This is a genomic window from Sphingomonas sp. IC4-52 (genome assembly GCF_020707225.1).
Classification (GTDB): Bacteria; Pseudomonadota; Alphaproteobacteria; order Sphingomonadales; family Sphingomonadaceae; genus Sphingomonas.
In genome coordinates, this window is record NZ_JAJFEU010000004.1 from 170,148 (window position 1) to 227,818 (window position 57,671).

The following is a 57,671-nucleotide window of genomic DNA, read 5'->3' on the forward strand; positions in this document are numbered from 1 at the left end:
TCGGACTGGATCGTGCCGACCTGCCAGGTCCGCCCGATCGCGTCGGTCAGGTGGAATTCCAGCTTGGGCGCATAGAAGGCGCCTTCGCCCTCCAGCTCCTCGAACCCGTCCTTAATCTTCTGCGGCAGGTTCGACGCCATCACCGCGCGGCGCAGCTCGTCCTCGGACTTGTCCCACATCGCGTCGTCGCCGAAGCGCTTCTCGGGGCGCAGCGCCAGCTTCACCGCATAATCGGTGAAGCCCAGATCCTGGTACACGCTGTCGAGCAGGTCGATGAACTTCGCGACCTCGTCGACCAATTGGTCCTCGCGCACGAAGATATGCGCGTCGTCCTGCGTGAACTGGCGCACCCGCATGATGCCGTGCAGCGCGCCATGCGGCTCGTTGCGGTGGCAACAGCCGAACTCAGCCATGCGGATCGGCAGGTCGCGATACGATTTGATCCCCTGGCGGAAGATCAGCACGTGCGCCGGGCAGTTCATCGGCTTCAGCGCCATCCAGTCCGCGTCCGGCGACACCAGCGCGCCGTCGTCCTCGATGTTCGGCACCTCGTCGGGGATGACGAACATGTTCTCGCGATACTTGCCCCAGTGGCCGGAGCGCTCCCACTGGCGCGCGTCCATCACCTGCGGCGTCTTCACTTCCTCATAGCCGCCGGCATCCAGCCGCCGGCGCATATACGCCTCCAGCTGCCGCCAGATCATATAGCCCTTGGGGTGCCAGAAGACGCTGCCATGCGCTTCGGACTGGAGGTGGAACAGGTCCATCTCCTGCCCGATCTTGCGATGGTCGCGCTTCGCCGCTTCCTCCAGCATGTGGAGGTGCGCATCGAGCTGCTTCTTGTTCAGCCAGCCGGTGCCGTAGATGCGGCTCAGCATCGCGTTTTTCTGGTCGCCGCGCCAATAGGCGCCCGACACGCGCGTCAGCTTGAACGCCTGCGGATCCAGCTTGCCGGTGGAGGCAAGGTGCGGCCCGCGGCACATGTCTAGCCAAGCGTCCTCACCCTTGCCGGCGCGATAAACCGTCAGCTCCTCGCCCTCGGGGAGTTCGGCGGCCCACTCGGCCTTGAACGTCTCGCCCTGCTTGGTCCAGCGATCGATCAGGTCGGCCCGCGACCAGACTTCGCGGATCAGCGGCTCGTCCTTGGCGATGATCTCGCGCATCTTGGCCTCAATTGCGGGCAGATCCTCCTCGGTGAAGGGGCCACGATCCGCAGGGGCGGCGAAATCATAATAGAAGCCGTCGTCCGTCGCCGGACCGAAGGTGATCTGCGTGCCGGGGAACAGCGCCTGCACCGCTTCCGCGAGGACGTGCGCAAAATCGTGGCGCGCGAGTTCGAGTGCCTCGGCCTCATCGCGATTGGTGACCAGCGCAAGGTGCGAACTGCCTTCGAACGGACGGTTGATGTCGCGCAATTCGCCGTTGACGCGCGCGGCGATGGCGGCCTTGGCGAGGCCAGGGCCAATGGCGGCCGCAATGTCGGCGGGCGTCGATCCCGGCGGCACCTCGCGTACCGAGCCGTCCGGAAGCGTGATCGAGAGCATGTTCATGAGAGGCTTTCCTGCAATGCCGATGCGCTTAGGCGAGCGCGAACGCGACGAAAAGAGCGTCCGGGATCTGCAGGAACGAAGTGGAGGACGCCGGCCCACCCGTTCCCGGGCGAGCAAGCCGTCAGCGCATCAGCGCGTGACCGACCGCCCCCGGGTGCCCGGGGTGGTAGTAGTGGTCAGGGCACGGATGTGCAGCATTGCTTTGATATAGCCGCTCCAACGCCTGTGAACAACCGTGGGTGCCCAGCGGTGCCACCTGAATAGGGGCGCCAAGACTGTTCCGAACAGGGCAGTGGGCAAAACAACGGGCCCGCCTCCTTTCAGAAGCGGGCCCGCGCCCTCATACGCTACGCGAGGGATAAGCAGGCCGAAGGGCCATCTCGTCAGCGGTGATCCCCGCTGCCCGCGCGGTTAGCGGCAGTAACGCGGGTTGTTCGACTTCTCGATCGCGTTGCCAGCGACCGCGCCGCCAACGCCGCCGAGCACGGTACCCAGCGCACGATCACCGCGACTGTCGATGGCACGACCCAGCAGGCCGCCGGCGATCGCACCGACGATGGTGCCGGTGGTGCCGTTGTTGCAGCGCTGGTTGCGATAATAGCGGCGGTCATTGCCGCGATAACCGCGATAGCCGCGATAATTATCATAACCGCGATACTGGCGCTCATAGCGGTCGCCGTAGTAGCGCTGGGCCGATGCTTCTGCCGGGATCATGGCCACCGTGCTCATCGCGAGAGCGGCGCCGGCGAGCGAAAGCTTCTTGAACATGGTTGCTTCTCCCGTACCAAATTCCGTCGGAGAGGGCGGTTGCCGTCTCGATGAATGTGCTTTTGGCCGATTCGCCTTGAGCCAACCCTGAATGCGCTCGTTATCAACGGTTCAGGTATGAAGCCGCGCCGCCGCGCCGTGCGCTGGGCAGTTTCGGTTCTCTCGGTGCTGCTGATCGTGCCCCGCTATGCAGGGAACGAGCGGCTTCCAGAGATAGGTGCCGAACCGCGCGTGACGATCGTCCCCTATGTTCCCGCGCAAGGCTGGCCTGAGCGGATCGGGCAACTCGTGCCCCTGGCCGGATATAAGCTGCGCAGCCACGACCCGGCATTCGGCGGCTTTTCGGCAATCGCGTGGCGCAATGGACGGGCCATGTTGCTGTCCGACGGAGGCAATCTGGTCAGTTTCGGCCTACGCGACGGCCAAGCGATCCACCCTCGCGGGCATGTGCTGCCCGGTGGACCGGCGATCGGCTGGGATCGCGCAGACCGCGACAGTGAGTCGCTGGCGCTTGATCCAGTGCGCGGGACGGCATGGGTCGGTTTCGAAAATCAGAATGAGATTTGGCGGTACAGCCCGGATTTTCGACGCGTCGAAGGACACAGTGCACCCGGCCTGATGCGGAACTGGGTGCGCAACCAAGGAGCGGAGGCTCTGGTTCGGCTCAAGAACGGACGCTTCGTGGCCTTTGCAGAGCGCAAGCCGGGGCGCCGCAACCGATACGCTGTCTTATTCTCCGGAGATCCGACCGCGCCAGGAACGAAGGCGGCGCCGTTCCGGCTGGTTCCCCCCGACCGCTATGATCCCAGCGACGTAGCAGTGCTTCCGAATGGCGATCTTTTGATCCTTACCCGGCGCTTCCAATATCCGTTCAGCTTCAGCGCGAAGTTGGTGCGGATACCGAGCGCAGCGCTGCGGCCCGGCGCGCATGTCAAGGGCGAGGTGATTGCCACCCTTGCTTCGCCGATCATGGGAGAAAATTGCGAGGGAATCGCGATCACACAGGAACGCGGCGCCACGATCGTGTGGATCGTCACGGACAATGACGGGATGCCCTGGCGCCCGTCCTACCTGTTGAAGTTCCAGCTTCGCTGAGCGGCGCTTCCGCTCTGAGGCAGGCGATCCGACGGACGTCGGGCAATCACGTGCTCAGTCTCGTCTATATTGCAGAACCAGTATTGCACGACATGTCGCACGAACGCCGAAGGCCCGCCACCCCGAGGGGTGACAGGCCGTCGCCGCATACCAGCGCGCCGATTAGGCGGCGGTGGCGGTGTCGGTCGTGGTGCGCTTCTTGACGATGTCGCGCTTCAGGCGACGTGCGCGGAGCGACAGCTTCTCGTCGCTGGTCTTCACCAGCCAGTTGTCGAGACCGCCGTTGTGCTCGACAGAGCGCAGGCCGTGCGTCGACACGCGCAGGCGCACGCTGCGCTCCAGCACGTCCGAGATCAGCGTCACGTTCTGCAGGTTAGGCAGGAAAGTACGCTTGGTCTTGTTGTTGGCGTGGGAAACATTGTGTCCCACCTGCCGGCCCTTGCCGGTCAGCTCGCAGATGCGCGACATGGTTCGTGATCCTGAGTTTCGGGTTGGCCCGGAAAGTGGGCGCCACTAGCGACACGATCTCGAATCGTCAAGCGGCGGGCCGTGCAACTTACCTCCCATCACGTTCGTTGTTGCGTCAGCGAATCGAATGGAGACCGGAACATGCGCGCTCTTCTTGTTCTTCTCGGCATTGCCGCGCTCGTGATCCTGGCAGGCATGGCGACCGGCTTCATCAACATCGACCAGACCCAAACCGCCAAGCTTCCCCGAATTGAGGGCGGACAAGCGCCTGAATTCAAGGCAGATGTCGGCAAGATTGATCTGGGCACCGAAAAGAAGGTGATCGAAGTGCCCAAGGTGGATGTCCAGAAGCCGGGCGCGGCACCGACCCCGGCGCAATAAGCCGAGGTTCTGCCCGCGGCTGCTAGCCGGCCGCTGCTTGATCGCACGCGTTCAATTTTTCTGCGGCCTGACCTAAGGAGGCCGCTATGTTCCCGCTACCTCGCCCGATGCGCGCTGCGCTTGATGCCGCCCGTGCCGCGGCACGTGAAGGCGAAGTTCCGGTCGGGGCAGTCATCACGCGGGGTGACGAGGTTATCGCCACAGCCGCCAATGCGCCACGGCGTCTTTGCGACCCGACCGCCCATGCCGAGATGCTGGCGATTCGAGCGGCGGCTCGCGCGCTGAGCCGCGACCGGCTGGAGGATTGCGACCTTTGGGTGACACTGGAGCCGTGCGCGATGTGTGCGGGCGCGATTGCGCATTCCCGCCTGCGCCGGGTCTATTATGGCGCTCGCGATCCGAAGGGCGGGGCGGTGGAACATGGCCCGCGTTTCTTCGCGCAGCCGACCTGCCACCATCGTCCGGAGGTTTATCCCGACATCGGTGCCGAAGAATCGGCTGGGCTCTTGCGGGAGTTCTTCGCCGGGCGGCGGTGACCTTCCGGCGGGAAGGTCTGGTGCATGAAGAGGTGGCAAACGGCGCGGTGCCGCTTCTCACCTCTCCACACGTCAGTTGATCAGTTGCGGTAGCCGACCTCGCTCTCCAGGATCGGCACGATCTTGATTTCCACGCGGCGGTTGGCGGCGCGGCCGTCCTCGGTTTCGTTGGTCGCGATCGGCTGCGTTTCGCCGAAGCCGCGCGTGCCGATACGGGCGCGTGTCACGCCGCGGGACGACAGGTAATCGGCGACTGCCGCAGCACGCCGTTCCGAAAGCCCCTGATTGTAAGCGTCGCTGCCGTTCGAATCCGTGTGGCCGTACACGTCGACATAGGTCCGGTTGTAATCACTCAGCACCCTTGCGACTTCATCAAGGGTACGCTGGAACTGCGGCTGAACCGTCGCCGAATCATAGGCGAAATTGATGCCGCTCGGGATGTTGAGCAGCAAATCGTCGCCCTGGCGGATCACCTGCACGTCGGTGCCGGCGGTGCGGGCGCGCATTTCACGCTCCTGCCTGTCCATGTAGGCGCCGATCCCGGCACCAGCGATACCGCCAATGCCAGCGCCGACGATCTTCTCGGTACGGTCACGCCGACCGCCGACGAGATCGCCAAGGAGGTAGCCGCCCAGCGCGCCGCCGATGCCGCCGATGGCTGCCTTGGAGATTCCCCGCTCGCCCGTTTCCGGATCGGTCGTACAACCCGCAGTGGCCAATAATGCGCAGCCCGCAAGTGCGGCGGTGAACCCGGATCTCCGCTTCATTGTGTCTCATTCCTCCATGTTCTGACGGTAAAACCAGCCTGTTCGGCGGGTTGTTCCGCTTCCGTGCTGAACCGTGGCTGACGCGAGAGGTTGCCGGCCATGAGAAATGCCGCCAAGAAGGCCATCTACCATGCCACCGCCGTTCCCCTGGATCGACGTCCTGATCATTCTCACGCTGGTCGCCCTCAACGGCGTCTTTGCGATGAGCGAGCTTGCAATCGTATCTGCGCGCAAGGCGCGGCTGGACGCCATGGTGCGTGCCGGCCGGCGCGGTGCCCGTGCCGCTATCGATCTTGCCGCCGATCCGGGCAAATTCCTCTCCACAGTGCAGATCGGGATCACCCTGATCGGTATCATCAACGGCGCCTATTCCGGTGCAAGCCTTGGCGCGCCGACCGCGGCGCGGCTGGCGGCGCTTGGCGTGCCGGCGCACATTGCCGATAATCTTGGCGTGGCGCTGGTCATCGGCCTGACGACCTATGCCTCGCTGATCATTGGAGAGCTGGTTCCCAAGCAGGTTGCCCTGCGCAACCCGGAGCCGGTCGCGGTGTGGGTCGCGCTGCCGATGACGTGGCTTGCTAGCCTGACGAAGCCGCTGGTCTGGATGCTTGATGCGTCCAGCGCGCTGATCTTTCGCCTGCTGCGGCTGAACCGGGAATCGGAGGAGCATGTCACGGCGGAGGAGTTGCACCTGATCGTGGCGGAGGCGTCAAAGTCCGGGGTGATCGAGGAGCATGAGCGCTCCATCATCTCTGGCGTGGTGCGCCTGGCCGACCGGCCGGTGCGCGAGGTGATGACGCCGCGCACCGAAGTCGACTGGCTGGACGCTGGGCTCAGCGACACGGCCATTCGGGCCAAGATCCTGGCAACGCCGCACAGCCGCCTGCCGGTGGCGGATGGCTCTATCGATGCGGTAATCGGCGTGGTTCAGGCGCGGGATGTGGCTGCTGCCCTGGCGCGGGGCGAGACGCTGGATCTGCGTCAGCTGGTGCGCAAGGCGCCGTTCGTTGTCGACCAGATCGACGCCATGGATGCACTGGATGCGTTGCGCCGCGCGGAAGTGCCGATGGCCTTGATCCATGACGAATATGGTCATTTCGAAGGCATCGTAACGCCGGCCAATCTGCTGGCTGCGATCGCTGGCGAGTTCGCTTCGGATGCGGAGCCAGGTGAGGCGCCGAACATCGTGGAGCGCGATGACGGGACGTTGCTGGTGTCCGGCACGACTGCTGCCGATTCGCTGGCCGAGCGCCTGGGGATCGAGCTTCCCGAGGATCGTGATTACGCGACGGTCGCCGGGCTGGCGCTGGCGATCTTCCGGCACCTGCCGGCGGAAGGCGAGAGCTTCATCGAACAGGGCTGGCGCTTCGAGGTGGTCGACCTTGATGGGCGGCGTATTGACAAGCTGCTCGTGAGCGAAGCTTGAGGGTGTAGAACCTAGGCGGAGCGCTGCGACGCCAGAGAATCGATCATCGGGAGACTGGCGGACGCTTGTTCAGCGCCGCCAGCGGATGAGCCGGAACGTGGCGCGGGCGCCTCTCCGATGCAAAGCGCGTACATCCGTTCCGCAAACTGGCGGCTGCCCAGATGCTGTAGTCCCGCGGTCAAACGCGCCCGTCCGGTAAGACGACGGGGGATGGCGGCTGCTACGCCGAGGCGCAGCAGCCACATCCTTGATGATCAGGCGACGCTTTGGCCGCCGGCGATTGGCTCAACCCGCTGACGGCGACGTGCTGCCGTGGCGACAAGGTACAGCCCGCCAGCGATCATCGGCAGGCACAGCAGCTGCCCCATGTGGATTGTGGTGGCAAAGAACGTGCCGGCGAATTGCGAGTCCGGCTCTCGGAAGAACTCCACGAAGAAGCGTGCGAGACCATAGCCCGTCAGGAAGACGCCGACGAGCTTGCCTGGCTGATACCGGGCCTCGGTGCGCCAGAAGAAGAACCACAGAACGGCCAGGAGGACGATGCCTTCCAGCCCAGCCTCATAAAGCTGGCTTGGGTGCCGGGCGGGTTCAGGAAAGCCGGTCGGGACGGTGCGTGAGAAGACGATGGCCCAAGGCACGTCGGTCGGCTTGCCCCAAAGCTCGCCATTCACGAAATTGGCCAGGCGACCGAACAGCAGCCCGAAGGGCACGACGCAGGCGACGTAATCGTGGATGCGAAGCCAGTTCAGCCCGTTCTTGCGCGCGAACAGGATGATCGCGAGACTGGTGCCGATAACCCCGCCGTGGAAGCTCATGCCGCCATCCCACAACCGCAAGATGCGCAGTGGGTGGAGGATCATGTCCGGGGCGTAGAACAGCACATAGCCGAGCCGGCCGCCCAGGATGATGCCCAGCGTGGCGTAGAACACCAGGTCGTCGGCATGTCGTCGCGCCATCGGGGCGCCCGGCTGAGCGAGAAGCTTCAGCAGGTACCACCAGCCGATGACGATGCCCGCGATATAGGCGAGGCTGTACCAGCGCAGCGTGAAGAAGCCGATGGAGAAGACGTCGGGATGCAGCCCGAGATCGTCGAAGCGGATATGGCCGGCGGCCGCGGCAAACATGGGCAGGATCAAGGCTTTTCCCTCTGGCGTCACGCCTGCATAAGGGCCCGCGACAGCAGGACCAAGCGGAGAGACGCATGAAGACCGAACTAGATCTCAAGATGGACGCGACCATGGCCGCGTTGACGGGGGAGGGCGGTCCGCTTGCGCTCGGATCCATGGAGCGATTCGGTCAGACCTTGCCCATCATCGCTGCGGCTCCTCCTTCGCTGCCGGCCTATTTCGCGCATTACAGCCAGCAGCATGCTGCCACCGAGTTCCTCGTCGCGGGTGACGAGCGCCTCACCTATGCCGAAGTCTATGCCAAGGCGCAGGAAGTCGCCCGGGCGCTGGTAACAGGCTTTGGCGTGAAGAAGGGCGACCGGGTCGGCATCGCGGCCCGCAACTCCCCGTCCTGGATTGTGATCTACATGGGCATCCTGATGGCGGGCGGTGTCGCCACCCTGCTCAACGGCTGGTGGCAGTCGGAGGAGCTTCAGGCTGGCGTCGAAGACGTCGGGTGCACCCTGGTTTTTGCCGATCCGCCGCGCTGCAAGCGTCTCGCCGCCCTGCCGCAGCTATCTGCCAAGGTGGTCGAGTTCGACGACCTGAAACCGCTTGCCACGGCACTGGGCCCGATCGTCGCGAAAGCATCTGGCGACGCCACGATGCCTGAGGTCGGCCCGGACGATCATGCCACCATCCTCTTTACCTCCGGTTCGACCGGCCAGTCGAAGGGCGCGCTGTCCACGCATCGCCAGGTAACGCAGGGCGTGTTCAATTATCTCGCCTCCGCGCTCATGATGCTCGCTCTGGCGGCGCAGGAAGGACAGGAGGCGAGCGGCCTGCAACCCTCCACTCTGTTGAATGTGCCGCTGTTCCACGTGACGGCCGAGGTGCCGGTCTTCCTTCAGTCGTTCGCGATTGGTCGCAAGCTGGTGCTGATGCCGAAGTGGGACGCGGAAGAGGCGATGCGCCTGATCGAGCAGGAAAAGATCACCTATTTCGTCGGCGTTCCGCTCATGAGCTTTGAGCTGCTGAACCATCCAAACCGGCACAAATATGACCTGTCCAGCGTAGCGGACATCGCCGCTGGCGGCGCGCCGCGCCCGGTCGAGCATGTGAAGCGAATCAACGAGGAGATGGAGGGGGCGCCGCTCATCGGTTACGGTCTGACCGAAACGAACGGGGTCGGTACCGGCAATTGGCGCACCAATTACCTGGCCAAGCCGAACTCCGCGGGACGCCCCTCGATGCCGCTGGTGGACCTCGCCATCCTTGACGACGCGGGCAGGCCAGTGCCGCAGGGTGAACGGGGCGAAGTGTCGATCCGTTCGGCGGCGTGTTTCCAGGAATATTGGGGCAAGCCCGAGGCCACTGAGGCCTGCTACACCGCCGACGGTTATTTTCGCACCGGCGACATCGGCTATCTGGACGAGGACGGTTACCTCTTCATCGTTGATCGCAAGAAGGACATCATCATTCGCGGCGGCGAGAACATCAGCTGTCAGGAGGTAGAGGAGGCGCTCTACCAGCATCCGGATGTCGCCGAGGCAGCCGTGTTCGGGCTGGCGGATGACAAATATGGCGAAGTCCCAGGTGCCGTCATTCATCTGGCCCAGCCGGGCGCCGTCACCGTGGATGACCTTTGCGCCTTCCTCACGCAACATATCGCGGCGTTCAAGGTGCCCCAGCGTATCTGGCTGTCCAACGATCCGCTGCCGCGGCTTGGGACTGAGAAGATCGACAAGGTCAGCCTGCGAAACAAGTATCGCGCGCTGGCCGCGGCACAGACCCAGGTTTCGGAATAGGATACCCGGTTACTGGCATGGAGGAGCGGCGGCGGGCTCGGCTCGCCGCCGCACGTCTCCAACATCGCGCGATGGCGAGCTCCGCTATGCAGGTCCGACGAACGGACCGTCAGCGCCAGCCGAGTGCGGGCGCCACGTGCGTCAGGATGCTTTCAATCACATGCGTGTTGTAGGCGACGCCTAACTGGTTCGGCACCGTCAGCAGCAAGGTGTCGGCTTCTGCTATCGCCTCGTCGGCGCGCAATTGCTCCACCAGCCGGTCAGGCTCCGCGGCATAGGACCGGCCGAACACGGCGCGCATGTTGTCAATGACGCCGATCTGATCACTGTCCGATCCGGCGCCGAAATATTGCCGGTCCCGATCGTTCACCAGCGCGAAGATTGAACGCGACACCGACACGCGCGGCTCCCGCGTGTGGCCGGCCTCCTTCCAGGCGGCGCGATAGGCGCGGATCTGCTTCGCCTGTTGCACATGGAACGGCTCGCCGGTCTCATCTGCCTTCAGCGTCGAGCTCTGCAGGTTCATGCCCTGCTGCGCCGCCCAGATTGCGGTCGCGTTCGATCCGGAGCCCCACCAGATCCGCTCGCGCAGCCCGGCGGAGAACGGTTCGAGGCGCAACAGACCGGGCGGGTTCGGGAACATCGGGCGCGGATTGGGCCGGGCAAAGCCTTCGCCCTTCAGCAGTTCGTAAAATACCTCACCGTGCCGACGGCCCATGTCCGCGTCGCTGCTGCCCTCTGCCGGCGTATAGCCAAAGTAGCGCCACCCCTCGATCACCTGCTCAGGGGAGCCGCGACTGATGCCAAGCTGAAGCCGGCCGCCGCTGATCAGGTCAGCGGCTCCTGCGTCCTCCGCCATGTAGAAGGGGTTCTCGTAGCGCATGTCGATCACGCCAGTGCCGATTTCGATCCGTCTGGTGCGGGCGCCGACCGCGGCGAGCAGGGGAAAGGGCGAGGCGAGTTGCTGTGCGAAATGGTGGACGCGGAAATAGGCGCCGTCGGCGCCCAGTTCTTCCGCGGCGACCGCAAGCTCGATCGATTGAAGCAGCACGTCGCTTGCCGAGCGCGTGGCTGAATGGGGGGCGGCCGACCAATGGCCGAACGAAAGAAAGCCGATCTTCTTCATGCTGGCTGATTCCGGCGCTGCGTCGACCCGATGTGACGCAGCAATCTGGTTCAGCATATGGGCCGCGCCGCTGCGTGACCAAGGCGCCGATCGGAGACGATCCGTTTCGCAGTCGGCGCTTCAGCCCGGCGCTTGGCCGTGTCTCAGAACGGCAGCCAGTTCGATTTTTGGGTGAATTTCATGTACCCGACATTCACGCCTGCCCGGTATCCGACGCCGAGCCGCACAGGGATCAGCACGACGTTGCCGCGCCGCAAGTAGGTCGCAGCAAATCCGCCAACGAAGTACAAGCGTCCCTCAGCCGCGGGAAAGCGGCGGTACAGGTCGGCCGTGTCGTACAGATTATAGACCAGCACGAAAACCTTGTTGGCATCGCCGCCCACGTCGAAGCCGACCGAAGGACCGGTCCAATAGACCGGCATCTGCCCCTCTACCTTGTGGGTCATGATCCCCGAACCGTAGCGCAGGCCGACGACAAACGCGCCCGCAGCCTCGCGACCCGCGATATAGGCGTTCGGCTCGCCCTGCTCCGACAGGATCTTTTCGATGATCGACGCGAAGCCTTCTGCGCCCTTTCCGAACAGTCCCTCGCCAGCTCCGATCAGATCATCCCGTTTGAACGTAGTGTCCGCCTGAGTGGTCGCCTCCGCTCGAGCATCGGCGCCGGCCGACGGAGCAGGCGCTGGCGTCTGGGCGGGCAGCGGCGCTTCGAGCGGCGGCGAATCCTGATTGACTGGCGTATCCTCGTTTGATGTCGGTTCCCTATAGGTCTGTGCCCGTGCCGGAGGTGGCGGCACGCGCGGCCCGGAAAGATCACCGTCGATCGACTGATTGGGATCGATCGTCCGCACTTGTGCCGGTGCAGCACCAGCAAGCGAGGTGGCGATCATCGCCACGGCGATCATGAACTTGCGCATCTTTACCATTCCCCCGGGCAGACCCCGATTGGCTACCATAAGCAAGACCGTGCTTTCACGGCAATGAACGGTGCGCCGGACGGAGTCCGTCCCGCGGCCGATCGAATCGCGCGACCATGTCGCGGACAGTTGATCCGCCCCGCGCACCCCGCTATAGCCGCGCTTCCGCCAGGCCCGGAGACGTGGGTGAGTGGCTGAAACCAACGCTTTGCTAAAGCGTCGTACGGGAAACCGTACCGAGGGTTCGAATCCCTCCGTCTCCGCCACCCAATCACAAAATTGCAGATCGTACGTCGACTGACGCCGTAGAACGGCGCAGTTCTGCGCCTTTGTGCCTGGCAAACTGCCGGGCGGAGAGCCCCGCTCTATCGGCAGCGGGCACGTCCGCGTCGGCTTTCTCTTACGTCTCTGCAGTCGGTACGGTTTCCCTGCTATTCCCTGCCAAGCGGCACTGCGCTCATTTTGGCAGGTCGAAAGGAGCCTGGGGCATCGAAAAGTCCCGCAAAAGCGGCATGTTAGCAGCAGCGTTCCCTGCAAAACGCGGCAGGGAAACCGGAACGTCGCGGCAGCGTAGGCACAGCATCGTTGCAGTGAAAAGTGCTTGCCCGCCGCCCAACGAAAGTAAAGTTGGCGGCGGACCGGTGAACCTCAAGAATTCGCTTTTGTTGTCGCAAGTATAAACTTCGCCATCTGCGGCCTTGACGCGTCCGTTACAGCAAACTAATTGCGGCCACAGAAGACGAGGCCCTGAGTTCGATGTGGCTGGCGTCTTCGTGCTTTGTCGCGATCCGCCGTTTGGAGGTGATGACGTGACAAAGATGACGACCGATTATGGCTCTAACAGAGCCTCAGCCGTCGGCCACTGGGACATGGTGGCGATCGTGGATTTGACGCGCGCGGGGCGGCGGACGCGGACACACAGCGGCAAGAAGCGGCAGACGCTTGAGGCCAGCATCCGCGAGTACGGGATCCTGGATCCCCTTACGATCAACAGCGCCAACGTCATCGTCGATGGGCACCTGCGGTTTGAGGTCGCGCGGAAGCTCGGCTTCAGGGATGTGCCGGTCGTCCGGATATCTCACCTCAGCGACACTGAACTGCGGGCCTACGCCATCGCCGCCAACAAGCTGCCGTCGGTGTCGAACTACGACCTCGATGCGTTGCGCATCGAACTGGAGGAAATCAGGGCAGACGTTCCCACGATGGATCTGACGCTCACCGGCTTCACCATCGGAGAGCTGGATCGTCTGGATGGCCGCTATCGCGCGGGTATCTATGACGACCTGGACGAGGAAGTGCTGGAAAGCTCCGACCCGCCGAAGGCAAGGCCTGGCGATCTGTATGCGCTCGGAAACCACAGGATCATCTGCGGAGATAGCCTGGATCCAGCTGTTTACGAGGCTCTGATGGGTACGGAGCGAGCGTCGTGCTGCTTCACCGACCCGCCGTACAACGTGAAGATCCAGGGGCACGTGACCAGTTCGGCCAAACACGATAACTTCGCCATGGCCTCAGGTGAAATGACGCAGGGCGAGTTCGAGCGCTTTCTTCGCAGGGCGATGGCAAATGTCGTGGCCCGGCTCACCGATGGTGCAATCGCTTTTGTGTGCATGGACCATGCCCATCTGCTGGAATTGCTCCGCGTCGGCGAGCAGGTGTTCAGCGAGCGCCTGAACATCTGCATGTGGGACAAGGGTCGGGGCGGGATGGGCTCACTCTATCGCAGTCAGCACGAATGCATCGCGGTGTTCAAGAACGGCTCCGCGCCACACCGCAATAACATCGCGTTGGGCAAGAACGGGCGTGATCGGACCAACGTCTGGTCCTTTCCCGGCATGATCGGCTTCGGAAAGACCAGACAAAAGGCGCGGGAGCTACACCCAACGGTCAAGCCGGTGGCCCTCATGGCGGAAGCGCTGCTGGATGTGACCGCGGTCGGTGATCGCGTGCTCGACCCATTTGGCGGGTCCGGCAGTACGTTGATCGCTGCCGAGCGCACGGGGCGCCACGCGCGCCTCATCGAGCTGGATCCGATCTATGTCGATCGAACGATCGCGCGCTGGGAGAAGCTGACCGGCCGACAGGCTGAGCTTCTTCACCGGGAAACGACAGCTCCTGTTGTGGCCGAAGATCTCGAGGAGCAGGCCTAATGGGGCAGTATGATGACCGCGACTACAAAGTAGGCAAGGGCAAGCCGCCGATCGAGCACCGGTTCAAGAAGGGGCGCTCCGGCAATCCGAAGGGGCCACGCCACAAGAAGAAGGCAAAGGATGCAACACTGGAAGTGTTAGCTTTCGAAGCGGTGAACGAAATGGTGACGGTTGTCATAGCCGGTCGCGAACGAAGGATCACGAAGAAGCAGGCAATCCTCCTCGGGGTTGTCAATGATGCGCTGACTGGAACGCCAGCGCAGCGCCTCAAAGCGGTGAAGGAGCTGCGTGAAATCGGCGCGTTTGCGCCGACGGTTGAGGATCAGCGGCTTACGCCTGAGATGAGGGACGAGCGCGCCCGTCAATTCATCGATCGGCTGATTGAAGCAGGTAAGCGCACCGAATCCATGCAGGAACTTTTCAAGGACTATGAATGACCCTTGCAAGTCACGCAGGCGCGAACGCGGCTGCAGGCCGCTGCCATCAATGCGCCCGGGCAATCACCCAATCGACCAGTCCAGCGTTGATCGAGAGTTCGGCAACCTCTCCATCCAGTACCAACTCCAGGCGCCGGCCATTCGTAGACGGCGGTGCGGCAAGATCGCCTTCGGGCGAGTGGCAGATGAGCATGATGCGCTCGCCCGCTGTTCTCGCGCCGAGCCGCCGGGCGTAATCGTCCACCATCCGCTGGTTCGCCTTTGACTTGACCTGCACCGACATGCGTTCGCGCGTGAACGATTGCTCCACCACGAGATCGACGTCCTTCGTTGTGCCGCCAAGCGATGACACTCTTATCCAGCCAGTGCGCGCCAGCGCCAGATCGATGAATTGTTCGAAGTCGCGCCACGTCAGGCGCTGGATCAAGCTGCGCAGATGCTGCTTCAACTCGTCGCGCGCCGCAGCGATAGCGGCCTGGACCGGATCTGGCACGGCATTGATGTAGCTTCGGCACAGCGTCTCCTGCTCTTTCGTCAGGCCGCAGATTGTGCGCCGGTAGCTCTGAAGCTGTGAAAGGCGCGTACTTAGACGATCCGCATCGAGTACGATCCCATTCACGTCCCGGTCGCTCCAACCACCATGCGCGACCCTGTAGAACGCCGCATCTGTGGCATCGTCGTCGGCGGTTGCATGAACCTCCGGCTCGGCAAAGCACCACCACATCCGGCCACGGGCGAAGGTGATCCACATCGTGCCAGGATCAGCGTCGAAGAAAGCACGTGCTTCATTGGTGTACCCGGTCGCCGTGGCTGGGAGCCGCCCTTGCGCGATGTAAGCCTGCGTTACCGCCCTCCAGTCACCATTGAGAGCTGCGAGGTGACTATCGCCACCGGTGCCCCATTCGAGCCTCCCGCGATCCAGCGCGCTCTCCCACCCACCACCAGCGCCAGGCTTGATATAGCGAATTGTCGAGGGGGTAATCTGGTTCATGACCACTGAAGTCGCTTGCGTGCGACGGCAAGTCCAGTCAGAAATGGTACTCATCGTCCGTGGATAGTGCGTCTACATCGCTGCTGATGCAGAGGGGATGGACGTACGCCAGCGCCTCGGAGCCAATCTGCGTCGCTTGCGGCGGGCGAAGGGCATGGGCCAGGAAAAGTTCGCGCTCGAGTTTGGGATTGATCGCACGTACATCAGCGGGATCGAGCGCGGTGCGCGTAACCCAACCATTACGGTGGTGCAGCGCCTGGCGGACGCTTTGGAGGTTCCCATCACCGAACTGTTTGCCGAGATCGAGTAAGCTCCATCCCGGTTGACGATGCCCCGGCTGCGACAAAGCTGCATATGGACTTCGGGAGGGTCGTCGCGCTTCGTGCCAAGGCTATGGCAGACGACCGCGACCACGTTCATCAACTTCGCACCCGAGCAGGCATGATGATGGAAGATGCGCATCAAGCAGCAGTTATCGACGAGAGCGCTCTGACAATCGCCTTTCCCATTGCCGCTGTTCGCCACGCCGGCGCAACAATGCTCTCGCTGGCGGATGCTGCTGAGCGATTGTGGCAATCCAGTTCGCGAGTTGCGGACAACGAAGACTCTTAGCTGAACGGGGTATCGCAGCTACCAGTGTCAGCTGATCCCGGCGGGCATAGGCTCTCTGACTTAGCGCGAAATTTTCTGCCCGCTCGACCTGATCCAACCGACTGATCCGAGGTCGGACCTTTGCCGCGGGCGCGGCAGCAGCGCCCCCAGCCGCCTGGAGCGGTCTGAAAGCGAACTTGGTCTCGCACTTGTCGTGCGCACAGACCGATTTGCTGAGGCCGCACGGCGGCTGATAGTTGGTGCGACCACACACGCATTCAAACTGACCGCGGAACACCTTGAACTCGTTCCACTCAGGTTAGCGTTCCTGCAATCACCGCATCGTTCAACGCGTTGTATTGCCGCGTCATTACCGCGGTAGTGAACTCGCGCAGTACTCCCTCTCGCGCTTTTTGAACGAGTCGCTGCCGCAGCGCATCGTCAGCTAGCAGACGGCCAATTGCCGCAGCGAGCGCCTCCGCGTCGCCCGGGGGTACAGTCAAGGCTGTTTCGTTGTTGCGTGACACGTCACTGACACCCGTTGGAAGCTCGCTCGCAACCACCGCGGCGCCGAGCAGCATAGCTTCTAGCTGCGAAATGCCGAACGCCTCAGTGATCTCGGTAGAAGGAAAGGCGAACACATCGATTGCGCTGAGCAGCTTTAATTTATCCCGATGGGAGATCTCGCCGATAAAATGGACGCGGTCTGCGATCATGAGCTCAATTGCCAATGCCCGCATCTCCGCTTGATAAGGTCCCTTTCCACCAATCGCGAGATGAACGCCGGGAAGTCGAGCGATCGCCTGTAATAAAATGTCTATGCCCTTGTAGCGTGCGTGGCGTCCCACGAAACCGATCAATGGTTGGTCACCTGCCAACTCGCGGCGCCAAGCTCCCGCCTCGGCGAGAAGTACTTCGTCTACCGTATAATCGCTTGGCTCGATGCCCAGCGGCACGGCGCGGGTTGGGACTTTTACCCGCAGGTCTGCAGACACATGCGCGTTTTTCAGCGAGGTCACGATTAGAAGCGTTGCCCGTTTCAAGACTTTATCGTACAGGTTCCGCGCCAATCTGCGCAATTTTGGCCGCCCATAAATATCCATGTGATGAACAACGATCGTCTTTTTCGCTGGCCGTAGTGCCAGCGCAAGAGAGGCAACGACGTTGGGAGCATGAAAATGTATGACGTCTGCCCGGCTACAGAGTACCGCTAGGAAATATCCGATACTGATCGGCTGAGACTTTGCCGTGAAGTGCACCGGATATCTTCTTACACCAACGCCGTAAACACATTCACTAGAAAATCCAGGCTCACTGTTAAAAGAGATAACCTGCACATCATTGGTTTGAACCATGCCTTCGCAAAAAATACGAGTAGCATTCTCTATGCCGCCATTATAGGGATGATAATACTTAGCTAAAACTAACACACTTGGTTTCTTAGAGATCACGCCGGCATTCTTCTTTTTATCAATCCTATCCAGAGTGTATCTACTGATCATCATTCGGTTCCGTTCCCGACAGTCTTGCGGGGTGATTTACCTAGGGAGTAAGCCGCGTGACAAGCCGATATCCCGCATGACACGGAGCCTCGGATGGGTGTTAGTAGCAAGAGCGGTGGAACGGTGGGCGTCGATCGTAGGCGCTTTATCGCTCTAGGCGCAGTGATATCCGCCGCGGGGCATGCCAGTCCCGCGAAATCGATGTCGTTTGGGAGCGTGCCAGACGATTCATCCAAAGTACCGGCGGTCGTGGCGGACACCAATGCACTGGCGCTGGTTGGAGGAGTTGAAAATGCTGTTACGTACACCTTGGCATTCGATGCTCAAGACCGGACAGGCCTGGGTGGTGCGCGCTATCGGCTGGTGCCCCGCCAGCATGGCGCCGCACTGGGCGGGGCTGACCGCTGGAATTTTACCTCCGCCACGCCCGGTTTAGAATGGCAATTGGCAGAGGAGCGTCCTAATCCCGAGATGTTTGGTGCACTTGGTGATGGGGAGGCCGACGACACTGCTGCCTTGCAGGCGGGCCTTGACTACCTAGCGCAGGCATTCGGGGGGGGCGAGTTGCTTTTGGCGCCGCGGCGCTATCGCGTCGGGGCTCTTTCGCTGCCTAAAGCGACGGGGATTGTCGGCAGCAGCGGCGGCTTCGCTCCTCATTATCCCGCTACTCTGAATGCCAGCATCCATACTCTACTGCTAAACGCGGGCGCCACCGTCACAATGCGCGAGGCGAGCACGATGCAGGGCGTGGTACTTCGCCCTTATGGCATGGCGTTTCCGCAGGGTTCAGGCGAGATCGCGCGTTGGCGCGGCACTGCGATCACGATTGCTCCCGAAAGCTCGGGAGTGCACATCGGTCGCGGCATGATCGTCGGCTTCTCGCAGGCTATCCTGGCCGCGGGCGCCGGGCCGATTTATCGGACCCGAATCGAGGACATGAGCATCGACTGTCACAACGGCATCTCGCTCAGCAACGTGCCCGACGTTGCTTATTTAACGCGTGTCCATGCATGGAACTTCGCGTCGACCGGCAGAGGCGAGCGCAATGACACAGCGCGCTCAGGTACCGCTTTCTACTTCGGCAAGCGGGCGGACTGGTGCAAAATCACCGACTGCTTCTGCTTCGGCTATGAAATTGGGTTCGAGCTGGAGGACGTGGCTGACTGCACGCTGACGGGCTGTGGCGCCGATCACAAGGCACGGCGGCCGAGCGAGGCGAGCAGTACCGGGTTTAAGCTGCACGGCCGCGCGCGTAACAACCGGCTGATCGGGTGTCAGGCGGCAGCACAGGGACGCGGCATACACTTAGCGACTAATCCGGGCGAGCCCCAACTGACCAACCACATACAGGGCGGTACGGTGTGGGACAACGCCGTCGGGTTGGAGATATCGGCAGGACACGCGATGGTGAGCGATTTAGCTATGCGCGTGCGCGGAGGCGTAAAGATCGGTGCTGCAGCGGCGGGTGGGCGCTTAAGCGGGCTGTCGTTCGAGAACATAGCCATGCCTCAGATCGTCGGCGACCCGGTAGCGATGCCTCGCTTTAACAACGACAAACCCGTGCTGATCGGGTAGTCGATTCTTTGTTTCTCGCTTCCATCCGCTGCCGTTAGCGTGTGGCGAGAAGGGGGCAGATCCTTAATGAGGGATTTTCGCTCCTATATGATCGTCCTTATCTATTTTCTCCTGTTTGTCGGCGCTTTGATCGAAACGATAAGCACATCGCCGGTATGGTCGTATCTTGCATTACTGCTATTTATCGCCTTTGTCGCGACGCTATATCGCCGCCGGCGCGGCGGCATAGCAATTCTGCTTCCGCTGATAATCACTAGGTTACTGTTGCTTTCATCCTTGATATTTATCGCGCAAGGCTTCTTTATCCGAGAATTAGGTGTTGCAGGAAATAGCACGACGCATGCCTGCTATTTCGCGCTGCTTTCATGTGCGTTTCTTCACTTAGCGACGTCGACCTATCGGCTGCTAGCTAGAACTATCATCGCAAAACCCACTTTGACTTATCCGATCGCGCGGCACCTGTTCGTCGCCGGAACGATCACACTTGCGGTGGGGGCCGTCGTTTATCTGCTCATAACGGGCGCGCGCGACGGATTTGCACTGTTTGATGCGACCGATCGCTTTGAATATCGATCTAATCAAGGCTGGCTGTTCAACGTTATCATCACTTTCAAGCCGATCCTCTGCGCGTCGCTTGGCTTCGTTCGCTTCCGCATGAAACCTCCCCGCATCGCGTGCGGTCTCGCAAGTTGGTCCTTCGCGGGACTGGTACTGTCATCCGCGCTGTTCGGTGATAAGTTCCTGTCGCTACTTGTTATGATTACCTATTTCTTCGTGCCATTCATCGTTTTGAATGGCACCCTTAGTCGCCGCGCGCGCGTGGTTAGCACTACAGTCGTGTTAGTGGCGGGAACAATGACGAGCGGGCTAACATATTACACCTATTCCAATTATGGCAATCTTGGCGTGGATGCGACCTCGGAGCGGTTGTTTGGCCGCTTCACCGGACAGGGACAACTATGGTATGCGGTGAACAGCCTAGAGGCAGATCCGACGGTTGGCGACCCAGCAGAAGCGCAACGGCTGCGCGCGGTCATGCTGGCGACACGCGACGCCGACGTACTCGCCTTCGATACGCACACCGGCATATTTCAAATGGTGGAAAGATTTGCAGCACCTAACATTCGAAGCGCTGTTTTCGATGCGAAGGGTCTAGTGCAGTTCACTGGCGCGGGTGAGGCTTATCTCGCGATGGTATTCGGTCACGCCGGCATGATATTCTTTATGGTTTTGCTAGCGATATGCTGCGGTGTGGCGGTGTACTATGTTTACAACTCGCTGATATCTGGATCAATGGTCGGCTTCGCCTTTTCAATCTTCATAGTGAGCAATTATTATACGATGCTAAATCAAGGATCGTTTTGGCAAATCTTCGGCATTCGATCCTTGCTGTACATTGCTGGCATGGTTGCCATTGATATAGTTACGCGGATCGTCCAAAGTCGCAGCCCGCGTTCGCTACGTGGAAGATTACCTTCAACGCTATCGGATGGTCCGCGTGCGCAATGAGCGCGGCGGACGTCTCCTATCGTGAAGGTCCAGTAATCAGCGACTCATTTCTTGGCGCTGCGTTGAGCACAAGATCGGGAATCCTAACGTGCTCGATGCGGCGGTACAAAGCGGGAGATCAACCCGCTGTGGAAGCCGCGACCTTATACACCGCGCTATATTGCGCCACGATCGCCTCCGCCTTGAAACGAATGGCAAGGGCGTGGGCAGCGGCAGCTCGGGCGGAAATTGCCGTCGGATCGGCCGCGACGCGGTCGAGCATATCGCGCAGGGCATCCGGCGCATCGGGATCGTAGATCCAGCTGGCGTCGTCCCCGCCCATCGCCTCCACGATCCCGCCGCGCCGGCTTCCGATCGCGGGAACGCCTGCGGTCTGCGCCTCCAGTATCACCGTGGGTAGGGGGTCCTCCCAGATCGATGGCACCACCAGCACGTCAATCGCAGCAAAGAACTCGGCTGGCGAGACAAAGCCCAAAAAGTCAATCGCTTTGCCACCGGCAAGCGCCGTGAGCCGCGCCTTCATCGCATCGTCAATTTGTCCACCGAATACCAGCCGGGAATCGCCGCGCATCGCGCCGAAGGCCTGCACCAACCGCTCGACGCCCTTTTCCAAGGTAATCCGTCCGAGGAATCCGAATGTCACTGGCGTTCCCGGCATATGCGGGCGAGCCGCGAGTTCGGCCTGGATAATGTTCGGTACCACATGGGATCGCGCAATGGCGAACAGCTTCTTGTCTAGGTGCGGTTGGAGAACTGCGTGGCTTACGCCCACGACATCACCAACCATGCTAGTATCGGCACGGCGCTGGTGTGTGAGGAGCCGGCAGTCGCGACACTGCCTCGCGCAGACGGTTTCGTAGCGGAATCGCGTAGTTCGGGGGCAGAGCAGGTAATAATCGTGCAGCGTATGCACGATGGGTACCTTCTCCGCCGCAGCGGCGCGCCAGACACCTGTTGAAAGCGCGCCAATATTGTGAGTGTGGAGCACATCGGGCCGCTCCCTGCCGATCACATCGCGTAGATCGGCGGACGCGCCCCAGTCGTCGCGTGCGTGCCACAAGAGCTTGGCGAGTGCGCCATGCTCCTGCTCGGTATCGAACGGCGAGTAACGATTGCGGATCGGCACGGTAAGGACGCGCATCGCTCCTACCTCCTCCTCCTTCACCACGGTGCCGGGCGGGCCCGCGCGCACCACCGTGATCGTGGCGCCACGCGCCACCAGCGCATCCGCCAGCCGTCGTGCGACGACCTCTGCCCCGCCGAGCACCTTGGGTGCAGAGGGCGTTGGAAACAGCGCGGATACCATCAAAATACGCATCAGACGGCCACGTCGCTTGATGGGGCGGTAGCGCGTGGCGCACGCGACCACCAGCGGTTCAGAAGGCTTCTAGTCGGGTTTTCGACCAAGTAGAAGCTGGCTACGGCGATCAGAACCGTGGCCGCCAGACGTACCGGCGCCGGCGCGAAGGTCGCCTCGGCGAACGGTTGCTGCCATAGATAGAGCGAAAACGACCACAGTCCAATGCGTCGCAGCCACGACCAGGACAGCACGGCGCGCACCCATGCCGGCGACACATCGATCGTCGCCACTGATACCGATAGTAAAGTCGTACCGAGGGTGTACTTGATCGGGTCCGGCACCCGATTGATGTTCAGCATCAGGCCGGTGACTCCAGCCACGACAGGCAGCCACGGCCAGACGCGTCGATCACGCAGCAGCAGAAAGGCGACGCACGGCAATAGGATTGAGCTGAGCCGCACATCGGTGCGCCAATATACCCGCCAGTAATCACCTCCGTTTGCAGTCTGCAAGATGCCGTTGGCCGCACATAGCAGTGCTCCCACTACAAGGATCGGCACCGGCGATATGTCCCGGGATCGGCAGGCGAACGCCACTATTGCAAGGACCAGATAAGCCCACTCCTCTACGGCGAGCGACCACAGGTGATCAAACACCTTTATATGGCCCGCGACGATGCTGACGTAATTTTCGGTAAATGTCAGCGAACCCGCCAAATGCACGGCAGGTATGGACGAACCCTCGGTCGCCGCCGCGCCTACAATGAGGAACACGAATACCCAAAGCGCTGGCCATACGCGCGAAACGCGCCGCCAGAGGAAAGCGGGCAGCGGATGGCGCTCGGCGAAAAGGATTCCCCCCATCAACCGACCCGACAGGCAAAAGAATAACTCCACCCCCAAACGGCCGGTGTTGATCGGCGTGATTGTAGCGAAATGTCCCAGCAGCACGGCCAGAATCGAAATGCCGCGCCAGCCATCGAGATAGGGCAGCCAGGCCCGATGCGGCGTAGACGGATCTTCGCGAGGCAGATCAGGCGCGCCTGCGGTCATGCAGCGCGCGGCTCCGGCTGGACAAAGGTGCGGTAGAATGACTCGTAGGCTCGGGCGATCGTGTCCGGTTCAGTCGCCGCGATCACCGGATCGAAATCTGGACCCGAGGGCAGGGCAGCGCGCCCATCTGCCATGATCCGCATCATGCGATCACTTAGCCCGTCGACATCGCCCGGCTGGACGAGCCAACGGGTATGATCGCCAAGAATTAGACCCGGCATACCACCGATGTCGGCCGCGAGGACTGGGACGCCCACGCTGTAAGCCTCGACAATGATACGCCCAAACGGCTCGGGCCAGATTGCGGGAGCAACGAGCACGTCTACCTGCTCGAACAGCGCGAGCGGCTCGACCTGACCGATGAACCGCACTGGCAAGCCGGCCGCAGCACCGGAGAACGGATTGCCGTTCCCCGGTGCTCGGCCCGCGATGACCATCTCCCAATCACGATCCACAGGTAGCTGCCGGGCTGCCTCGATTAGCATTCCGACGCCCTTCTCTTCGGCCAACCGGCCCAAATAGCCGAAGGCGAACGGTTTACCGTCCCGCGGAGGCCTAAGATAGGCTGTGTCGGCGCCTGCCACACGCGCGCTGTTCCAGATCACTCGCCGGCATGCCTGCGGAACATGCGCGAAGAGTCCGTGATCGCAATGCAGTTGTAGAACCTCCGCACTGATCCCCACGACTCCATCAATACAACGATGCTGCCGCTGTTTGGCGATCGAGATCAGCCGGCAGCGCGGGCCGCAAGTTAAGCCATTGTGATACATAGCGCCGTTGCTGCACAGCAGATCGTAATTGCGAAGCGTGTGGATCAGCGGATAACCCTGCCGCTTCGCTTCCACCCAAGCACCTGTAGACACGTCGTTCATGGAATGAGTGTGGACGATATCGGGCTGGACTTGCCGCAGTAGCTTGGCGAAATGCATGCGCTGGCCGCGGTTGAACGGCATCGATGCTTTGCGCCACAGCCGCTCCAGTCCATTATGCTGCAGCCAATCCTCGCTCCAGAACGTCGTGCAATGGGGGATGCGGAAGACGGTTACGCCTTCGCGCACCTCCTCAGCGAAATCGCCTGAAGTGGTGCAGACGACGAACACCTCGTGCCCGGCGCGCACCTGTGCCTCGGCTAGCGTCGCGACCGATCGCTCAGCACCGCCTAGCACGAGGGGAGGATAGTGTTCATTGAGGTGCAGGATACGCATCTATATCAGACCCCCGCCATCGTCAGCGCGGCGCGATGCATTGTCGCCGCGCTGTCCGCCCAGCGATAACGCGCCAGCCGCGCGCGTGCCGCGACCGGCAGCGCGCGCGGGGTAGCGAGCGCTTCCCGCATCAGTCCTGCTAGCGCATCGGCATCCTCGGTGTCGAAGAAGCGCGCGCCCTCGCTTAGGACCTCGCGCAGCGGCGGGATTGCGGAGGCCAGAACTGGGCAGCCATGTGCGATCGCCTCCAGCGGCGGAATCCCGAACCCCTCGTAGCGGCTCGGAAAGACGAAGGCGACGGCATGGCTGTACAGCGCGGCCAGTTCGGCATCGTTAACGCGGCCCGGAAGCAGCACTCCCTCCACACCATCGAGATCGAGCGCCTGCGCGAAGACGCGGTCATTGACCGGCCCCGCGATAACCAGCCGGGTCGCCGACGCGTTGAGCCTGCGCCACGCTGCGATCACTAGTCCAAGGTTCTTGTTCCGGCTGGCGGTGCCCACGGCGAGCAGGAACGGCGTGTCCCGGAGCCCGAGTCGCTCGATCAGCGTATCGTCGGGCGGCACCTGCCCCAGATGATCGCTGCCGTTGGGTGCCACCAGCACGCTCTCTCGGGATACCCCCAACGTCGTAACCAGTTCCTCGCGCGAGAACTCAGATACCGTTGCGAGCCGCGCGCGACGGGCGAGCCCGCGCGACAGCCCGCGATGGAGCGTGCGATAGCGTAAACTGTAATTCTCGGGGAACCGAAAAACTGCCGCGTCGTGGACTGCCACGAGCTGGCGCGAGTGCAGCAGCGGCCCCGAATTAGCCAGTCCGACCAACACGTCGCGCCGCGACGCCGCGTACAGCTCGCTCTGTTCCCAAGCATGTCCGCCAAGACGTCCAACTGTCTCGAACCAAATCGCGGAAAGCGTTAGACCCGGCGACACCCCCCGCGGCATCAGCACCCGGACCGGCAACGGCGAGGGCCGCGCCACGAGCTGCGCATCCCAGGCGCGTAGCAGCTCGCGGCCATAACGTTCCACGCCGCTGACAGGCCGGCCAAGGAAACGGCCGTTGATCGAGATATGCCGCGCCGTCTGCATCATGCCGTCAGCGCCGTGCTGCCGGTGAGGCGCAGCGTGCTAAGCGCCGCCAGCGCGGTGCGTCGCTGCAGCCAAATCAACGCGCCCCAGCCGATGCAGAAGGCAACGCTATTGACAAGCAATCGACAGATCGGCGGGACCTGTACCGGCGAAAGTGCATCCGCCAACAGCATCGCTGCCCAGGCCACCAGAGTGATCGTGGCCGCTGGAATTAGCGCCGCCAATAGGCGGGCGAACGCCAAGCCAAGCAGCCGAGCCATCATCGCTAAATAAGCGACGGACACCAGCAATGTGAGCACGACATAGGCATCCACCATAACCACCAGCGAGCGCGTGGACGCGACGGCGATCAGCTGGGTCGCGAGCGTCATTATGGTGATTGCCACGCCAAACCAGAATTGCCGCTGCACTTGCCCCGAGATCATGAACAATGCTCCTACGAAGGCGGTGATCGATTGCAACGCGCCCGCGATCGCCAGCATCTGCGTGATCGGCCCGACCGGTGCCCAGCGCGGTGGCAAAATCGTGCCGAAGATCAGATCCGCCCGCAGCGCCACGAACGCCATCATCGGCACCGTCGCGCACGATACGAGCATCAGCACCGCCAGGAACGCCTCGCGACGCATCTTCGGTTGACCCTTAAGCCGACTGAGCGTCGATAACAGCACGCCGGTGGCGGGCCAGGTGAAGATCATCAACGGGATTAACATCACCTGATAGGAGAGTGAGTAAAAGCCCAGAGTCTCCGTGCCCATCCATCCGCCAACGATATAGCGATCAAGGTTGCGCATTAGATAATTGACTAGATTGAATGCAACCACCCAGCCGCCAAAGCGCATCAGCGGTACGGCAAGACTCAAGTCCAGATTGCGCTCGATGTCCCGGCGGGTTAAAAACCAGAAGGCGGCACAGCGCAGGGTCTGCATAGTAAGATGGTATAGGAGGAAACTCCACATCCCGGCCCCGGCAGCCGCCGCGCCGACCGAGGCGACGAAGGCGACCGTACTTGCCGCCGTCTCGATCGTCGCCAGCTTGCCGTACCGCAGTCCGCGCTCCATCATAGCGCGCGGCACCACCGCCACCATTGATAGCGTCGTCACTAGCGAGAAGCCGAGGAGGAGCGCTGCCGTCCCTTGCGGCATGAACTCCAGTCCGCCTACTAAGTAGAGCGCGCCCGCTAACAAGGGCATAGCAACGCCGAAGCCTTGGCAGATTGCCGATGCCGCACCTGCCTGCCGAGCGGTTGCTGAACTGCTCACAATCGCCCCGGTGATCCCAAAATCGCCAATCAATAGGATGAACAGGGAAATTGGCAGCACCAGCGCGACCTGCCCGAAATCTCCCGGCGTCAAGAAATGCGCTAGCGCGACATTGAGTCCAAACTGGATGCCAGCGCGATAAAGGTTAAGCGCGGAAGTGAGGCCAACGTTGCGAATCATGCGCCCATCAGTCGCAAAGCGCCGTGAACCGAATGAGACACGTTGGGCGCACGGGCTACGGCTTCAACGCAGATCATTGGCCTGCCAAAGGCGCAGGGGCTAGCCGCGTCATGATCCGGTGCCCGATACGGATGAAGGGCTTCTCCACCCGGTAAAAGACGAGCGCCGATGCTGTAAGCGTTCCTCCGGTGAGGGCCGTCAGAAACAACACAGCTTTCGCCGGAGTGTCCGGCGTGATGTAGGTCGTGCTTAGGTTCAGGAACGAACCGTGCAATAGGTAGACGGAATAGCTGACCGCTCCGAACCACAACCAAATGGCGCCGAACGCAATCCGCCGCGTCATGGTGAGGATGAACATCGCGATCGCCACATAGTAGCCCATCGTGAAGGCTAACGGCTGGATGTATTCATGCGTGACCGTGCGTTCAGGGTAGCTCGACCACTGAATGACCGGGATCGCGACGATAAGGGTCAGGACAGCCGGGGTAACCATACGACGCGCGAAGGCGTCGCCATCGAGCCAGCTCCGGCGCATCAAAGTCCCTAAAAACATCAGCGACAGGTGTAACGGCACACCTGAGGGCAGGTGACGTCCGAGAAACAACGAAGCCGCCCCGATCACCAAGCTCGTAGCTAGGAACAGAGAGAAGATCACGAGGAGTCCTCTAGTGTTGTTGAGCCAGCCAAGCGCAAACAGCGCGGCGCAGAGAATATAAAACATCAGCTCGACCGCGAGTGTCCAGTAGGCGCCAACTACGTCTCCGTATCCCACAAACTTTTGGAACATTGTGATGTTGAATGCGACCATCACGCCATCCGGCATAGGGCGCACAGTGAGCGCGATCACCGCCAACGCAAATGCGAGCGATATCCAGTAAGCGGGATAGAGCCTAAAGAAGCGGCTGATCGCGAATCCAATAAGGGGGCGTGCCCCGCGAAAGCTGAATGGGATCACGAAACCGCTTATAACAAAGAACATCGCGACGCCGAAACGTCCGAAGTTCATGCCATTTTTGAAAAGCAGTTCCATTGCCGTCTGCGCATGACCCGCGAACCCACCATATCGGATCACCTGCTCCATCGCGTGCTGGACCACCACAACTATGGCAGCGATCCCGCGCAGCGCATCAAGCTTTTCAATTCGCATCTTACCCCTCGGGCTACTACTGTAACGTTCAGGTCTCTCACCGCCGAAAAGCTATTTGCATCCAGTGACTTGATTTCCGCTTGTATTTAGCTGGAGCCTGCAGCCAGTCGGTGATTAAGTCGCTAAATACTCTTGAACCACTAGCCCTTCCCCTCGCGCTTCCATCGTCAGTGGATCATGTGTTGCTGAGGATTTAGCAGTGTAGTTGTCGGCTTATGACTTGGGATACGTCTAAATGGGAAAGTCACACTCAGAAGGACGCGGTGAAAGGGTCAATAGGATGCTGGCCGCACATCAATCCAATGGATGCATCCGTCGCTTCCAGTCTGGATCGAGATCCCGCCGGTCGTTACGCTAGTCCTACCTTGGAAGACCAGTGGATAGCGCAGTGCGCTCCTGCTGGATGGCTTCAAGATCAGCGGTGGGTTAATCCCGGTTGTCGCAGCGTCGATAAGTCGCAGCACTGCTTCCCTATCCCCGCATTTACCGATTTTCCCAGATCGGGCTCTGAACCCCACAACCTTGCCAAACGCTGACTGCTCGAACGTCGCTGAAACATTCGCTGAATCAGCAACGAGCGTGTGCGCGCCTCCTTCCTCCTTTGGCACGAGGCTTTGCCACGGTTCCCCACCAAGCCCGAGTATGTCAGGAAGCTCGACCTTGTTAAATCCCAAGTCGCGAACAATCTCCGGATCACCGATGTCCTGAACAATAACCTGGTCCTGTGGTTTATTGCCACCCATGGAGTTCCCCGGGGTGTTGTCCGTGCGGTTGCATCCCAACAGAGCTACAATGGCGGCCAACGCCCAAAACGCGTGCAAATCCCTTGCCGTTATCGCCTGCAAGTCCATTTCCTTCTTTTGAAACGGGGCCGGCTGAGCGCATCGCGATTTAGATGCGACAGTGCAGCGCCGCCCGCCCGTTCACCGCGGCGGCATAGACTCTCGAAATTGCTCACGCTAGATCAATGGTCGAGTGTCTTGCGAGAAGGCGCCAAGCGGCCTGCATGCGAGTCGCTCTATCACCGTCGCCGGGAGGTGTTATTAGGCATTCTACCGTAGCCTTACTACACGTCGCAGCGCCTGCGTTCAGGATCAAGATTGAGGTCCGTAGTACCAGATTTCTCCACGGTTCGGCGGGCGCGGTTCCGGTGGCGACGCGAGACAGGAAGTTGGCGGCGAGTTTGTGGTGGGGGGCGACACGGCAGAAGTTCTTGAGACGGCAGAAGGCGTTCTCAATCAAATGTCGGCCGCAGTACGGGTCCTTATCATAGCGGATTTTGCGTTTGCGGTTTCGTCGTCCGGGAATGACAAGAACGGCTTCGGCGTCACGTAGCGAAGGGAGCAATCGGTCGGCATCGTAGCCCTTGTCGGCCAGTGGCCAAAGCATCTGGCCAGCACGTTCGAGGGGCGCGGGCGTGGCCTTCACATCGCTTAGATCGCCGTCAAAATATCGGGAAAGCCATTGACGTGGTTGAGCGGCATGGACCTCGGTAGTCCAGCCACCGCGCGAGCGACCAATTTCCTGGGGCTGGAGTCCCCTTTTCCGCCGAACGCCTCACGTTGCGCCTTGACGCGGGCGCTGTCGTTCGCGGTTCCTTAGTGACCACGCCAGCATTCAACAGCGCGAAGACTGGTTTGAGCCAGAAGCCACGGCGCGACCAACGGTTAAACCGGTTGTAGATTGTCGTCGACGGCCCATAATCAGCCGGGCATGACCGCAGCGGCAGCCAACCTTTAGCGCATTCACGATCCCCGAGATCACCCGGCGGTCGTCCACGCGTTTGGCACCGGGTTGGTTCCTCGGTAGATGCGGCTCGATCGCCGCCCACGCTTCGTCCGACAACCAGGACAGGGGCATGCGTCAATCCTCCTTATTCTCCACCAGTGAATAAGGAAACTGGGACCTCTCAATTAGACTGACGTCGATCAAAGGAAAGCACCAAAAATACGGCGCGTCGGCGGGTGCGGTTAGAACTAAGCAAGCTTCGTGGACAGAGAAAGAATGGGGGAAGCTATGATATCTGCGATGAACTCCGTTGCAACCTCCGCTGTAAAAACAACTAAGTTAGCCGGCACCTTTAGTCATTCCAATGCAAGAACTGTTAGTTTGGTTGTCCTTTCCTAGTTGATAGTTGACAACATATTATATACGTATTTACCATAGAATTACATTTTCGAGTTTCGATCAAATGTCGTCTCGTATAATGGAGAGGGCCTGCAAACCCTTTCAAGCTCGACATCTTCAAGCATCGGAGCAAAACATGATCCGACTCGCAGGCGCACATCGGCAGCGCCGCGAGTACGCCCCGTCGACCTGATCGACGGGGCTGTGGCTGGTGGGGCGGCGCTGGGCCGCCCGCACGCGAGGAGCCACCATGCCGAAGATCACCCCCATGCAGTCGCTTCTGCTTACCCATGCGGCTGCCCGAGAGAACGGCAGCTTGTTCCCGCTGCCGCAGGCCGTGACACATCCGCCCACCGTGCGTCGGTCGATCGCTGCTCTGCTCTCACGGGGTTGGCTGAAAGCGAGGCAGACCGAAGACGCAACGGCGTTTGCGCACCTGGAGGGGAATATTCGGTATGGCGTTTTCATCACGTCGGCGGGATGCGCGGCTGTAGGCGCCAACGCGCTGGTGGCCGAAAGGATTGCGCCTCAGACTGGTCCTCAACGCGAGACCAAGGCAGCAAAGGTCATCGCACTCCTGCTGCGTGACGGCGGCGCCACCCTCAACGAGCTCATCGAAGCAACAGGCTGGCTGCCTCACACGACGCGCGCGGCGCTCACCGGTCTCCGCAAGAAAGGGCACGTGCTCGAGAAAGCCAAGCAATCAAGCGGCCTGACTTTCTACCGGATCATCGCAGAATGACGGCGCTTGAGAAGAGCCTCGCCGAGCTGCAGTCGTTGACGTCACCAGTGTTGCATGCGCGATGGATCGACCTGACCGGCAGCGCAGTACCACGGGTAAGCCCCAAGATCTTGCGGCTTGCGCTCGCCTGGGAGCTTCAAGCGCAGGCGGCTGACGGCGCCAGTCGCAAAACAAGCCAAGCGATCGATCGACTCGCGCTCGCTTCCGGGCCATCGGCACCTTCCGCTCCCGTGCGATTGACGCGAGAATGGCGCGGCCGCGTCCATGTGGTCACGGTAGATGAGCGCAAGGTGATCCGCTGGGACGGGCGCGAATGGGGCTCGCTCAGCGAAGTCGCTCGCGCGATCACCGGCACGCGCTGGTCCGGACCCGCCTTCTTCGGCTTGAAGAAGAAGGTGGCAGCATGACCCAGGCGAAGATCCGCTGCGCGATCTATACACGCAAGTCGAGCGACGAGGGGCTGGAGCAGGACTTCAACAGCCTCGATGCGCAGCGCGAGGCCTGCAGCGCCTATATCCGCAGCCAGGCCGCGCAAGGTTGGGTCGAGCTGGCCGAGCGCTACGATGACGGCGGCTTTTCCGGCGGTACGCTCGATCGGCCAGCGCTCAAGCGTCTGCTTGGGAACGTGGCGGCACGACACATCGACGTCGTCCTTGTCTACAAGGTCGATCGGCTAAGCCGTTCGCTGTTCGACTTCGCCAAGCTGGTGGAGGCGTTCGAGAAAGCCGAGGCAAGCTTCGCCAGCATTACCCAGGCGCTCAACACGACCAGCAGCATGGGGCGGCTGACGCTCAACATGCTGCTCTCATTCGCCCAATTCGAACGCGAGATCACCGCCGAGCGCATCCGCGACAAGCTCGCCGCGTCCAAGGCGAAGGGCATGTGGATGGGCGGCGTCTCGCCGCTCGGCTACCGCGCCGAAGGACGCAGTCTAGAGATTATCGAGGAGCATGCCGCGCTCGTGCGGCATGTGTTCGCACGGTATCTCGCGCTCGGCAGCGTGCGGCAGCTCGAGGCTGAGCTGAAGAACGGCGGCGTCGTCGCGCCCCGCCGTACAACCGCAAGCGGCAAGATCATGGGCGGCGTCCCGTTCACGCGCGGGATGTTGTACCTCATGCTCCGCCGGGTGGTGTACACCGGTCGCATCGCGCATCGCGACAAGATCTATCCCGGCAATCACCCTGCGATCGTCGATGACGAGACGTTCGATCGCGTGCAGGCGATGCTCGCCGACCATCGGCAAGGACAGCCGCGCACCCGCAAGGCGCGGCCCAGCCTGCTTGCCGGCAAGCTCGTCGATCAGGCGAGCCAACCCTTGATCGCCACCCATGCGACCAAGACCGGCGCAAACGGCAAGACTGTGCGCTACCGCTATTATGTCAGCGAGAAGCTGCACCATAAGCGAAGTGACAGCGGCATGCGGATCCCGGCGCTTAATCTTGAGGCACTGGTTGCGGAGCGGGTCGCCACCTTGTTCGATGATCCCATGGAGCTGGTCGCCAGCGCCTGGCTCGACGTGCCAGCGGGCCGATATGCAGATCTTCAGCAGCGCTGCGCCGAACTCGCCGCCCGGCAGCGACGGCGCCAAGCCGACGCTTTAGCCATGCTCAGCCAGATCCGGGTGAGCGGGAACCGCGTAGAGGTGATCTGCTGCTCGGATGCGATCGCGGCAGCGTTGGGCGTCGGCGCTCATCCCGGCCGGCCGACGACCGTTACGGTCGACGCGGCGGTGCGCTTGACGCGCACCGGGCGTGCGATGCAGCTGGTTGAGGAAGGGGGCCTCACGCCGGGCGCTTCACCGGACGCATCGTTGGTGCGGATGGTGATGCTGGCACGCCGATGGTGGCAGGAACTCCGACGAGGCACGATGGACATCACGCGCCTCGCAGAACGCGAAAAGGTCAGCGCGACCTATCTCACGCGCGTCGTCAGGCTCGCCTTCCTGTCACCGCAAGTGACTGAGGCAATTCTTGCCGGCAAGCAGCGGGCCGGCGTCACAGGCAAGATGCTGACGGTTGGAGCGTCGATCGATCCGTGCTGGAAGAAGCAGGCGCATGCGCTCTTGCCGCTGAAGGACGATGCTGGCGCGCGGCCGGCTGGTCGGCCGGATGCAGGATGTGAACCGCGATGTACGCGGACGCATCGCGTCGCTGACGATGCGGGTGGGTGACCAGGTCACCACGCTTCCGGCCAGCAACTTAAGTGCCGATGGTAACGTGCTCGTTTCGGCGATGGGCAAGAGTGAGGTGAAGGACGCTGTCAAGGAGCAGGGTAGCAACCAGTAAGCGAGGCCTCCGGTTTCGGGCTCCGCTCCCCCGACGCGAACGACTGTACGTGAATGGTGAACGGTAGATAACCGCCGTTCGCTAAACGCGATCTTTGCCGCTTCTTAGTTCGCGACGGGCTGGTCCCGCTGATAGCGAGCGGCCCTGCACCTTAATCCACAGAGTGAGTGCTGGAAGCGGTTATAACGATATAACGATGTCTTTATATCGTGGTTGACAGCAGCAGGCTGATGGTGTTGACCGATCACGTCGAGGTTCCCCATCCCAGGCATGGCGACGGGGCTAAGACGGGAAGCCGGTGATGTCCTTCGGGCAGAATCCGGCGCTGCCCCCGCAACTGTAAGCGGCGAGCGGCGGCTCCATTTCGTGTCACTGGGTTCCCGCAAGGAGCCTGGGAAGGCCGGAGCCACCGCGTTGACCCGTGAGCCAGGAGACCTGCCTTCGACGCGATAACGTTCCTCGGACGGGGGTTCCTCCGGTGGATCGCGCTTGATGCGGCGGTCCGTGGCTTGCCGCCATCCGGGCCCGTTCACGCCTTGCGCGCTTTCGCCTGACCTCCCGCCCGCAAAGCCTGGGTGAGTCATGACGAATAGCGGGTTCACATTCTCGATCAGCAGCATCCCGTTCGACGAGGATTATCGTCCGGCGGACAACACGCGCATCACCACCAACTTCGCCAATCTCGCGCGCGGGGAAAGCCGCCAGGAAAATTTGCGCAACACGCTGGTGATGATCGACCACCGCTTCAACGCGCTGATGCACTGGGACAATCCTAGGGGCGACCGCTATACGCTGGAGCTGAAGATCGTCTCGGCCGCGCTCACGCTCGGCGGCGGTGGGGACGACGAGGCGTTTCCGCTGATCGAGATCCTGCACACCATCGTAACCGACCAGGTCAGCGGCGAGCGGTCCGACGGGATGATCGGAAACAACTTCTCGTCCTATGTACGTGATTACGACTTCAGCGTTGTCCTGCCCGATCACCTGAACGTCGGGGGCGGCGAAGCGCCGGAGGGCTTCGGTGATCTGCACGGCAACCTGTTCAAGCACTTCCTCAGATCGAGCGCGTACCGCGACAACTTCCGCAAACCCCCGGTCGTCTGCCTGAGCGTGTCCAGCAAGGAGGTCTATCATCGGACCGCCAACGTGCATCCGATCCTCGGCTTCGAGTATCGCAACGACAAATTCTCGCCGACCGATCAGTATTTCGCGAAGATGGGCATGAAGGTGCGCTATTTTATGCCGCCGCACAGCGTCGCGCCGTTCGCGTTCTATCATGTTGGCGATCTGGTCAGCGACTACACCAACCTTGAACTTGCCAGCACGATCGCGACGATGGAGACTTTCCAGAAGATCTATCGTCCGGAAATCTACAACGCGAACTCGGTCGCGGCTGAGCATTACCAGCCGAGCCTGAAGTATCAGGACTATTCGCTGACCCGCATCGTCTACGATCGCGAGGAGCGCAGCCGCCTCGCCGTCGAGCAGGGCAAATTCGCCGAAGAGCATTTCATCAAGCCGCATCGGGCCGCGCTCCAGCGCTGGTCCGCGACCTGCGGCCTCTGATCCCCACGACAAGAAGGTATTTGCATCATGACGACATTGTTGCCGACGACGACCGCGGGCAGCCTGCCCAAGCCATCGTGGCTGGCCCAGCCCGAGACCCTGTGGTCGCCCTGGAAGCTGGAGGGCGAGGAACTGATCGCGGGCAAGCAAGACGCGCTGCGCCTGGCGGTTGACGATCAGCGGCAGGCGGGCATCGACATCCTCGGAGACGGCGAGCAGACGCGCCAGCACTTTGTCACGACGTTCATCGAGCATCTCGATGGCGTCGATTTCGAGAAGCGCGAGACGGTGCGCATCCGCAACCGCTATGACGCGAGCGTGCCGACGGTCATCGGCGCCGTCTCGCGACCGAGGTCGGTGTTCGTCGATGACGCTCGCTTCCTGCGCGCCCAGACCGATCAGCCGATCAAGTGGACACTGCCGGGGCCGATGACGATGATCGATACTCTTTGCGACGCCCACTACCGGAGCCGTGAGAAGCTGGCGTGGGAGTTCGCCCGCATCCTCAACGAGGAGGCGAGCGAGTTGGAAGCGGCCGGGGTCGATATCATCCAGTTCGACGAACCCGCCTTCAACGTTTTCTTCGACGAAGCCAACGACTGGGGCATCGCCACGCTGGAGCGCGCGGCCGATGGGCTGAAGGCCGAGACCGCTGTCCACATCTGCTACGGTTATGGCATCAAAGCCAACACCGACTGGAAGAAGACGCTTGGTTCCGAATGGCGTCAGTATGAGGAAACCTTCCCCAACCTTCAGAAGTCGAAGATCGATATTATTTCGCTGGAATGCCATAACTCGCGCGTGCCGATGGACCTAATCGAACTGATCCGCGGCAAGAAGGTGATGGTTGGCGCGATCGACGTTGCGACCGACATGGTTGAGACGCCGGAGCAGGTCGCCGACACGCTGCGCAATGCCCTGCGGTTCGTCGATGCCGACAAGCTCTATCCCGCCACCAACTGCGGGATGGCACCGCTGTCTCGCAATATCGCACGAGGCAAGCTGAAGGCCTTGGGTGGCGGCGCAGAGATTATCCGAAAGGAACTGTCGGCCTGACGCGGCAACGTCCGCTAACGCCATCTACCCCTACCAGCAGTGGACCGGCCGCTTTCCTCCCAATCTCTGCCATTTACGCTCGCGTTGGCGGCACCCGAAAGCGGAATGGCAGCAAACGCGCAGTTGCGGACGTCAGCTCCCGCAATCGTCAGTTCCGCCCCATTCATCTGAAAGGTGCATCCACGGCTCTCCCGCGTCCGCCAGGATCAAGACGATGCTTCTTCGTCCCAGTGGTGCCGCCTGAAGGTGCAAGCCGCTGGTAACAATATAGCTCTCGCCTGACTTGATCGTCCGCCGCTCAAACGGCGTTTCGGTACACTGCTCGCCATCGATGACGTAGAAGGCTTCCGGTCCTGAATGCGAATGCACTCGCGTTCGCATGCCTGGCGGGAAGAGTGATTCCATGAACTTGGCAACCAATGGCTTACCTAGCGTAGGCAGGAACGGACCAGCTACGTGGTGAGTAGGGAGCTTGGGCTCCGAGCCTGTGGCGGACAAGATGTAAAGCCACCAGTGCCATGAGCATTCCGGCGGTCGCCCACTGATAACCGGTCGCTTCGCTCTTCGCCTCCGCTTCTAACCTCATTCGCACGATGTGCCAGTAGAGCACGGGCGGAGGAGCTTCGATCGTCCGCTCGGTTGACAAGCAACGGCCGGGTTTGCCGACGTTTTCGCTGGCCAAAGCGGTGCATCCACCTGGAACTGCGGGAACCGGTTGGGCCATTAGCCCCAGTCCCAAAGCCGTCGAAGCGATCAACATGCTGGCCATTCTATAGCTCGCTGATGGTAACATCATCGCATCAGAAGCAGTGATCGGCGACGTCCGCCTTCCCTCCCAGTTCACGCCAGTCCTGAAGCCAGATGTCGATGCCGAAACCAGCCACTTGTTCGCATGAACGGATCGCTGGTTGTGGGCACGATCTAAGCGGCGGCGAACGTCCGCGAGTGCGTTCTAGTCGTCAGTATGGCGGGGCGACGCGCTTCTTCTGTTCGCGCGCCGCCCCGGTCCACCAGGCGAGATCGTCGGCGAAGCGAGGGAAGGTTCTCGCGAGTGCCGAGCCTCCTTCGCCGATCGGCTCCCCCGCCTCGTCGAGCGACTGTCCGATGCTGCCGACCGTCAGCGTGCTCGAGACCACAACCATTCCCATCTCGGAAAGGGTGCCGTGCCAAGCAACACTGGCATGAGCGCCGGCGAGGCGGCCTGCCGAGTAGCTGGCGATTGCAGTGGGACGCCAGTACCACTCCTCGAGGAAGTGATCGGTCAGGTTCTTGAGCCCCGGCTGCTGCCCCCAGTTGTATTCGCCGGTGACAAAAACGAACGCGTCAGCCGCACGGATCTTGCCCGCGAGCTGTTCCATTGTCGCTGGCGCTTCGCCAGGTGGATACTCCTTGTACATGCGATCCAACATCGGCAGCCCGACCTGCTTCGCGTCAATCAGTTCGGCGTCGGCGCCACGCTCTCGAAAGGAGCGCACGAGAAAGTCGGCCAGCCGGATTCCCCGCCGGTCCGACCGGTAAGAGCCGTAAAAGACGAGAATGCGATCGGTCACCAGTGATCTCCCGGGAGGGGTCGTGCGCACGAGTCATACCTCGTTGTGCTAAGAACGACCATCTCGTCCGCGGCTTGGCGCGCGAGGTCACGACCGGGTGAACCAACGTCCGCATCGACAGATGGCTGAGCGCTCCTGACCGTCTGTGATTGGGTCATCCTGACCTCGCAAGCATGCTGAACAAACATCCGCTTGCGCCATCGCGCTTCCGAAACCTGCCGAACGTCAATCGGCCCAACGTCTGTTGTCGACCGCCTCCAATACCAATGGCCGTTTGCGGGAAGTGCGTAGCTGCCCCCTTCGTGACTGATTATGGTCCTTTGAATTTGTGCGGCGAGGAACGCGAAAGAACGGTCGCCTCGCCGTACCCGCGCGAATTCTAGGCGAAGCTGGTCTATGCAGCGCAGTCTGCTCACGGCGCCGCGGTTGTTTCGTTCAGAAAGGCGAGCAAATCGGCATTGACCCGGTCGGGATCGGTAATCGCGATCCCGTGATTGCCGCCCGGGTAGACGAGCAGGCGAGCATTCGGAATTATTTCGGCGGCGCGCCGCCCGCCTGCCTCGACGGGTACGATCTGATCATCGTCGCCGTGGATCACGAGCGTGGGCACATCGATTTGCCGAGCGTCCTCGGTATAGTCGAGCTGCCAGCTATAGGATGTCTCGTATTGTGCGAGCAATCCTCCCTGCAAGCCCAAGAACCAGAACAGGTCGCGCATGCCCTGCGACACTCTCGAACCATCCCGGTTGGCGCCGAAAAAGGGGACCGCGACATCCTTGAAGAATTGAGAGCGGTTGGCGAGCGTGCCAGCACGGATCTGCTCGATGGCCTCCATAGGAACGCCTGCCGGATTGTCAGCGGCTTGGAGCATTCTGGGCACAATCGAATCCAGCAGCACAACCTTCGCGACGCGATCCGTCCCGTGGCGGCCGATATAGCGCGCGACTTCGCCGCCACCAGTTGAATGACCCACCAGCACGACCTCGGTGAGATTAAGATGCTCGATCAGGCTGGCGAGATCGTCTGCCCATGTGTCGACGTCATTGCCGAAGTCGGGCTGGTCGGAGCGACCATTCCCGCGCCGATCATGCGCGATGGTACGAAAGCCGTGACCGCGTAGAAACATCATCTGCACGTCCCACGCATCGCCCGTAAGCGGCCAGCCATGGCTAAACAGGACCGGCTGGCCCTTGCCCCAATCGCGATAGTAGATTTGTGTTCCGTCACCCGTTGTGTGCATCGGCATGTCACGTCTCCTTGTGAGCGGTTCAAGCGAGTACGGGCGGCCAAGGGCGAGTCGGCGAGCACCGGCGGGGGATGCTGGTGATCGGAACTCGGCTCACTGACAGCGAGCGGAGGTTATCACAAAAGCGATGGCGGCGCGCGTCGAGGTCCATGGAGACTCATGCTGTCCCATGCGCGGGAACTACTGTGGCCATCGGCAAACTTGCGCCTTACCAGCTTAAATGAATGAAGACTTCTGGGGACGAATATCCTCGGAATTGAGGATGGCGGAACAGACGACGATCGGGCGGGTGGCTCTTGCGCCTGCTACAGCCAACGAGGCCTCAACGACTTGGCGGCTCTATGTGGCCGACGTGGAGGCACGATTGTCGTCCCCGTGTCTATTAAGGGTGCCCCGCGGCGTCAGTGGTCGAGGATATACGAATCGATGCTGAAAGTCGTCGCCGCTACAGCCATCCCCCAAGGGGAAGAAGGCCGCTTGGCAGCACCGGTGATAAGACCGTCGTAGCGCAAATATGCTGGCCGGAGTCGGCGCTCGCGCGCATCGACCGGGTGCGGGGCTGCCAGGATCGCTCGGCCTTTATCCGAGAGGCGGTCGAACGTGAGCTTAGACTGCGGGAAGTGCTTCTCCGCGAGTAGTTCGTAAGGCCTCCGTTCGTTCGACCATGTCCGAGTGAGAATTGGACGCATCGCGAGATACTGCCACTGGGCGTCTGCGAAAAAGGGCGCCCTCTGGTAGATCGCCAGGGAAGGTGTCCTTTGCCGCGGTTATCGAGAGGGACGGATCTTGGCGGTTAGTGTGGGCACGCGAATTTCACGGAGCCTCAAGGTACCTCAAGGATCTTTTAGGGTCACGATCAGATCACAAGAACGGTGGTAGCGCTTGGTCGGCAGACAAGACCTGTACTGGCGCTTTTGACCGCTTGGAGCAAACGCCGCTCGACGGCGCCTCACGGACCAGGCCGCCGGGAAGGCTAATCGGGCGAATTTGGCTGCGCCATCATGCCTCCGATCTGAAAGAGCGTAACCGCCGCTCAGTTCGGAAGCTTTAGTAACCACCCCAGCTTCAGTTTGGGCAGGCAGTAGGCCACAGATAAGCTGCATATAACGGTTGTACCTGTGAGAAGTAGCGGTGCGGAGAGCGACACCAGCGGGCTGACTTTAACGGAAGCCGGGAGATACAGTGCCGCAAGGTTTAGAAGCGCCGTGAGCACCAAGAAGTGTACAACATATACTTGCAGCGTCCTGGATCCCATCCATCTGCCAAAGGCGGCGAATGCTTCAATGTGTCGGGTCGCTAGGCTCGCGGCGATGATTCCCCAGATCACGCACACGATGCCTGCGACAGGAAATATGCCGAAGACCTTTTCATGATACGCCCAGACGGCCACCAGCATGATAGGTGTGACCGCGGCGAATGCGGGAATGCTCGCGCGGGCAGCTAAGACGAAAGGTAAGCGGCTAAAACGCAGGCCGGCGAAGAAGAAGAACATGCACTGGAGCATGAGCCGCGGAGGGGGGTGTATCGCATCTCTTAATTCTGGGGCAAAAGACGCGGCCACATACGTTACAAAGAGAACTAGAGCGCTTGGTACGCGAGATGCAAACCTCGCGACTACAAAAAACACGGCAAGTGCCCAAAGATACCAGGCTGGAGAATCTCCCAGCATAAGCAAGGCTGCTTGCTGATACAAGGGTAGGCTGCTTTCAGCTAGCCTTGGCCATGACGGAATCATCGCCATGTATATTGTGCCCCAGACTACGTATATATAAAGATTATTCCATACTCTCTTGTATGAGACTTCGTGCCATGGCTTCGTGACTGCGTTTGTGGCAAGCATGCCTGATATCAGAAAGAACAAAGGCATTCGCAGTGGCGTTATGATGTCGCTAATAAACGGCCAGAGGCGATCCGCCAGCGCGTCATTTTGGAACCCTATAAGCCACGTGGAATGTCGGGAATGGAAAAGTACTACGAGGATGATTGCGCACGCGCGCGCGAAATCGGGCCACGCCTCGCGCTGCCGAAGAGCTGCCGATGACCTATCCGTCACTGTGCATTTTGCAGATCTCGGCTGATGGACCGCGGTTTCCTCAGTCTTGGCGCTACCATAAACGATCATCGTAGCACCGTTCGCATCGATCAGGTTTATCGCAACTTGGGTCTTCGTATGGGCACTCACGGGGAGGAAGCAAGAACGCAGCCGCTGTTTTGGCGGATAGCGTCAGTCTTCGCCGGAGGAGGGAGAAGAGCTGTCCTGCAACATATTCCCCAAGTCCGGATGGCATCCTTTGATCGCGTCCCAAGTCGATAATCAGATTTGATGATAGACGCGGCAAAGCAGGCCGAATATTGGCAATTCGGGGGTATTCTCTCTTGCCTTGCGATGCTCGGCTTCCGCCGGTGAGCCCGATGGCAACGCTGAAAGGAACTTCCGGTCAACTTAGACGGGCGCCGTCGGCTTCTGCAAATCGATACGGGCGGGCTGAACCACCCGGACCATTGTGGATCGACCAGGGCGAAGGCGGCTGAACCTGTCCACCTGCCTGGCGGAACGATCGGTGTCCGGGCGCGCCGGCAACCGGTCCGTTTCGACTGGGCGGATCCAATAGATATCTCTTGCGGGGCGGTTCGCCGACCAGCGGGTAGCAAACGGCAGTTAGCTTGGGCGAACTGCTTTAGCGGACCTCCTCCCGGTAAATCGATCTCGCTTGCAGTCTTTACGCCTCTCAAAAATATGCGCGAAGTCGCCGGCAGAGTCCGGCTGTGGCGGTACAAATAGATCGGAGATCGCCGCGGAGAAGTTGAGGTCAAGTTGAAGATTTAGGACTTGATAGCCCGCGCTTCGAAGCAGCGGGATCCGTGATTTCCGCTATATCTCCGGCGCTGAGTTCCACGTAAGCTAATATTTCGTCGGAGTAGTGGGGGGCTGAGTGACGACTGGAGCCATTGAGCGCGAGAAGGTACACCGGCTCTTCCACTCCTTGGACATGCTTCGAGGTTTAGCGGCGCTGTCGGTTGTTGGGCTTCACCTGAATGGCCAGATCGCCGAATGGATGCCCAGCAGCTATCTGGCTGTAGACCTGTTCTTCGTATTGAGTGGGTTCGTGATAGCGCACGCTTATCAGGTCCGCTTCGATCAAGGGCTTTCTTTTCGAACATTCATGAGGATGAGAATAGTACGCCTCTATCCACTATATATTGCAGGAACATTTGCCACGGGGGCAACGGTTGCGCTAATTAGTATGGTGCAAGGCAAGCAGATCGACTCTTTCGCATTCTCTGCCAGCATGGCCTTCGCGATCCTCTTCTTGCCAACGCCTCGATCTCTATCTTCCGATGGCTTTCACGTGTTTCCCTTCAACTTTCCGGCTTGGTCGCTGTGCTGGGAGATCGCCGTTAACGCTCTGTATGCGCTTGTCGCCAAACGGCTCTCCAACATGCTGCTTGCTGTGCTGGTGACGATAGGTGCATTTCTCCTTTTGAGCGCAGTAATGCTCTATGGGAATTTGGGAGGTGGGTCGAACTTCCGTACATTTGGAAGTGCGCCGCTGCGGGTGGTGTTTTCGTTTTTCGCAGGCGTGGCGGTTTATAGAGTGTGGATGTCAGATCGCTTCCCGCACGTGCGCATGAACCCGATATTATCCGCGGTCTTATTGCTGGCTATCTTCATGATACCTGCCGGAAGACATCCGCTTTTCGATCTCGGCGCCGTGATGATCGTATTTCCGCTGCTGGTCTTTGCTACCACGCGGGAACCAGCCTCACCTCACGTGCAGAGGGTTTTCACGGCTCTCGGCCTATCATCATACCCGGTCTATGCGCTCCATGCGGCGTTCCTGCGCTTTGAGGGCATCGCTGCGGGTAAGCTTGAGAGACACGCTTCTTCCGCTCTTTTGCCCTTCGAGATCACCTTTTTGGCGCTTATGATGGCTGTAGGCATTGCTGCCGACATATATTACGACAAGCCAGTGCGGATGTGGCTCGCTGCCCGTTTTCCGAAAGCCGATCGCTAGGGTAAGAACTCGTTGATCACAGCCAGAAGATGAAGGTGGCAGCGAGAGCAACGGCGGAGAAGAAGGCGGTGGGACAGCGATTGTAGCGGGTGGCAACACGCCGCCAGTCTTTGGAGCGGCCGAACAAGATTCCGATGGGGCTAGGGCGCCTGTACCGGCGCCTGTCAAACCTGATGGGCTCATTGCGTGATCGCCGATCCGGGGTGCAGGGTTGACGAAGACGATGCCGCTCAGCACTCGCCGGTCATCCACCCGAGGCTTGCCATGGCTCTTCGGGAAAAACGGCCGCAACCGCTCGATCTGCTCGTCCGTCAGCCAAAAACAGGTCGCTCATCCCGGCCTCCTCGCGGAGCCTGGATCAGATCGCGACCCTTAGACCAATGGGGCCCGACCCTAGTCACCGTCACTTCCTCTTCGCTTGATCCGCGATGGCGCCGCGGCACAAAGCGGCACGCGTGTTGCTTGCGAGGAAGCCGACCGGCTTTCCCTGCCGCGCATTCGTGTTACGCTGCTACGAAATAGGAGAGGGCGGCATGAGCGGCGAAGACCTGCGCGCGTCACTAATCGCATTGACGCCGATGAACCCGGCGTACCGACGCGATCCTCATGCAGTGCTACGTCCGTTAAGTCATCACTGCCCGGTGGCTCGCGACGATGAAGCAGGTACCTTCATCGTCACCCGCTACGCCGACGCGCGTCGTGTCCTCATCGATCGACGCACGTCGCGTGACGGCATGAAGGCAGAGGAAGGCGCCCATCTGGCGCGTCGCCAGGCTGCGCAGCTGCCGACAGAAATACCGCGGACCGAAGTTGTATCTATCCTTCAGCTCGACGATCCCGATCACACACGCATCAGGCGACCGCTGCAACGCGCCTTCCATGCGCGGGTGAGGACCTGCCGGCCGCGCGTGGAGGCAGTTGTTGACGCGGCGCTCAACGCGATTGATCCGGGTCAGCCCTTCGATCTCATGGCTGCGTATTGCGTGCCGATCCCGGTTGAGGCGATTGCGGTCATTCTGGGTGTCGATCATGAGCGGCTGTCCGACTTTCGCACGTGGTCTGAGGGGGTGATCCTCGGGCTAAACCCGTTCCGCTCACCCGAGCAGACGGCGACGCTGGAACATTGTCGTGCCGCGCTCCACGCCTATTTCCACGAGGTGATCGCGGCGCGGCGGGATCACCCGTGCGACGACCTCATCAGCGACATGGTCGCGCGTCAGGCCGAGGGCGCTGACATCAATGAGGACGAACTGGCAGTAAACCTCATTGCCCTCCTTGTTGGCGGCAATCTCACGACGACCGATCTTATTGGTAATGGCGCTCGGCTGTTGATGTTGAACCCGCGCGAGCGCGACAAACTGCTCGCCGATCCCGCGCTCGCCCCGGCGCTGGTCGAGGAAGTGCTCCGTTACGAAGGCCCCGTTGATATGACGCAGCGGATCATGGGAGAGGACGTGGTGGTGGGCGGTTGTCCCGTTGCCGCACGCCAAGTGGTCTCGACCGTCTTACGCGCGGCCAATCGCGACCCCGAGGTCTTCGAAGAACCGGACCGGTTTCTCATCGACGCCAAGCGCCCGCCCCACCTTGCCTTTGGCGGCGGCAGCCACATCTGCATCGGCGCACCTCTGGCCCGACTGGAAGGTCAGATTGCGTTGCTAAAGCTGTTCCAGCGCTTTCCTGAATTGCGCATGGTGGATGCCGATGCGGTGCCCGCCTGGCGCACGCTGCCGTTCTTTCGCGGAATGGAGGAGTTGATGGTCACGGCGTGACCGCTCGGAGCGGCCGGCGCATTTCGCCAGCCTCCCAACTTACGGGCGAGGCGGACCGCTTAGGAGGATAGCCGATAGCAAGACCATCTCGAGACTTGAGTGAAGCCTCGCGTGGTCGGTGAGGGGGTCCGCGGCTGTCATCACTACGCACGCTGCACCGAGGACGGAGCTGAACTGGGCCTTTGGCACCCTCCGCCGGTTCTACATCGCCCGTTTCTTGTGCAGCGCTGGTGCTTGGTCCCACGGTCACGCTGCAAACCAAAGCTCGCACACCTAACAAAGCAGGCCGGTGACCCCTTGCGGTTCGTCATTCTTCTATGTCTGGCTCCATTCGCTTCGGCGCCATCTGACAACAACGCAAACCACCCTCTTGATCGGCTTAGCCGTGAGCCTGTTGCCCGCAGGTCAGCACCAAGCGGCAGAGTTCAATACGTCCGTTGATATCGAGCTTGGCGAACACGCGCCGCAAGTGCGTCGATACGGTCCAGTGGCTAATCCCAAGGTGGATCGCGACTGTCTTATTGGAAAGGCCGCGCGCCACCATTTCCGCAATCTCCCGCTCGCGCGGGGAAAGAGCGTCAAGCGAGGTCAGCAGAGCATCGTGTCGGGGCGCAACCGGCATTGCGTCGCGGTGATCCCAGGCCGCTTGCCCGGCGGAAGGCCACAGATCAGCGGGCTCCTGCCCCGCTACTTGCATTCCGGCTCGCATGTTCCGCGTCCCTGATTGCCGTTGTCATCCTAGGCCGACAGCCCGCGCGAGACCCGTGCCGCCGGCCGGAACGTCACCACATTGTCCCGGCCAGGCCCGGGCTGATTGCGTAGCCCCAACGACTCCGCGCTGGTCAGCCAGTCGTCGCAGGCATCGACGATCGCTTCGAGCAGCGATTCAAAGTCGATCCGCACTGTGTTGAGGAGGTAATCCTCTGCCAGCCAGCGCAGGATCTCCCGACCGGTCACGGCCATCCGGCTACGTTGCGAGGTCACAGGTATCTCCTTCAGATACCGTTTCATGATCTCCTCCAGAGCATCCCACGCGTTGTCGGCGCCAAAGAGGTTGATGACATCATTCGAGCCAAGGATATCGAACGCCTCCTGCAACAGCGTCATCACTTCACTGCGCAGCACCGCGACATGGCCGTAGGATACCTGTTTGAGATTGTGGCGAAGGTCGAGCCCGGACCGACGCACCACCGCCATGCTGCCGAACGTCTCGCGCCCACCATCGGGACGAAGCACCTCCGACACCCGCTTGTCCTCGAAGAAGCGTGACACATGCTGGCAGAAGGTGCTCAGCAGCGCATGGAAGGCGGTGTTCGGTTCTGCGCCGCTGGGAGGCAGCGATTCCGTATATCCAAACACCTTCCGATACACGGATCGGCGCTCGCGCTGGGTGTAGCGTAGCACGCGCTTGCGATCGAACTGGTATAGCGAAAGCGCACCTGGCCCGTCCGACAAACGCACTTCGCCAGACTGGAACAGCTGCTGAAGCTTCAGCACGCCGCGGAACACGCCGGCCCGCTCATGCTGGTATATGTAGTATAGGTCCGCAACCGCTGTGAGCCGGTCGCGGCTGATCTGGTCGTCATACGTGGGAACGAGCGGCGCTGGACGCACCTCGTCCAGCCGGCTGGCGACACGATCGCCCAGGCCGATCAGGCTGGCGAGGCCACCATCGTCCTCCGGAGCACCAGGGACTGCCTTCAGCGCGTCCATCAGGAGCGTTTCGGCATCGCTGATATATTGGTTGATAAGCTCGGCCTGGGCAGGCGTCTTGGCCAGCTCGTCGCGCGCGTCACGAACCATGGTGGCCCGTAGCGCCTGGAGTTTCGCGAGGAGGTCGTTCAGCTCACCGAGGGTTTGCGGATTGTTGGCCATGATGTGCGGCTCCGGTTCGAGAACAACGCATGGTATCAATCGTCGCTGTCACTGCCCTGCTTGCCGGCAAGGACATTCGCCTGCTCGCTTGCCGACGCGAGATAGCCAGCAAGCTCCAGCAGCTGGATGCGTGGCAGCGGCCGTGACAGACCCAGGCGGCGACTTTCGGCGAAGCGCCCCGCGGCCTTGGAGAGGCTGTCCAGCTCACCGGCGAGCAATTGCGCCTGATTGCGTCGCAGCGTGGCGGCGCGGTTCTCTGCGCCGGCATAGGCAAGCGCGACTGACCGAACCCAGCGGATGAACTGGCCGATCGACAGGCGCACCGTTCCCGTGTCGCTCTTGGGTTCGAGCTGGACGTCCTGTTCAGGAATGTCGGTACCCGATCGCTCCAGATAGGCTTCGAGCTGATCCGCCGAGGCGAGCGCTGCGGTCAGCAATTCCTCCAGCCGCGCCGCGGCGACGCCCAGCTGCGCACCGCTTTGACTGGCGGTCAGGCGCTTGCAGATGGACTCTTGGAGCGAGATCAGGTTGGCGAGCTCGGTACGAACCTCTTCATCGCGCACCACGCTGGTCGGTGCGCACAATTCGTCGTCGCGGAAGCTCGTCATTATGTCGATCTGCTCCTCCACGCCGGAGGCGTTGGCGAGCGCGTCGGAAAGGCGGGAGCGGGCGGTGCCGTCCACTTCCACAATCTCGGCATTGTCTAGATAGTCGCCGATCGCTTGGTTCAGCCGGCGCAGCTGGAATTTGGCGCGCGGCGGGTTCACGCCCATCGGATCGCGTGCGGTCTCAACAAGGGCGTCCAGCTCACGCCGGATGACCTCTCGCTCCACCGAGCCTTCGGTCCATGGTGAGGCAAGCTGAAAGCGCGCCATACTGGGCAAGCGATCGAGGATGCCGAGCAGCGCATCCGCCTCGGCACGGAGCAGGTTGGCGTTCACCAGACCGCGCCCGCGCAGCAGCTGGCTTGAGCCATAGGGGTCGCGGCTGAAGGGCTGTGGATCAGTGCGCTGGTATACGCGGTTGCCGTCCCTGTCCCGCGAACTGAAATTGCGGGACAGCGCGTCGATTAATCGTGCGCGGGCGGCATCCGGATTGCTGCTCGCCGGCAACTGAACGCCGTCATGCGGAAGACCGATAGAATCCAGTGTGGCCGCCATTTGATCTGACACCGTGTCGAAACGGCGCCCTGACGTACGCCCCGGCCCCATCGATCCACCGCCCAGAAGCGCAACCGCGGCGGCGATCTCGCTCACGTCGCTAAACTGCCGTCCGACCGGATCGTCCGTCGTGCTCATGACAATTGCCTCCTTCACATCCAGGCCGGGCGACACCGCCACGATCGTTTCAGCAAGTTCGCCGCAGCTCTTCTGCAGCGCCTCGAAGTGGCGCTCGGTAAGTGACCAGAGTGCGGCGCTCTGACCGGCCGCGCCGTCGCCTTGCAGCTCCCGGTCCAGGTCATCGGAATTGTCGCGGCTCAGCACGCCGTCGCGGAGCACGTCGCACAATTCCACCGCGTGGCTGACTGCCGCGCCGGGTCGCTCGTCTGCCAGCGCCGCCAGCGCCTCCGTTCCTCGTCGCTCGGCCAACCGCAGCCCTTCGATCAGATTGGCGAGCAACCGGGTGTCGCCGCGTTGCCGCAGCTTGCCGATCGGCAGGCGCGCCTGTCGGATCTGCCGCAACACGGCTTCCAGAACCTCGCGGAAACCGGAAAGCGGCAGTGCGTCCGTTTCCTGTGCGGATAGGGGGGCGTCGATCATTCAACCTCTCCCCAACGCTGCATAGAAGTTGCGCGCCAGCACCTCTGGCGGCGTCTTTGCCCAAGCTAGCGCCTGGCGCACCGCGGCGATCAAGAACCGCTCCGGCAGGACGCCGGTGTCCATTCCCACCTGCAGCCGCTCCGCCGCTTCGCGCACCAGCATGGCGTGTTTGGGCTCGAACCGGATGACATCCGCAAGCGCCTTGCCGCCATATTGGTTAAACGGCTGAAAACAGATAGCATCGAGCACGGCATCGATTTGTTCGTTCAGCCGTGCGCGAACCCAATCAGGGATCGATGTCCAGACGGCAGGCGGGTAGAGGGCGTCCCAGGCACGGCGGAACGCCCGTGCGTCCCCGCCGAACCCAATCCGCTCGAGCAGCCGAAGCCCGAGCGGGACGCGGATCACCGGCGTCGGATGAACTGCCTCATCGTTCCAGGCGGCGCTCGACTCTCGTGAACGCCCGACCACGTCCATCAGCGAGCCGACGTACGCCGGCCCGATCAGCAGCACGCCGGCGAGATCCGCATAGGTTTCTTTATGCCAGCGCTGCCACACCGCGGCATTACGGGCCGGCAGAGCCTTTGCCTTGAACTGCGCCCCGATGCGGCCAGGCATCACTTCCCAAAGACCAAGATCGCTTTGAAGATTGTGCGCCACCTCATGCGGCACGGCTCCCAGCGACCAAGGGTTGAGCAAGCGGTGATAGGGTACCTTCACCAGTGGAAATGGATTGGGCTGCCGGCCGAGCCGCGCCAGCCGAACCCCGCGGCGGAAGGTGGCAGGGCCGAAGCCGGTTTCCATATAGGAGAACGGTGAGGGCGACGGGATGGAACGCGCGCGGCCGAGACCGAGGTAGACGGCCTGATAGCAATCGAGCGCTACCCGATCGAGCGCACCCAGCCAGTTGGCAAAAGGTCCGGTGCGCTGGCCGAACATGTTGAGATAAAATTCCCAGACCTGCTCTGTCTCGCGCGCCAGCGTTTCGCTGCGCTCCTTGAGGGTCAGCAGCGCGTCACGCTCGGTATCGCCTCTGGTCAGCACGTTTCGCGCATGGATTGCCAGCTTTCGTTCCTCGCGCTCCTGACGCAGCCGGGCGGCGGCGATCATCCGGTTCACCGCATCAAGATGAGCGGCGCTGGGGGACGATGGGCCGGTGCCGAACTCGCCCGCGCGGAACGGACGCAAGCCATTCACGTACCGACGTGAATTGACGGCCGTTCGCCAAGCAAAATAGGTCAGAGCGGCAGGCGGGGTGCTCAGAGCGAGCGTGGCAATCGGACGCGTAGCGACGCGCGCTGCCGCCGTGCTTCTGCGTTCCACGAGCGCATGGCTTGGAAGGAGGGCAGGGCTGGTCATGATGCCACATCCAGACCGCTCGGCCATTGACCGATCGGCCGCCCTACATTGCGGGCTTCGCTCTCCTGCTCGCGCAGGATGGAGGCGGCGGACAAGAATTGGCTGATCAGCTTGGCGGCTGCTTCGATCGCTTGCTGGTCGATGATCCCGACACGATTGGCCGCGACGGCGAGGGCCGAGGAGATTGCCGCGTTCAGAACCGTATCGGTCAGGGAAGAGGAACCATCGGCGTCGCTCAACAGCTTGCCGAGAATCTGCACGAAATCGCTGGACGCGCTGGATATGAGTAAGTTGACGATTTGCGGCGGGTAGCGGCGCGGGCTCAGCGCCACTTCCACGCCCTTGCGAAAGGCAGGGAGCGCCATGCGACGATAGCGGGTCAGCATGGCGTGGCGATGGTCGCGCTTGCTCCTCGCCGCCTGGCCTCGCATTTGGGCGCGAGTGGTGCGAAGCCGGTCCACGCGGATGCGTTCGCGCGAGGGCGGAAGGCCGCCGCGCTGGCGGGCACCCGGCCGCAGCTCCTCGTCAGGTTCGCCCGGCGCTCGGGGCAGCAGCTCGGTATTGCCCTTGCCCCTTGGCGTCGGCAGCCCCAAGCCCGGCAGGGTGTCTGTTCTGCCGGGCCGGCTCGCAAGCAACTGACGCGCGTGGGTCAGCATCGCCGACGCCCGTCCCAGCGCCTGCCGCCGAGCGCCATCCAGTTGTGGAGCGATGGGCGCCAGAGCGCCGAGCCGCCATTGCAGCTTGGCGACGAAATTGCCCTGCACCTCGCGAGTGACACCAAGCCGCCGCGCGGCGTATTGACGCGGGGTCATGTTCGCCGCTGTTGCCGCGTAATGCCTGGCATTGACCAAGGCGAGCCCTGCGTCACTCACCAGTCGGTCGACATCCTCGACTCTCACGGCTCGTCTCCCCACTTTTACGGGGTGGATCCAGTTTAGAAGAACCGCTCCGCAGCGGCCACGGCTTTCTTGTCGATACCCCGCTTTTTGGTCGCATTGTCGGCGAGTGCCTTCGCTATCACCTGGGGATTGGAAAGCGTGCGGCTGGCATGACGCGCCATCACCCGGACTGCTGTGCGCGGCGTGACTGGCCGGCCGGACTGGACCTTGCGAGTCAGGGTCGCGACCGTCTTTTTCTGAATGGTCGGCAGGGTCCGGATCAAAGCCTTTGCCCGCGGGTCGCGACTAGTGGCGAGACGCCGGGCGACATCGCTGCCGGCCTTTGCCAGAACCGGCATGACCGCCTTCACCGGAAGCGGTGCCCGGCTCGCAATCGTCACGGTTAGCGCGGAACCGAGCGCGCTGGCATCAAGCGGCGTTGACCGGGCCGCGGCCGCCGCCATTGCCTCCGAGAGCTGGTCGTCCGTGGCAGGCACGCGCACGGGTGCGTTCAGCTCGTCCTCGGTTTCCCCTTCGTCCTCCGACTCCATGTTTTTGACGAAGCCCCCCAGCTTGCCGCCGATCGCAGCACCGGCGGGGCCGCCAAGCGCTCCGCCGATGACGCTGCCAATGGCTGGTGCAAACTTCTTGGCGATCGGAGCCACGACCTTGGCGGCTTTCTTTGCCGCGCTCCAGATCTTCCCAAAGAACGGGTCTCCTTCCATGTCCCCGAATTGATCGAACTGGTCAAACGGCTCGAACTGGTCGAAGCTTTCGCCCTCCCAGGCTTCCTGGTCGAAGCCATCAAAGCCATCAAAGCCATCATATCCATCGGCGCCGCTGCCGCCGCTGAGCGATTCATATTCAGCAAGCGCGCCATTGCCGCCGCCATTCTCGCTCTCGGCCTGCATAAAGCCGTACCCGTCTGCTTCATTCAGCTCAAAGGGGTCGGCCTCCATCTCGCCATAGGTCTGGGTTTCGTACATGGTCTGGGCTCCTCCGCACGATACGGCTTGAGCTTGGGAGGCCGACCCTCTCGGCCGACTCCGAAGTCGACGAGTAGGATCGCTCCGTTGGTCGGCACCGGACTAGTCGCACCGACCAACTACCCCGTTCATGGTAGCTCATTCACACGGGCGGTGCGGCAGAGAAATCGACCAAAAGAAGAACCGTTAGCGGCCGGATCTCGGCACCTGAGCTTGTTAGGGGTGACTGATCGCGACATTGGCTGGCAGGAACTGCGGGAGCGCTAGCCCGACCTACGCGGGCGTGCAGAGTGCGAGAAGTCAGCGCGACTTATCTCACCCGCGTTGCGCGGGGAGCGCAAGGCAGCCGATCGACCGTTAGTTCAGGGCCACGGCACCGCCCCAGTTCCTGTCGGCCCGGGCCGCCCGCTCCCCTAAAATGAACGAGGGTCGCGCAATCGTAACCAAGCCGCCGCCGCCGTTTAACATTCCTTGTCCAACCGCCCAGAACCAACTCGGGGGACAAGATGACCTATCGGATTTCGTTCGCGGCTCTGCTCGCCACCACCGCGTTCGTGAGCGCGCCGGCACCGGCGCAAAGCGCGCTTCAGGACCCGGCCACTTCGGAAAGCCAAGGGGGCGACATCATCGTCACCGCGCAGAAGATCGAGCAGCGCGTAACCGATGTGCCAATCACCATCTCTGCGGTGACCGGAGAACGCATGGCGGAAATCGGCGTGAGCGATCTCGATGAACTGTCCAACTACATCCCCGGGCTCAACATCCAGGAGCAGAGCGCTAACAATCCGGGCATCGTCATTCGCGGCATCACCTCGGATTCCGGATCGTCGCAGCAGGGCCCTCGCGTCACCCTTTATTACAACGGCGTCGATATCTCCCGCTCGCGCGGTTCGTATCAGGCGATCTACGATCTCGAGCGCGTTGAGGTGATCAAGGGGCCGCAGGCAACTTTGTTCGGCACTGCTTCCGCGGTTGGTGCGATCAGCCTCACGTCCGCTCGTCCCCGCGCGGGTTTTTCCGGAGCGCTCACGGCTGGCTACGGCAATTACGACGCCACGTTGCTGTCTGGCTTCATTAATGCGGGCTCCGACACGGTGGCTGGCCGATTGGCCTTCGAGTGGAAGAAACGCGACGGCTATGTCGAGAATTTGTCGCCACGCCAGGATGAGGATCTGTATTCGCAGGATCAGCTCGGCGTGCGCGCCTCGCTTCGCTTCACGCCCAGCGATGCACTGACCGTCGACCTGATCGGCACCTATGATCAGCAGCGCAACGGCGGGACCCCCTTCATCTCGCGCGTGCTGCCGACAGAGGCTGGACCCGGCAACCCGTTTGCCAAGGCACATCTCGGTGGTTCGCCGCTGTCGGCGCAGGTGCTTGGTGATGACCAGCTGGGCCTCAACCGAGAGGTGTACGACCTGAATCTCACTGCCAGCTATGAATTCGCGCCCGGCTTCACCTTCACGACGGTGAATGGCTACCGCCGGTTCGACAGCCGCGAGGTCTTCGATGCCGATGGCTCAGCAGCCTGGTTCCTCGAGTTTGCTGAGATCGCCAAGGGCTGGCAGGCCACCCACGAGGGGCGCTTCTCTTACGCCGATCCGCAGTGGCGCGCGTCGTTTGGCTGGAACGTCTTTGTCGAGGACAATTACCAGAACGTGCCCTTCTCCTCGGAGGAAGGCACCTTCCTGCAATGCGCGTCAGTGCTTCAGGGTGCACCGCTGATCCCGGGTCCCGGCTGTATCAACGCGGCTGGCGTCGTCACCGCAGCGCAGGCCACCGCGCTGGCTTCTCGCGGCGCGGCCAGCCAGATTCCTTATTCCTCGGAATTCGAGAACCAGGGCGAGAACGATAGCTACTCCATGTTCGCGGATGCGACCTGGATCCCCGCCGCCTCGCTTGAACTTACTGCTGGCGTTCGCCTGCTGATCGAACAGCGAAAGTCGGGCTTTTTTGCCCGCGTTCCGCGTCCTGTCTTGAACCCCGCCGCAACCTCGCTTGTCCCCGGCCAGATCGATACCGGTGGGCAGACCTTCACCGCCCAACAATCCTATGCGGCAGTGCTGCCGCGCTTTAACGCTCTGTACCGCCTGAACGCGGACGTGAACGTCTTCGGCACGATCTCCAAGGGGCGCCGCTCTCCGGTGGTACAGCTTGGCGCTCGCCTCGCCAGTGGCCGCGGCGTTCCCAACCTTCAGCTCGTTCCGGAAGAAAATGTCTGGAATTACGAGGTCGGGCTCAAGGGGGCGCTTGGCCCGGTCTCGGGTTCGCTGGGCGTCTATTACCAGAAGTATGACGGCTTCCAGGTGAGCGTACTGCAACCGAACGGAACATCGCTCACGCAGAGCGCCGGAACGGCAAGCAATCTTGGCGTGGAAGCCGAGCTCAATGTGCGTCCCGCGTCGTGGCTGAACGTGTTCGGCAATCTTGGATATATCGACGGCGGCATCGACGAAAACGACCGCTTCGCCTCGACCTTCTCCGGGGCGCGTTTCCGCCTCCAGCCCCAATGGCAAGCGGCAGCCGGCTTCACCATCAACGCGCCATTGGGTGGCGGCATGCGCTTCTTCGCGACTCCCACGGTCACCTACCGCAGCCGCATCTTCTTTGAAGTGCCTAACAACATCGCCTTGTCACAAGGGCCTGTCACGCTGGTTAACGCGCGCGCCGGCGTCAGCTTTGCCGACGAGCGCTTCGAACTGGCGGGCTTTGTGCGCAACGCGACGAACGAACGCTATTTACTTGACGCCGGAAACACCGGTGGCAGCTTCCGAACGCCGACCTTCATTCCGGCGGAGCCGCGCTTCTACGGCGTCCAGCTCACCGGCCGTTTCTGAGGACACGGGAATGACGCTCAATCGACGCAACGCTCTTGCCCTGATTGGCAGCAGTGCGGCACTCGGGCTTCCCGGAGCCGGACAAGCCGCAGACGGTGCCACGATCCGCTTCGACCATGGTGTTGCCAGTGGGGATCCGGCTGCGGATGGCGCGGTCATATGGACTCGGGTGACGCTGGCGACGGGCGCTGGCGATGTTCCGATCACATGGCATGTCGCCACGTCGGCGGACGGCGCTCCCGTCGCCTCGGGCCAAGCGACCGCACGATTCGCCGCTGATCATACAGTGAAGGTGGAGGTGGCGCGGCTGAAGCCGGGCCGCGACTATTGGTACTGGTTCACCGGGTCAGCGGGAGAACGCTCGCCCACTGGCCGTTTTCGCACGTTGCCGGTGGGCGCGGTGGACGATCTCGTGCTCGCGGTCGCATCGTGCCAGCTCTATCCCGGCGGTCTGTTCAACGCTTATGCCGATTTGGCGACGCTGCCGCGGCTTGATGCGGTTCTGCACCTTGGCGACTATATCTATGAATATGGCGCCGAGGGTTATGGTGGCGAGATCGGACGCAAGCTCGGGCGCTTACCCGATCCGCCGCACGAAATCCTGAGCCTTGCCGACTACCGGCGTCGCCATGCGCAGGTGAAGGCCGATCCCGACATGCAGGCAGCGCATGCCCGCGCAGCGTTCATCTGTGTCTGGGACGATCACGAAGTCGCGAATGACGGCTGGATCGGCGGCGCGGAAAACCACGATCCTGCAACCGAAGGGGATTGGAAAGCCCGCAAGGCAGCGGCGATGCAGGCGTATTTCGAGTGGATGCCGATCCGTGATCCCAAGGGCGGAAGGTCATGGGAAGCGATCAACCGCAGCTTCGAATTCGGCGATCTGGCGACCCTCGCCATGGTGGAAACGCGCTTGCTTGCGCGTTCCAAACAGGCCGAGGTGAAGGGCGGGGCGCCGGGACCCGAGCAGTTTGCGGACGTGATGGCGGAGCGCGCCAGACCGGATCGTGAATTGCTCGGCCCTGATCAGCAACGTTGGCTTGAGGAGGTGCTGGCGGCGTCGGTTCGTGCGAACAAGCCTTGGCAAGTGCTCGGCAATCAAGTGATCATGGCACGCGTCGCTGGTCCGGATCTGACGGCGGAGCCCTATGCTGCCACCTTTGGAGCCCGGATCGCCAAGCTGCCGCCGGTCTATCGCGAGCGGCTTCAGCAGGCCGCCGCAGGGTACAAGGCGGGTCTGCCGTTCAACTTCGATGCGTGGGACGGTTATCCCGCCGCGCGAGAGCGCCTGTATGCGGCGTTCAAGCGGGCTGGCTCCAGACCGATCGTGTTGGCCGGCGATAGTCACGCCGCATGGGCAAACGACCTCTATGATGACGGCAGAGCCCTGGTCGCATCGGAATTTGGTGCGACGGCGATCACCAGCCCATCCTACGGTTCGCTTCTCCCGGGGCTTGGCAGCGTGCTTGCTGAGGTGAATCGGGAGGTCGCGTTCTGTGATCAGGACGGCAAGGGCTATACCCTGCTGACCCTTACGCGAACGGCGGCGACGGCGCAGTTCGTAACGGTGTCCACGATCCTAGCCAAGCCATTCCATCGTCAGGTGGTCGCATCCTATCGTGCGCGTCCGGGCGCGGCGCGTGTTCCGGTGGAGAAGCTTTGACGCATCAAACCGCATGGTGTGGCTGCCGCCCGCAATCGTGACTCAACCCGACGCGACGTCTCCGGTCCTCACGAGCCGTGTCGTCACGCCGGCGAGGACAATCGATGCGGCAGCTGCGCACCAGAGACTGACTTTCGGTGACCATGCAAAGCCTGCCGCACCAGCTACCCCGCCCATCACCAGCGAAAGCCAGAGCAGCAGGTAAGGCAGCCACGGCGAGTCATCCGAGCCGCGCAACCTATTTGCGACACGATGCCCGAGCTTTACCAGGGTTCCGGTCATGTAGGTGACACCGATGCCTACCTCCCCCTCGCGTCTAAAGATTGCATTGGCGGCGCCCATGGCAAGACAAAGGCAACCGAGGGCGGGCAGATGGCCCCCTGAGCTGTCCACGCCCGCGGCGGTCACGAGGAGCATGGCAACAACCAAGGTGGCGGCGGTCTTACGGTGAATGATGGTCGCGCTTTCACTGGCCAGGACGTTGAGGATGACGCCAGTGACGAACAGCGCGATGAGCGCGGCCGCCGTGATCGCCACTGACATGGCCTCGGCTATTCCGATCGCAAGTCGGGTAGAATTCCCGGTCATGAACGATACGAAGAGTCCGCCAGATTTGAGGAAGCCGATGGCGTCGACGGCGCCGGCGAGGGCGGCATATCCCATCGCCAATGCTTGCATCTCGCGATCGTACCGCAGCATCGCCGCACTCCACCCAGACCCTGTCGACCCTATGTATTCGCGCAGACCGGGAAGGCATATCGGCGCTCTGCCACCGGCGGGCTGGCTTCGTCGCTTGGTTTAGCGGCTTGCCCCGGGGGTGCCGATGGTCTTTCCTTTGCAGGAATTTAGTGGAAGGCATCGGCCATGAAATTCGTGATGGCCGATCTGCCGCCGCGGCAGCGCTACAAGCTGCTCGTCTCCACCGTCACGCCGCGGCCGATCGCGTGGGTGACGACGCGGGGCACGAACGGCGTGGTGAATGCCGCGCCCTACAGCTTCTTCAACGCGATGGGCGACGATCCGCCGCTGCTGGTGCTGGGGCTGCTGAAGGATGCGAACGGCGCCGACAAGGATACCGCGACGAACATCATCGAGACCGGCGAGTTCGTCGTGAACCTCGTCAGCGAGCAGGATGCCGAGACGATGAACCTGTCGTGCGTCGATGCACCGCGCGAGGTGAGCGAGATCGACTATGCCGGCATCGCCACCGCGCAGGCGACACGCGTCGCGCCGCCGCTGATCGCGACCGCGCCGGTGAGCTTCGAATGCGTGAAACGCGAGGTGCTGGAGATTGGCCCGCGGCAAGTGATCGCGGTCGGTGAGATCCTGGTGACGCATATCCGCGACGAGTTCATCGCCGATCCCGCGAACCTCCACATCGATACCGCCGCGATGCAGCTGATCGGGCGGATGCACGGCGCGGGCACCTATCTGCGCAACACCGACACCTTCACCATGGCGCGGCCGGCGTTCGATCCCGCGCGCGTCCCCGCGGGAGACGCGCGATAAGGCCGATCAACCGCATCGATCTCAATCTGCTCGGCACCTTCGAGGCGATCTATACGCACGGCGGGGTGACGGCGGCGGCGCGGCATCTGCATTTGTCGCAGTCGGCGATCAGTCACGCGCTCGCCCGGCTGCGTGTCGCGTTCGACGACGAACTGTTCGTGCGGGTGGGCAATGCGATCGTGCCGACCGCGCTGGCGCGCTCGATCATCGATCCGGTGCGCGACGCGCTGCAGGGGGTGGAGCAGGCGCTGGTCGCCGCGGCGCGCTTCGATCCGGCAACCTCGACGCGCGCCTTCCGCATCGGCCTGCGCCAGGCGAACGAGGCGCGCGTGTTCGCGGGCATCGTAGCGCATGTCGCGCGCGCGGCGCCGGGCGTGACGCTGGCCAGCGTCAACTTCCGCCGCAGCGAAGTGGCGGAGGAGCTGGCGCGCGGCGACCTGGACCTCGCGATCGACGTGGCGAGCGATGCGACGGTCGGCTTGCGTGCGGTGCCGCTGCAGACCGACACGATGG

Annotated in this window: 47 protein-coding genes, 1 tRNA gene, 3 pseudogenes and 1 riboswitch (2 of these 52 cut by a window edge); of the genes and pseudogenes, 22 read left to right on the plus strand and 29 right to left on the minus strand. The window is 61.9% G+C overall.

The genetic code is table 11. The features are described from left to right. Together thrS and LK535_RS11705 are read right to left on the minus strand one after the other, a co-directional pair. Window positions 1–1,544: the 5' portion of a threonine--tRNA ligase gene (thrS, locus tag LK535_RS11700; protein WP_227772279.1), read on the minus strand. Its footprint begins 460 nt before the window's first position; the window shows 1,544 of its 2,004 coding nt (coding positions 1–1,544); it begins with the start codon at window positions 1,542–1,544; its stop codon lies beyond the left edge, outside the window. A 417-nt stretch (window positions 1,545–1,961) separates the two neighbouring features. Then, entirely contained in the window at window positions 1,962–2,318 is a 357-nt protein-coding gene (locus LK535_RS11705; RefSeq protein WP_227772087.1) for a glycine zipper 2TM domain-containing protein, read from the minus strand. A gap of 117 nt (window positions 2,319–2,435) precedes the next feature. Here LK535_RS11705 and LK535_RS11710 point away from each other — a divergent pair, with 117 nt between their 5' ends. Further along, window positions 2,436–3,413, plus strand: a complete 978-nt coding sequence (locus LK535_RS11710; RefSeq protein WP_227772088.1) for an esterase-like activity of phytase family protein — start codon at window positions 2,436–2,438, stop codon at window positions 3,411–3,413. 162 nt (window positions 3,414–3,575) lie between these two features. On the opposite strand, the gene rpmB is transcribed toward LK535_RS11710, so the two are convergent. Continuing rightward, window positions 3,576–3,881, minus strand: coding sequence for a 50S ribosomal protein L28 (gene rpmB / locus LK535_RS11715; protein WP_227772089.1), 306 nt, complete (start codon window positions 3,879–3,881; stop codon window positions 3,576–3,578). A 141-nt stretch (window positions 3,882–4,022) separates the two neighbouring features. Between rpmB and LK535_RS11720 the strand changes: the two genes are divergently transcribed. Both LK535_RS11720 and LK535_RS11725 read left to right on the plus strand, forming a co-directional pair. Further along, complete coding sequence (locus tag LK535_RS11720; protein WP_227772090.1) at window positions 4,023–4,262, plus strand: hypothetical protein; 240 nt, start codon at window positions 4,023–4,025, stop codon at window positions 4,260–4,262. Window positions 4,263–4,348: 86 nt separating this feature from the next. Continuing rightward, the gene (locus LK535_RS11725; RefSeq protein WP_227772091.1) at window positions 4,349–4,798 is read left to right on the plus strand and encodes a nucleoside deaminase; all 450 of its coding nucleotides are present in this window, start codon (window positions 4,349–4,351) and stop codon (window positions 4,796–4,798) included. Between the two features lie 80 nt (window positions 4,799–4,878). Here LK535_RS11725 and LK535_RS11730 read toward each other — a convergent pair whose 3' ends face one another. Then, entirely contained in the window at window positions 4,879–5,565 is a 687-nt protein-coding gene (locus tag LK535_RS11730) for an OmpA family protein (protein ID WP_227772092.1), read from the minus strand. A 130-nt stretch (window positions 5,566–5,695) separates the two neighbouring features. Here LK535_RS11730 and LK535_RS11735 point away from each other — a divergent pair, with 130 nt between their 5' ends. Continuing rightward, complete coding sequence (locus LK535_RS11735; protein ID WP_227772093.1) at window positions 5,696–6,991, plus strand: hemolysin family protein; 1,296 nt, start codon at window positions 5,696–5,698, stop codon at window positions 6,989–6,991. A gap of 254 nt (window positions 6,992–7,245) precedes the next feature. Here the strand turns inward: LK535_RS11735 and lgt are convergent, their stop codons facing one another. Then, on the minus strand, window positions 7,246–8,127 hold the full coding sequence (lgt, locus tag LK535_RS11740; protein ID WP_415837131.1) for a prolipoprotein diacylglyceryl transferase: 882 nt from the start codon (window positions 8,125–8,127) through the stop codon (window positions 7,246–7,248). Window positions 8,128–8,192: 65 nt separating this feature from the next. Here lgt and LK535_RS11745 point away from each other — a divergent pair, with 65 nt between their 5' ends. Continuing rightward, window positions 8,193–9,905 carry a class I adenylate-forming enzyme family protein gene (locus LK535_RS11745; protein ID WP_227772094.1) on the plus strand — a complete coding sequence of 571 codons (1,713 nt, stop codon included), beginning with the start codon at window positions 8,193–8,195 and terminating at the stop codon, window positions 9,903–9,905. Window positions 9,906–10,014: 109 nt separating this feature from the next. Here LK535_RS11745 and LK535_RS11750 read toward each other — a convergent pair whose 3' ends face one another. Together LK535_RS11750 and LK535_RS11755 are read right to left on the minus strand one after the other, a co-directional pair. Then, complete coding sequence (locus LK535_RS11750) at window positions 10,015–11,031, minus strand: LLM class flavin-dependent oxidoreductase (RefSeq protein WP_227772095.1); 1,017 nt, start codon at window positions 11,029–11,031, stop codon at window positions 10,015–10,017. Between the two features lie 143 nt (window positions 11,032–11,174). Then, complete coding sequence (locus LK535_RS11755; RefSeq protein WP_227772096.1) at window positions 11,175–11,948, minus strand: DUF1134 domain-containing protein; 774 nt, start codon at window positions 11,946–11,948, stop codon at window positions 11,175–11,177. 176 nt (window positions 11,949–12,124) lie between these two features. On the opposite strand from LK535_RS11755, the gene LK535_RS11760 reads away from it, so the two are divergent. The 3 genes from LK535_RS11760 (at window position 12,125) to LK535_RS11770 (ending at window position 14,535) form a co-directional block, all read left to right on the plus strand. Continuing rightward, window positions 12,125–12,214 (plus strand) — tRNA-Ser (locus LK535_RS11760). 432 nt (window positions 12,215–12,646) lie between these two features. Beyond that, the gene (locus LK535_RS11765) at window positions 12,647–14,098 is read left to right on the plus strand and encodes a site-specific DNA-methyltransferase (RefSeq protein WP_227772097.1); all 1,452 of its coding nucleotides are present in this window, start codon (window positions 12,647–12,649) and stop codon (window positions 14,096–14,098) included. Then, window positions 14,098–14,535, plus strand: a complete 438-nt coding sequence (locus LK535_RS11770) for a DUF5681 domain-containing protein (protein ID WP_227772098.1) — start codon at window positions 14,098–14,100, stop codon at window positions 14,533–14,535. Before LK535_RS11765 ends, LK535_RS11770 begins: the two co-directional genes overlap by 1 nt. Before the next feature lie 46 nt (window positions 14,536–14,581). Here LK535_RS11770 and LK535_RS11775 read toward each other — a convergent pair whose 3' ends face one another. Then, window positions 14,582–15,526 (minus strand): restriction endonuclease, encoded by a 945-nt coding sequence (locus LK535_RS11775; RefSeq protein WP_227772099.1) that lies wholly within the window; start codon window positions 15,524–15,526, stop codon window positions 14,582–14,584. A gap of 97 nt (window positions 15,527–15,623) precedes the next feature. On the opposite strand from LK535_RS11775, the gene LK535_RS11780 reads away from it, so the two are divergent. Then, entirely contained in the window at window positions 15,624–15,836 is a 213-nt protein-coding gene (locus LK535_RS11780) for a helix-turn-helix domain-containing protein (protein ID WP_227772100.1), read from the plus strand. Window positions 15,837–16,431: 595 nt separating this feature from the next. Here the strand turns inward: LK535_RS11780 and LK535_RS11785 are convergent. Further along, window positions 16,432–17,619: a glycosyltransferase gene (locus tag LK535_RS11785; RefSeq protein WP_227772101.1), complete on the minus strand. Its 1,188-nt coding sequence runs from the start codon at window positions 17,617–17,619 to the stop codon at window positions 16,432–16,434. A gap of 249 nt (window positions 17,620–17,868) precedes the next feature. On the opposite strand from LK535_RS11785, the gene LK535_RS11790 reads away from it, so the two are divergent. Continuing rightward, window positions 17,869–19,194: a hypothetical protein gene (locus tag LK535_RS11790; protein ID WP_227772102.1), complete on the plus strand. Its 1,326-nt coding sequence runs from the start codon at window positions 17,869–17,871 to the stop codon at window positions 19,192–19,194. 87 nt (window positions 19,195–19,281) lie between these two features. After that, a complete protein-coding gene (locus LK535_RS11795) occupies window positions 19,282–20,703 on the plus strand; it encodes a DUF6418 domain-containing protein (RefSeq protein ID WP_227772103.1) in 1,422 nt (473 codons plus the stop codon). A 118-nt stretch (window positions 20,704–20,821) separates the two neighbouring features. Here the strand turns inward: LK535_RS11795 and LK535_RS11800 are convergent, their stop codons facing one another. From LK535_RS11800 to LK535_RS11835, 8 genes and pseudogenes are all read right to left on the minus strand, one after another. Then, window positions 20,822–22,021 (minus strand): glycosyltransferase family 4 protein, encoded by a 1,200-nt coding sequence (locus LK535_RS11800; protein ID WP_227772104.1) that lies wholly within the window; start codon window positions 22,019–22,021, stop codon window positions 20,822–20,824. Then, the gene (locus tag LK535_RS11805) at window positions 22,021–23,055 is read right to left on the minus strand and encodes an acyltransferase family protein (RefSeq protein WP_227772105.1); all 1,035 of its coding nucleotides are present in this window, start codon (window positions 23,053–23,055) and stop codon (window positions 22,021–22,023) included. Before LK535_RS11805 ends, LK535_RS11800 begins: the two co-directional genes overlap by 1 nt. Continuing rightward, window positions 23,052–24,260 (minus strand): glycosyltransferase family 4 protein, encoded by a 1,209-nt coding sequence (locus tag LK535_RS11810; protein WP_227772106.1) that lies wholly within the window; start codon window positions 24,258–24,260, stop codon window positions 23,052–23,054. Before LK535_RS11810 ends, LK535_RS11805 begins: the two co-directional genes overlap by 4 nt. Before the next feature lie 5 nt (window positions 24,261–24,265). Further along, on the minus strand, window positions 24,266–25,351 hold the full coding sequence (locus LK535_RS11815; protein WP_227772107.1) for a glycosyltransferase family 4 protein: 1,086 nt from the start codon (window positions 25,349–25,351) through the stop codon (window positions 24,266–24,268). Further along, complete coding sequence (locus LK535_RS11820) at window positions 25,348–26,787, minus strand: oligosaccharide flippase family protein (protein WP_227772108.1); 1,440 nt, start codon at window positions 26,785–26,787, stop codon at window positions 25,348–25,350. The genes LK535_RS11815 and LK535_RS11820 overlap by 4 nt, the downstream gene beginning before the upstream one ends. Before the next feature lie 73 nt (window positions 26,788–26,860). Beyond that, a complete protein-coding gene (locus tag LK535_RS11825; RefSeq protein WP_227772109.1) occupies window positions 26,861–27,934 on the minus strand; it encodes an acyltransferase family protein in 1,074 nt (357 codons plus the stop codon). A 272-nt stretch (window positions 27,935–28,206) separates the two neighbouring features. Then, complete coding sequence (locus LK535_RS11830) at window positions 28,207–28,785, minus strand: hypothetical protein (RefSeq protein WP_227772110.1); 579 nt, start codon at window positions 28,783–28,785, stop codon at window positions 28,207–28,209. Between the two features lie 301 nt (window positions 28,786–29,086). Beyond that, window positions 29,087–29,794, minus strand: a pseudogene (locus tag LK535_RS11835) (IS5 family transposase); the annotation flags it as partial. 517 nt (window positions 29,795–30,311) lie between these two features. Between LK535_RS11835 and LK535_RS11840 the strand changes: the two are divergent. The 5 genes from LK535_RS11840 to LK535_RS11860 all read left to right on the plus strand — a co-directional run bounded on the left by LK535_RS11840 (window position 30,312) and on the right by LK535_RS11860 (window position 35,710). Continuing rightward, window positions 30,312–30,803, plus strand: coding sequence for a DUF3489 domain-containing protein (locus LK535_RS11840; RefSeq protein WP_227772111.1), 492 nt, complete (start codon window positions 30,312–30,314; stop codon window positions 30,801–30,803). Continuing rightward, window positions 30,800–31,210 (plus strand): DUF2924 domain-containing protein, encoded by a 411-nt coding sequence (locus tag LK535_RS11845; RefSeq protein ID WP_227772112.1) that lies wholly within the window; start codon window positions 30,800–30,802, stop codon window positions 31,208–31,210. The genes LK535_RS11840 and LK535_RS11845 overlap by 4 nt, the downstream gene beginning before the upstream one ends. Continuing rightward, complete coding sequence (locus LK535_RS11850) at window positions 31,207–32,973, plus strand: recombinase family protein (RefSeq protein ID WP_227772113.1); 1,767 nt, start codon at window positions 31,207–31,209, stop codon at window positions 32,971–32,973. The genes LK535_RS11845 and LK535_RS11850 overlap by 4 nt, the downstream gene beginning before the upstream one ends. Before the next feature lie 350 nt (window positions 32,974–33,323). After that, window positions 33,324–33,546: riboswitch (cobalamin riboswitch) on the plus strand. Window positions 33,547–33,670: 124 nt separating this feature from the next. Further along, a complete protein-coding gene (locus LK535_RS11855) occupies window positions 33,671–34,654 on the plus strand; it encodes a DUF1852 domain-containing protein (RefSeq protein ID WP_227772114.1) in 984 nt (327 codons plus the stop codon). A 27-nt stretch (window positions 34,655–34,681) separates the two neighbouring features. Next, window positions 34,682–35,710 carry a methionine synthase gene (locus LK535_RS11860; protein WP_227772115.1) on the plus strand — a complete coding sequence of 343 codons (1,029 nt, stop codon included), beginning with the start codon at window positions 34,682–34,684 and terminating at the stop codon, window positions 35,708–35,710. A 959-nt stretch (window positions 35,711–36,669) separates the two neighbouring features. Here the strand turns inward: LK535_RS11860 and LK535_RS11865 are convergent. From LK535_RS11865 to LK535_RS11875, 3 genes are all read right to left on the minus strand, one after another. After that, complete coding sequence (locus tag LK535_RS11865; RefSeq protein WP_227772116.1) at window positions 36,670–37,260, minus strand: NADPH-dependent FMN reductase; 591 nt, start codon at window positions 37,258–37,260, stop codon at window positions 36,670–36,672. Window positions 37,261–37,672: 412 nt separating this feature from the next. After that, window positions 37,673–38,506, minus strand: a complete 834-nt coding sequence (locus LK535_RS11870) for an alpha/beta fold hydrolase (protein WP_227772117.1) — start codon at window positions 38,504–38,506, stop codon at window positions 37,673–37,675. 1,033 nt (window positions 38,507–39,539) lie between these two features. Beyond that, window positions 39,540–40,628: an acyltransferase family protein gene (locus LK535_RS11875; RefSeq protein ID WP_227772118.1), complete on the minus strand. Its 1,089-nt coding sequence runs from the start codon at window positions 40,626–40,628 to the stop codon at window positions 39,540–39,542. An 811-nt stretch (window positions 40,629–41,439) separates the two neighbouring features. Here LK535_RS11875 and LK535_RS11880 point away from each other — a divergent pair. Next, window positions 41,440–42,522, plus strand: coding sequence for an acyltransferase family protein (locus LK535_RS11880; protein WP_227772119.1), 1,083 nt, complete (start codon window positions 41,440–41,442; stop codon window positions 42,520–42,522). Between the two features lie 16 nt (window positions 42,523–42,538). Here the strand turns inward: LK535_RS11880 and LK535_RS11885 are convergent. Then, window positions 42,539–42,733, minus strand: a pseudogene (locus tag LK535_RS11885) (IS5/IS1182 family transposase); the annotation flags it as partial. Between the two features lie 2 nt (window positions 42,734–42,735). Continuing rightward, window positions 42,736–42,837 (minus strand): annotated as a pseudogene (locus tag LK535_RS17000) (IS5/IS1182 family transposase); the annotation flags it as partial. A gap of 218 nt (window positions 42,838–43,055) precedes the next feature. Between LK535_RS17000 and LK535_RS11890 the strand changes: the two are divergent. Continuing rightward, window positions 43,056–44,291 carry a cytochrome P450 gene (locus LK535_RS11890; RefSeq protein WP_227772120.1) on the plus strand — a complete coding sequence of 412 codons (1,236 nt, stop codon included), beginning with the start codon at window positions 43,056–43,058 and terminating at the stop codon, window positions 44,289–44,291. Window positions 44,292–44,670: 379 nt separating this feature from the next. On the opposite strand, the gene LK535_RS11895 is transcribed toward LK535_RS11890, so the two are convergent. The 6 genes from LK535_RS11895 to LK535_RS11920 all read right to left on the minus strand — a co-directional run bounded on the left by LK535_RS11895 (window position 44,671) and on the right by LK535_RS11920 (window position 51,149). Next, the gene (locus tag LK535_RS11895; RefSeq protein WP_227772121.1) at window positions 44,671–44,913 is read right to left on the minus strand and encodes a helix-turn-helix domain-containing protein; all 243 of its coding nucleotides are present in this window, start codon (window positions 44,911–44,913) and stop codon (window positions 44,671–44,673) included. A gap of 116 nt (window positions 44,914–45,029) precedes the next feature. Continuing rightward, on the minus strand, window positions 45,030–46,166 hold the full coding sequence (locus LK535_RS11900; RefSeq protein ID WP_227772122.1) for a hypothetical protein: 1,137 nt from the start codon (window positions 46,164–46,166) through the stop codon (window positions 45,030–45,032). A gap of 35 nt (window positions 46,167–46,201) precedes the next feature. Next, window positions 46,202–47,926: a hypothetical protein gene (locus tag LK535_RS11905; RefSeq protein ID WP_227772123.1), complete on the minus strand. Its 1,725-nt coding sequence runs from the start codon at window positions 47,924–47,926 to the stop codon at window positions 46,202–46,204. Then, entirely contained in the window at window positions 47,927–49,285 is a 1,359-nt protein-coding gene (locus tag LK535_RS11910) for a hypothetical protein (protein ID WP_227772124.1), read from the minus strand. It abuts the gene before it with no gap. Further along, window positions 49,282–50,184 (minus strand): hypothetical protein, encoded by a 903-nt coding sequence (locus tag LK535_RS11915; protein WP_227772125.1) that lies wholly within the window; start codon window positions 50,182–50,184, stop codon window positions 49,282–49,284. Before LK535_RS11915 ends, LK535_RS11910 begins: the two co-directional genes overlap by 4 nt. A gap of 35 nt (window positions 50,185–50,219) precedes the next feature. Beyond that, complete coding sequence (locus LK535_RS11920) at window positions 50,220–51,149, minus strand: hypothetical protein (RefSeq protein ID WP_227772126.1); 930 nt, start codon at window positions 51,147–51,149, stop codon at window positions 50,220–50,222. Between the two features lie 506 nt (window positions 51,150–51,655). On the opposite strand from LK535_RS11920, the gene LK535_RS11925 reads away from it, so the two are divergent. Further along, window positions 51,656–53,986, plus strand: coding sequence for a TonB-dependent receptor (locus tag LK535_RS11925; RefSeq protein WP_227772127.1), 2,331 nt, complete (start codon window positions 51,656–51,658; stop codon window positions 53,984–53,986). 10 nt (window positions 53,987–53,996) lie between these two features. Beyond that, window positions 53,997–55,649, plus strand: coding sequence for an alkaline phosphatase D family protein (locus LK535_RS11930; RefSeq protein ID WP_227772128.1), 1,653 nt, complete (start codon window positions 53,997–53,999; stop codon window positions 55,647–55,649). Between the two features lie 42 nt (window positions 55,650–55,691). Here LK535_RS11930 and LK535_RS11935 read toward each other — a convergent pair whose 3' ends face one another. After that, window positions 55,692–56,327, minus strand: a complete 636-nt coding sequence (locus LK535_RS11935; RefSeq protein WP_227772129.1) for a YoaK family protein — start codon at window positions 56,325–56,327, stop codon at window positions 55,692–55,694. A 186-nt stretch (window positions 56,328–56,513) separates the two neighbouring features. On the opposite strand from LK535_RS11935, the gene LK535_RS11940 reads away from it, so the two are divergent. Both LK535_RS11940 and LK535_RS11945 read left to right on the plus strand, forming a co-directional pair. Continuing rightward, a complete protein-coding gene (locus tag LK535_RS11940; RefSeq protein ID WP_227772130.1) occupies window positions 56,514–57,158 on the plus strand; it encodes a flavin reductase family protein in 645 nt (214 codons plus the stop codon). 26 nt (window positions 57,159–57,184) lie between these two features. Then, window positions 57,185–57,671 carry the 5' portion of a LysR family transcriptional regulator gene (locus tag LK535_RS11945; protein WP_227772281.1) on the plus strand. Its footprint extends 392 nt past the window's final position, so 487 of the gene's 879 nt are visible here — the first part of the coding sequence; its start codon is at window positions 57,185–57,187; the stop codon falls past the right edge of the window.

Excerpts from the sequence above, each read along its gene's own strand:
- LK535_RS11755 (WP_227772096.1), bottom strand. The coding sequence starts at position 11,948 with ATGCGCAAGTTCATGATCGCCGTGGCGATGATCGCCACCTCGCTTGCT.
- LK535_RS11750 (WP_227772095.1), bottom strand. The coding sequence starts at position 11,031 with ATGAAGAAGATCGGCTTTCTTTCGTTCGGCCATTGGTCGGCCGCCCCC.
- LK535_RS11925 (WP_227772127.1), top strand. The coding sequence starts at position 51,656 with ATGACCTATCGGATTTCGTTCGCGGCTCTGCTCGCCACCACCGCGTTC.
- LK535_RS11800 (WP_227772104.1), bottom strand. The coding sequence starts at position 22,021 with ATGCGTATTTTGATGGTATCCGCGCTGTTTCCAACGCCCTCTGCACCC.
- LK535_RS11795 (WP_227772103.1), top strand. The coding sequence starts at position 19,282 with ATGATCGTCCTTATCTATTTTCTCCTGTTTGTCGGCGCTTTGATCGAA.
- LK535_RS11815 (WP_227772107.1), bottom strand. The coding sequence starts at position 25,351 with ATGATGCAGACGGCGCGGCATATCTCGATCAACGGCCGTTTCCTTGGC.
- LK535_RS11905 (WP_227772123.1), bottom strand. The coding sequence starts at position 47,926 with ATGATCGACGCCCCCCTATCCGCACAGGAAACGGACGCACTGCCGCTT.
- LK535_RS11855 (WP_227772114.1), top strand. The coding sequence starts at position 33,671 with ATGACGAATAGCGGGTTCACATTCTCGATCAGCAGCATCCCGTTCGAC.
- LK535_RS11705 (WP_227772087.1), bottom strand. The coding sequence starts at position 2,318 with ATGTTCAAGAAGCTTTCGCTCGCCGGCGCCGCTCTCGCGATGAGCACG.
- LK535_RS11860 (WP_227772115.1), top strand. The coding sequence starts at position 34,682 with ATGACGACATTGTTGCCGACGACGACCGCGGGCAGCCTGCCCAAGCCA.
- LK535_RS11745 (WP_227772094.1), top strand. The coding sequence starts at position 8,193 with ATGAAGACCGAACTAGATCTCAAGATGGACGCGACCATGGCCGCGTTG.
- LK535_RS11710 (WP_227772088.1), top strand. The coding sequence starts at position 2,436 with ATGAAGCCGCGCCGCCGCGCCGTGCGCTGGGCAGTTTCGGTTCTCTCG.
- LK535_RS11900 (WP_227772122.1), bottom strand. The coding sequence starts at position 46,166 with ATGGCCAACAATCCGCAAACCCTCGGTGAGCTGAACGACCTCCTCGCG.
- LK535_RS11785 (WP_227772101.1), bottom strand. The coding sequence starts at position 17,619 with ATGATCAGTAGATACACTCTGGATAGGATTGATAAAAAGAAGAATGCC.
- LK535_RS11940 (WP_227772130.1), top strand. The coding sequence starts at position 56,514 with ATGAAATTCGTGATGGCCGATCTGCCGCCGCGGCAGCGCTACAAGCTG.
- LK535_RS11890 (WP_227772120.1), top strand. The coding sequence starts at position 43,056 with ATGAGCGGCGAAGACCTGCGCGCGTCACTAATCGCATTGACGCCGATG.
- LK535_RS11775 (WP_227772099.1), bottom strand. The coding sequence starts at position 15,526 with ATGAACCAGATTACCCCCTCGACAATTCGCTATATCAAGCCTGGCGCT.
- LK535_RS11770 (WP_227772098.1), top strand. The coding sequence starts at position 14,098 with ATGGGGCAGTATGATGACCGCGACTACAAAGTAGGCAAGGGCAAGCCG.
- LK535_RS11825 (WP_227772109.1), bottom strand. The coding sequence starts at position 27,934 with ATGCGAATTGAAAAGCTTGATGCGCTGCGCGGGATCGCTGCCATAGTT.
- LK535_RS11935 (WP_227772129.1), bottom strand. The coding sequence starts at position 56,327 with ATGCAAGCATTGGCGATGGGATATGCCGCCCTCGCCGGCGCCGTCGAC.
- LK535_RS11845 (WP_227772112.1), top strand. The coding sequence starts at position 30,800 with ATGACGGCGCTTGAGAAGAGCCTCGCCGAGCTGCAGTCGTTGACGTCA.
- LK535_RS11735 (WP_227772093.1), top strand. The coding sequence starts at position 5,696 with ATGCCACCGCCGTTCCCCTGGATCGACGTCCTGATCATTCTCACGCTG.
- LK535_RS11780 (WP_227772100.1), top strand. The coding sequence starts at position 15,624 with ATGGACGTACGCCAGCGCCTCGGAGCCAATCTGCGTCGCTTGCGGCGG.
- LK535_RS11875 (WP_227772118.1), bottom strand. The coding sequence starts at position 40,628 with ATGATCGTTTATGGTAGCGCCAAGACTGAGGAAACCGCGGTCCATCAG.
- LK535_RS11805 (WP_227772105.1), bottom strand. The coding sequence starts at position 23,055 with ATGACCGCAGGCGCGCCTGATCTGCCTCGCGAAGATCCGTCTACGCCG.
- rpmB (WP_227772089.1), bottom strand. The coding sequence starts at position 3,881 with ATGTCGCGCATCTGCGAGCTGACCGGCAAGGGCCGGCAGGTGGGACAC.
- LK535_RS11920 (WP_227772126.1), bottom strand. The coding sequence starts at position 51,149 with ATGTACGAAACCCAGACCTATGGCGAGATGGAGGCCGACCCCTTTGAG.
- LK535_RS11720 (WP_227772090.1), top strand. The coding sequence starts at position 4,023 with ATGCGCGCTCTTCTTGTTCTTCTCGGCATTGCCGCGCTCGTGATCCTG.
- LK535_RS11850 (WP_227772113.1), top strand. The coding sequence starts at position 31,207 with ATGACCCAGGCGAAGATCCGCTGCGCGATCTATACACGCAAGTCGAGC.
- LK535_RS11840 (WP_227772111.1), top strand. The coding sequence starts at position 30,312 with ATGCCGAAGATCACCCCCATGCAGTCGCTTCTGCTTACCCATGCGGCT.
- LK535_RS11830 (WP_227772110.1), bottom strand. The coding sequence starts at position 28,785 with ATGGACTTGCAGGCGATAACGGCAAGGGATTTGCACGCGTTTTGGGCG.
- LK535_RS11730 (WP_227772092.1), bottom strand. The coding sequence starts at position 5,565 with ATGAAGCGGAGATCCGGGTTCACCGCCGCACTTGCGGGCTGCGCATTA.
- LK535_RS11910 (WP_227772124.1), bottom strand. The coding sequence starts at position 49,285 with ATGACCAGCCCTGCCCTCCTTCCAAGCCATGCGCTCGTGGAACGCAGA.
- LK535_RS11930 (WP_227772128.1), top strand. The coding sequence starts at position 53,997 with ATGACGCTCAATCGACGCAACGCTCTTGCCCTGATTGGCAGCAGTGCG.
- LK535_RS11870 (WP_227772117.1), bottom strand. The coding sequence starts at position 38,506 with ATGCCGATGCACACAACGGGTGACGGAACACAAATCTACTATCGCGAT.
- LK535_RS11725 (WP_227772091.1), top strand. The coding sequence starts at position 4,349 with ATGTTCCCGCTACCTCGCCCGATGCGCGCTGCGCTTGATGCCGCCCGT.
- LK535_RS11895 (WP_227772121.1), bottom strand. The coding sequence starts at position 44,913 with ATGCCGGTTGCGCCCCGACACGATGCTCTGCTGACCTCGCTTGACGCT.
- LK535_RS11810 (WP_227772106.1), bottom strand. The coding sequence starts at position 24,260 with ATGCGTATCCTGCACCTCAATGAACACTATCCTCCCCTCGTGCTAGGC.
- LK535_RS11820 (WP_227772108.1), bottom strand. The coding sequence starts at position 26,787 with ATGATTCGCAACGTTGGCCTCACTTCCGCGCTTAACCTTTATCGCGCT.